This is a genomic window from Microbacterium sp. ABR10, from assembly GCF_057812175.1.
In genome coordinates, this window is sequence record NZ_CM173821.1 from 2,442,588 (window position 1) to 2,499,518 (window position 56,931).

Consider the following 56,931-nt stretch of genomic DNA (forward strand, 5'->3'; position numbering starts at 1 on the left):
TACCGGCCGCGGCGCAGGTCGCCACCGATGCCGTCGAGGAGCTTGACGAGGTCTTCGACGATGATCGCCATGTCGTCGGCGGGCTTGCGGGAGCGCTTGGACAGGCTCACCGGGGCGTCGAGGACGCGCACGGACAGGGCCTGGGGGCCGCGCTTGCCGTCGGCGACGCCGAACTCCAGTCGCGTCCCGGCCTTGGGCCCGGGGGTTCCGGCGGGCAGAGCCGTGGCGTGCAGGAACACGTCCTGGCCGTCATCGGTGCTGATGAAGCCGAAGCCCTTCTCGTCGTCGTAGAACCTGACCTTGCCGGTGGGCATGGACACCTCGCTGAGTGTGTGCGCGATCGCGCGGCGGAACGCAGGACCCGATCGGATCCCGGTCTTCCAGACTACGGCACCGCCGCCAGGCAGTAGGCTGAGGCCGATGAGCACCCGCACCTCCGGCGGCAGCACGCCGGGCGACGACGTTCCCGTTCGCCGCATCGACCGCATCCTGGCGTTCATGTCGCTCGGGTTGCTCGTGCTGGCGCTCGTATGCTTCTTCGCGATCATCATCGGCTCCACCGCCGGCGCCGATCTGGCCTCGGGCGTGTGGCCCGTGGTGAGCCTGCTCGTCCTCGTCACACCCCCCATCGCGTTCGGATGCCTGCTGGCCGTGCTCATCATGAGCTTCGTCCGAAGGGCCCGGGCCAACAAGGCTCGTTGACGTGGCCGAGACCTCCGCTCAACGCGCACTGGCGGTCTCGTTGGGCGCGCGCTCCGACGACGAGCTCGCGCGCCTGTTCGCCGACCGGCACGTCTCGCCGTCGGCGACCTGGCGTGACATGTTCGACGCCGCCGAGGCGCTGCTCGAGCCGGTCTCGGTCGCCCGCGCACTGCCGGCCCTCACCCGTCGGGAGTCCGACGCGCTGTTCGCCGCCCTCGCCGGCACCCCCGCCACCGGCGACGTGCGTGACGATCTGATCTCCCGCGCGCTGGTCGGAGACGACGGCCTCCTCTTCCCGAGCGTGGCCGACGCGGTCCGCGAGGCGCTGCCCGACGGCGTTCCCGCCGCCGCGACACCGTCGCCCACGCCATCCGCGGCCGAGACCGCCGCGGCATCCGAGGCCGCTTTCACGTACGCCGCATCCGTGGCCGACATCCTTCTGCAGACCCTCGAGGCGCCGCTCGGACGCATCGGATCGGGATCCCTCGGGGCGACGGAACGCCGTCGACTCGTCGACGCCGGAGCCGTGTCGACGCCCGCCGACGCCGATCTGCTCGTCGGTCTCGCCGCCGACGTCGGCCTGCTGGGCGCGAATGATCGCGCCTGGCTCGTCTCGTCGGCCGGCCGGGAGTGGCTGCGCCTGCCCACCCTCGAACGCTGGCAGCACACGGCGGTGGCGCTGCGCGACGCCCTTCCCCGCGCCTACCGCTCAGCCGACGGAGGGTGGATCCCCGTCGACGAGTGGGCCGGAGCCACGCCGTTCGACCCCGAGGGCGCGGACCGTGCGGCTCTGTGGGCACGCCGTCTGCGGCGGTGGGGGCTCGTGGATGCCGCGGGGCGCACCGCTCCGTGGGCGGAACCCCTCGCCCGGGGCGGCGACGTCGACACGTCGGCGCTACGCGAACTACTCCCGCCCGAGGTCGATCGTGTGTACCTGCAGAACGACCTGACCGCGATCGCGCCCGGGCCCCTCGCCCCGCACCTCGACGTCCGGTTGCGATCGATGGCCGTGCGCGAGTCGCGGGCGCAGGCCTCGAGCTACCGTTTCAGCGCCGCCTCGATCGGCGCGGCGATCACGGCCGGCGAGACGGCCGACTCCCTCCGCGACTTCCTCAGCGGCATCTCGCTGACCGGACTCCCGCAGCCGCTCGCGTATGTCATCGAGCGCACGTCCGCCGAGCACGGGCGGGTGCGAGTGATGAGCGACCCGGCCACCCGCCTGACGCGCGTCGTGACCGATGACGAGACACTCTTGCGCTCGATGGAGATCGATCAGTCGTTGCGCTCGATCGCGCTGTCGCGCACCGACGACGACGAACTGGTCTCGCACGTGTCGAGCGACGTCGTGTTCTGGGCACTCACCGACGCGCACTACCCCGCCGTCGCCGTCGACTCCCACGGACGACCGCGCGCGCTGGAGCGCGCGAGGCTGGCCCCGGGCTCGCAGCCCGCAGCCGAACCCGCCGACGTCTACACCGACCTGCTGCGGCGCCTGCGCGAGGGCGTGGGCGACTCGGATGCCGCGTGGCTCGAACGCGAGCTCGACCAGGCCGTCCGCGCCCGCGCCGTCATCGACGTGACCGTGCGCCTCCCCGACGGCTCCGCCCGCGTGTTCCGTCTGGAAGCGACGGGGCTGGGCGGCGGACGCCTGCGGGGTCGCGACCGGGGAGCCGACGTCGAGCGCACCGTGCCGCTGTCGCACATCGACGGTGTGACCCCCGTCGGGTGACGCCCCTTCGTCGGCGTGGTCGGCCGTCTGCGCTGCGACCCCGGTAGAATCGAACGCTATGGCTGACGGTCCCCTCATCGTGCAGAGCGACCGCACCGTCCTCCTCGAGGTCGCACACCCTCAGGCGGAGACGGCGCGGCACGAGCTCGCCATCTTCGCCGAGCTCGAGCGCGCACCCGAGCACATTCACACGTACCGCATCACGCGCCTGGGGCTGTGGAACGCCCGCGCGGCAGGTCACGACGCCGACGCGATGCTCGACACCCTCGACCGGTGGTCGCGCTTCCCGGTCCCGGCCTCGGTCAGCACCGACATCCGTGAGACGGTCAATCGTTACGGCCGACTCGTGATCGAGCGCAACGACGACAAAGAACTCGTGCTGCGCTCCACCGATGCCGCGGTCCTCAGCGAGGTGTCCCGCAACAAGCGCATCGCGCCGCTGCTCATCGGCCACCCCACCCCCGACAGTTTCCTCGTCGACGCGTGGGCTCGCGGGCACATCAAGCAGGAACTGCTCAAGATCGGCTGGCCGGCCGAAGACCTCGCCGGCTACACGCCCGGCACGCCGCACCCCATCGATCTCGCCGAAGACGGCTGGAGCCTCCGGCCCTACCAGCGACAGGCGGTGGACTCCTTCTCCGAGGGCGGCTCCGGTGTCGTGGTGCTCCCCTGCGGCGCCGGCAAGACCCTCGTGGGCGCGGGCGCGATGGCCGACACCCGCACCACCACGCTCATCCTCGTCACCAACACCGTGAGTGCGCGGCAGTGGCGCGACGAGCTGCTGCGACGCACCACGCTCACCCCCGAGGAGATCGGCGAGTACTCCGGTCAGGTCAAAGAGATCAAGCCCGTCACCATCGCGACGTACCAGATCCTCACCGCCAAGCGAAAAGGTCAGTACGCCCACCTCGCGCTCCTCGACGCCCTCGACTGGGGCCTGGTGCTCTACGACGAGGTGCACCTGCTGCCCGCCCCCGTCTTCAAGCTCACCGCCGACCTGCAGGCGCGACGCCGTCTGGGACTGACAGCGACGCTGGTTCGGGAAGACGGCCGCGAGGGCGACGTCTTCAGCCTCATCGGGCCGAAGCGCTTCGACGCGCCGTGGAAAGAGATCGAGGCTCAGGGCTTCATCTCTCCGGCCGCCTGCTACGAGGTGCGCATCGACCTCCCCGCCGGTGAACGCCTCGAGTACGCGGCCGCCGCCGACGAGGACCGCTACCGTCTCGCCGCCACCGCGCCCGCGAAGATCGACGTCGCTCGCCGCCTCGTCGAACGGCATCCGGGTGAGCGCGTCCTCGTCATCGGGCAGTACCTCGACCAGATCGACGAGCTCGCCGAAGCGCTCGGCGCCCCCCAGATCACCGGGGCGACGCCGATCTCGGAGCGCGAAGAACTGTTCCAGGGTTTCCGCGACGGCAGCATCCCCCTGTTGGTGGTGTCGAAGGTCGCCAACTTCTCGGTCGACCTGCCGGAGGCCTCGGTCGCCATCCAGGTGTCGGGCTCGTTCGGATCGCGTCAGGAAGAGGCACAACGTCTCGGTCGACTCCTGCGGCCGAAGCAGTCCAACCACACGGCGAGCTTCTACACGCTCATCGCGCGCGACACGGTCGACCAGGACTTCGCCCAGAACCGCCAGCGGTTCCTCGCCGAGCAGGGGTACGCCTACACGATCCTGGATGCCGACGGAATCGACGCCGCGGCGGCCTGATCCATAGCAGGGCGCGCCCATCGGTTCCATATCCAGCGGATTGCTGGGTCGGGTCACGATAATGAGGTCATGACAGCACCTCGCATCCTCGTCGTCGACGACGAACCGAACATCCGCGACCTGCTCATCACGAGCCTGCGCTTCGCCGGGTTCCAGGTGCGAGCCGTCGCGAACGGCGCGCAGACGATCTCGGCCGTGCTCGAGGAGGAACCCGACCTCATCGTGCTCGACGTGATGCTCCCCGATATGAACGGCTTCAGCGTCACCAAGCGTCTTCGCGGCGCGGGTTACACCGCGCCCATCCTGTTCCTGACGGCGAAAGACGAAACCGAAGACAAGATCGAGGGCCTGAACGCCGGAGGCGACGATTACGTCACCAAGCCGTTCAGCCTCGACGAGATCGTCGCCCGCATCCAGGCGATCCTCCGCCGCACCATGCAGGCCGACGAGGAGTCGATCATCCGCACGGGCGAACTCACGATGGATCAGGACACCCACGACGTCAGCGTCGGCGATGTGTCGATCGATCTGAGTCCTACCGAGTTCAAGCTCCTGCGCTACCTCATGCTCAACCCCAACCGCGTGCTGTCGAAGGCGCAGATCCTCGACCACGTCTGGGAGTACGACTTCAACGGCGACGCCGGCATCGTCGAGAGTTACATCTCGTACCTCCGCCGCAAGATCGACCCGCACTCCTCCGAGCCGCTCATCCAGACCAAGCGCGGCTTCGGCTACATGCTGAAGTCGGGCAAGACCGCCTGACGAGAAGGCATCCGCCCTGTCGCATCCTGACGATTCCCTCACGCGCTGGTGGCGCGGCCTGAGCCTTCGCACCAAGGTCACCGGCGTCACGGTCATGCTCCTGGCGATCGGCTTGTTCACGGCGGGCATCGGCACCATGGTGTTCCTGCGGACGACCTTGGTGAACAACCTCGACGAGCAGCTCGCCCAGCAGGCGGCGGGCAACATCGCCGACAGCGTGTTCACCGTGACGCCCGTCGACGGTCAGGTCGTCTTCTCGCAGATCGAGAACGCGCCGCAGATCGGGTCGATGGTCGTCGTCTACGGCCCCGACGGTGAGCGCAAGGCGTTCTACAACGGCACGGCATCGCAAACACTGCCCGAGTTGCCGTCGACGTTCAGCGTCGAGCAGACATACGGGCAACTCGATCGACGCATCGAGCTGCACGACGGCGATTCGGGTCAGCATTTCCTCGCCCGCGTCGGCGTGCTGCCGGTCAACGGGAGTTCTGGCGTCTACACCCAGATGGTGATCCAGCCGCTGGCGCCGACCGATCGCATCGTCGCCGCCTACATCGGCATCTACGCCTTCGTCGCGCTGCTCATCCTCGTCGCGACCGCCCTGCTCACCCGATGGCTGGTCACGCTGGCGTTCAGAAACCTCCGCCAGGTCGAGACGACCGCGATGGACATCGCCGCCGGCGACTTCAGCCAGCGCCTCACCGACATCGTCCCCGACACCGAAGTGGGCCGGCTCAAGACCGCCATCAACGCGATGCTCGCGCGCATCGACGGCGCCCTCGGCCAACGGGACGCCACAGTCCGGCAGATGCGCCGCTTCATCGGTGACGCCAGCCATGAGTTGCGCACGCCTCTGGTGACGATGCGCGGGTACGCGGAGCTCTACCGGATGGGCGCGATCCGCTCGGATGAGGACGTCGCGCAGTCGATGGAACGCATCGAGAAGGAAGCCATCCGCATGGGTGCGCTCGTCGAGGATCTCCTCGCCCTCGCGCGTCTCGACGAGCGACGCGACGTGACCATCACCCCGCTCGACCTGCGCCCGATCGCCCGCGACGCGGCTCTCGATCTGCGGGTCACCTCGCCCCAGCGGGAGGTGACGGTCGACGACACCACCTCACGCGACGAGATCGTGCTGCCCACCATCACCCTCGACCCTCTGCTCGATGCCGGCGGGGATCCCGCGACGGCCGCGAGCCGCCGACGCGCCGCCCCGACCACGTCGGCCATGGCCATCGCGGGTGCGACGCTGTCGCGGTTACGACGCAAGCCCAAGGATGCCGCCGAGTCGCCGTCCACGTCTGCTGACGCCGCCCCGACCGCGGCGCCCACCGCTCCGACCGGAGTAGTACGCACGCCCCCGCGGATCGCGCCGATCGTGCTGGGAGACGAGAACAAGGTGCGCCAGGTCGTGGCCAACCTCCTCGGAAACGCCCGCCGCTTCACCGGCGACAACTCCCCCATCGGCCTTCGCGTGGGCGTCGACGTCGAGAGCGACATGGGGTGGATCGAGATCATCGACCACGGCGAGGGCGTTCCGGAGCAGATCCGCGATCAGATCTTCCAGCGCTTCTGGCGCGCCGACACCTCTCGCACCCGCGAGACGGGCGGGTCGGGCCTCGGCCTGTCGATCGTGGCATCCATCGTCGATCTGCTGCACGGAACGGTCGAGGTGCGCGACACACCGGGAGGCGGTGCGACCTTCCGCGTCTCGCTCCCCCTCGCCGACCGTCGTGACGCCCAGGAGCACGCGCTCATCGAGACGCAGCCCCTCGAGCGTCTCCCTGCGGGCTATCGGCCCGAGCCGACCGCCTGACGACGCAGGACTGCCGCCGCGGGCTATCGGCCCGAGCCGACCGCCTGACGACGCAGGACAGCCGCCCGCGAGTCCTCCCTCGCCCGGTCCCGCCGCGGGCCGACGGGCGCGTGACGGGCGGACGAGCCGAAGACAGCGAAGCGCCGTCAGCCGCGGCGGGGCGTCGAGAGCGGAGGAGATCCGGGCGGCGGAGGATCTTCCGGTGCGGATCCTTCCTCCCGTCCCGGAATCTCCTCCGCTTCCGACTCCGCCGGGTGGGGCGCCTGCGACGCGTCACCCGGCCGAGTGCTGCGTGCCGACCGCGCCGCCGAACACACGAGAGAACGCGCCGCACACGCAGAACGCCCCCTCCCGGAGGAGGGGGCGTTCTGTGAACGTCAGGCGTGGATCAGAAGTCCATGCCGCCCGTCGGGTCGCCAGCCGGAGCGGCGTTCTTCTCGGGCTTGTCGGCGACGACGACCTCGGTGGTGAGGAAGAGGCCGGCGATGGATGCCGCGTTCTGCAGCGCCGAACGCGTCACCTTGGCGGGGTCGATGATGCCCTGTGCGAACAGGTCACCGTACTCGCCGGTCGCGGCGTTGAGGCCGTGGCCCACGGGGAGCTCGGCGACCTTGTTGGCCACGACGCCGGGCTCGAGACCGGCGTTGAGCGCGATCTGCTTGAGCGGGGCCTCGATGGCGACGCGAACGATGTTGGCGCCCGTCGCCTCGTCACCGACGAGGTTGAGGTTGCCGAGAGCGTTCTTGCCGGCCTGGATGAGCGCGACGCCACCACCGGCGACAACACCCTCTTCCACAGCGGCCTTGGCGTTGCGCACGGCGTCTTCGATGCGGTGCTTGCGCTCCTTGAGCTCGACCTCGGTCGCGGCTCCGGCCTTGATGACGGCGACGCCACCGGCGAGCTTCGCGAGGCGCTCCTGGAGCTTCTCACGGTCGTAGTCGCTGTCGGTGTTCTCGATCTCGCGGCGGATCTGGGTCACGCGACCCTCGATCAGCTCCGACTCACCTGCACCCTCGACGATCGTGGTCTCGTCCTTGGTGATGATGACCTTGCGGGCGCGGCCGAGCAGGTCGACGGTCGCGTTCTCGAGCTTGAGGCCCACCTCTTCGGTGATGACCTGGCCGCCGGTGAGGATCGCGATGTCCTGCAGCTGCGCCTTGCGGCGGTCGCCGAAGCCGGGAGCCTTGACGGCGACCGACTTGAAGATGCCGCGGATCTTGTTGAGCACGAGCGTCGCGAGGGCTTCGCCCTCGACGTCTTCGGCGATGATGAGGAGCTCTTTGCCCTCCTGGATCACCTTGTCGACGATGGGCAGAAGGTCCTTGATGTTCGAGATCTTCTGGTTCGCGATCAGGATGTAGGGGTCTTCGAAGACCGCTTCCTGACGCTCGGGGTCGGTGACGAAGTAGGGGTTGATGTACCCCTTGTCGAAACGCATGCCCTCGGTGAGCTCGAGCTCGGTGCCGAAGGTGTTCGACTCCTCGACGGTGACGACGCCTTCCTTGCCGACCTTGTCGATGGCCTCGGCGATGAGCTCGCCGATGGCGGGGTCAGCGGCCGAGATCGACGCGGTCGCAGCGATCTGCTCTTTGGACTCGACCTCTTTGGCGGAGGCGAGCAGCTCGTCGGTGACGGCCTTGACGGCCTTCTCGATGCCCTTCTTGAGCGAGATGGGGTCGGCGCCGGCGGCGACGTTGCGCAGGCCCTCGCGCACGAGCGCCTGGGCGAGAACGGTGGCGGTGGTGGTGCCGTCACCCGCGACGTCGTCGGTCTTCTTGGCGACCTCCTTGACCAGCTCAGCGCCGATCTTCTCGTACGGGTCGTCGAGCTCGATCTCCTTGGCGATCGAGACACCGTCGTTCGTGATCGTGGGGGCGCCCCACTTCTTCTCGAGCACGACGTTGCGACCGCGGGGGCCCAGGGTCACCTTGACGGCGTCGGCCAGCGTGTTGAGGCCGCGCTCGAGGCCGCGCCGTGCCTCTTCGTCGAAAGCGATGATCTTTGCCATAAGTGTGTCGTCCCTCCCGGACGGGTGACTTGCAGAATTGGCACTCGACGAAAGCGAGTGCTAACTCATTCTGGCACTCGACCCTGGGGAGTGCAAGCCACCGAACCCCCGCGAAACGACGAACGCCGCGGCATCCGGAACTCGGATGCCGCGGCGTTCGATTCAGCACTCAGGCCAGGCGCACCGACTCCGCCTGCGGTCCCTTCTGACCACTGCCGACGGTGAACTCGACGGCCTGCCCCTCTTCGAGGACACGGAAGCCCGACATCTCGATGCTCGAGTAGTGGACGAACACGTCCTGCCCGTCAGCGACGGTGATGAAGCCGAAACCCTTCTCGGCGTTGAACCATTTGACAGTGCCCTGCGTCATGCGAATCTCCTGTTGCTGAACGACGAGGTCATCGTAAGCACGGAGGGCGCCTCCGGATCAGGGTTCGGACGCATTGTTGACGCGCGTGCCGTCAAGTTGTTACTCCGCGGAAACACGCGGCAACGCGGGTCAGGATGCGGGCGACTCCGACGCCTGACCAGCGGCGCGATCGAGGCCGATCACGACGATGAGCCGCTTGACCGCGCTCTCGTCGTCGGGGGTGTCGGGGTCGTCGGTCGGCTGCAGGAAATCGCTCTGCGCGACTTCGGCGCCGCCGATCGCCTGGGCCAGACCCTCCGCGGCCGCCTCATCGCTCTCGCGGAGGTAGAAGACGGTCGTCTGGGCGAAGTCGGTGCTGTCGGAGTCACCCGTCTCGACGCCGTCGCCGGGCCACCCGGCCGCGACGATCGTGTCGCGCAACGAACCGGCCAATCCCTCGTCGGCGGTGCCGTTGAGCACGACGACCGCATACGACGGGTCGACCACGGCGGGCGTGGTGGCCTCGGCGGTGGGCACGGGGCTCGCGGCGTCGTCGGGACCGAGCGAGATGCGCCCGGACACGACGAGCGTGGCGAAGATGCCCGCGATGATCAGAACGAGCGTCGCGATGGCCGCCCACAGGAAGACAATCCATCCGCGCAGCCGGGGGTTCTCGGCCCGGTGAGCGCCGATACGGCCGGAGGGATCGGGCAGGTCGTCGAAGCGATCCCGAGGGAAGGTCGATCTGGCCATTGGACGATGCTATCGGTCGGAGCCTGGCCGCTCCCTCAGCGCGACGCCGCCCGACCGAGCCGTGACCGGTGGCGGTCCGCGGCCTCGTCTCGACGGCGTCGAAGGCGGCGCACGAGCATCGGGTCGTGGGCGAGGGCGTCGGGGGTGTCGATCAGGCGGCCGAGCACCTGGTAGTACCGGGCGGGCGTGAGGCCGAACTCGGCGCGGATCGCCTCTTCTTTCGCCCCCGCGTGGCGCCGCCACTCACCCTCGAAGGCGAGGAAGGCGAGTTCGCTGTCCGACAGAGTCACGCCTCCACGCTAACGGCGGACCGCTTCGGATCCGGGATGCCACGCCACCCACGCCCCCAGCGGATCCACCTCCGCGATCGCGTCGCCGTCGAGTGCCAGCGTGAAGCCTCCCCGCAGCGACTCGAAGGGTCGTGTCCAGCCGTCGTGAAGACCCGGCGCGTCGAGGGTGATCCACCGCCCCGCCGCGCGGGCGGCCGCGATCACCGCCGCGCGACGGGCGCGCGGAATGTGCGCGAGGACGCCGGGGGTCGTCACGACCAGGGTGGCGTCGCGCGGCGCGCGGGCGGCGAGGGCCGGGAGCGCGTCGGCTCCGTCGCCGGCCACGAGCAGGGGCGGATCGGCCGCGGCGATGTCGAGTGCGCCGACGATGCGTTCCCGCCGCCCCTCCTCCCCCGGCCACACGAGGTCCGTGAGCCACGCCCGGTCCTCGGCTCGGCGCGCGTCGAGCGGGTTCAGATCGATGCCCGCTCGCCACACCACCTGCGGCATCCGCACCTCCGGCATCCCCTCCAGCACGCTGTCGAGCACGACCGGACTCACCCCGTCGGCAGGGTCCAGAGCGAGGGTGTCCGCACCGCGTCGGTAGCGGTACGAGTAGCGGTCGGGGAAGAGGCAGAGCCCTGCGCTCGCGCCCACCTCGAGCAGCGCGATGGGGCCCTCGATCAGGGACAGCGCCGGCAGCAGAGCGGCGCACCGCAGTGGCTCGTTCGTCTGCACGCTCCGTCGCTCGCACTCGGCGGCGATCTCGTCGGCGTGCGAGACGACCCACGACGCCCAGGCGTCGAGGTCGCCGAACGGGGCGCCGAGCACGCGGAGGACGGCGAAGACGAGCGGAGGCTGACGTCGCGTCTCCGCGATTCGCGCGAGCGCGGTCGCCACCGCGGGATCGTCCACCACCCGGCGCGCCCACGCCTCGTACACGGCGGATCGACCGGGCGCCTCGTCGCGGGCGAAGCGCCCGTACCTCTCCACGACGGCGGTCACGGCATCTTGATCCATCCCGCAGATTATGCCGGGCCGACCTGACCGCTCCCGGGCACGACAGAATGGATGCCGGAGAAGGGAAGTTTCCATGACTTACGCCGTCGACAAGTCCGACGACCAGTGGCGCGAAGAGCTGACGCCCGAGCAGTACGCGGTGCTCCGCCAGGCCGGCACCGAGCGCGCCTGGACGGGTGAGCTGCTCGACGAGAGCCGCGCCGGTTTCTACACCTGCGCCGCATGCGGTGCGGAGCTGTTCCAGAGCGGCACGAAGTTCGACTCGCACTGCGGGTGGCCGAGCTTCTACGAATCGGTCCGCCCCGAGGCCGTCGAACTCATCGACGACAACAGCCACGGTATGCAGCGCACCGAGGTGCGCTGCGCCAACTGCGGCTCGCACCTCGGCCACGTGTTCCCCGACGGCTTCGGCACGCCGACCGGCGACCGCTACTGCATGAACTCGCTCTCGCTGACCTTCACCCCGGAAGACAAGGCGTGAGCGCACTCGAGGCGATGCGCGACCGCCGGTCGTGGTCGAAAGTCACCGACCTCGCCCCCACCGGACCCGAGCTCGAGGCGTTCGTCGCCGCGGCCGGTCGTGTCGCCGACCACAAGACGCTGCGCCCGTGGCGCATCATCGAGATCCGCGGCAGCGACCGCGATGTGCTGGCGCGCGCCCTGAACAAAGCCGACGGCAAGCGCGGGTATTCCTCGAAGCCGCGTCGTGCGCCCCTCATCATCGCTCTGGTGGCCGACGTGTCGTCGAAGAAGATCCCCGCGTGGGAGCAGGAGGCCACGGCATCCGGTGTCGCCCACATGCTCAGCCTCGTGCTCGACGAAGCGGGCTTCGGCGTGTTCTGGCGCACCGACGACAACACCCGCAGCAAAGTGCTCGCGAAGGCGCACGGCCTGAACAAGGGCGAGGTGCTGCTGGGCTGGCTGTACGTCGGGGGCAAGCCGCAGCGCTCGCGCCCGGTGCGCCGCAAGACGGTGGATGCCGCGAAGCACATCTCGCGTATGCCCGGAGGCAAGAAGAGCCGCAAGGTCGACGACGTCTCCCTCTGATCCGTACGAGTCAAGCGACGCCGCCCGGGGCTTGCCTCGGGCGGCGTCGTCGTCCGGATCGGCGGAGCGACCCTCAGCGGCGTCGACGACGCCAGGGCACGGCCGCGACGACGACCCCGGCGATGGCGACCGCCGCCGCGAGCACCGCGACCGCGGGGGACGGCGCCGCCGGAGCGGGCCACGCCGCGTCGAGCAGCACCGAGGTGGTGAGGAGCCCGACGACCGACCCGAGTCCGAGCAGCAGCACGCCCGTGCGACGCACGACCACCGACGACAGGAAGATGTAGATCACGCCCACCGCACCGCCGCTGTACAACCATGGTTCGGTCGGCACGGCGCGGGGTGCGCCGACCACGGCGGTGTGCACGACCGCCGCGACGAGCAGCACCGCGGTGCCGCCGATGAAGTTCACGAGCGTCGCTGTCAGCGGGCTCTCGACCCGCACGCGGAGGCGCCCGTTCGTGCCCTGCTGCCACGATACGGCGGCGCCGGCGACCGCGGGCACGATCAGCATCCACAGGGGCACACCCCCGAGGGCGTCGCCCGACAGGCAGACGACGACACCCGCGATCGCGAGGGCCGCCCCCACGGCGCGGCGCACAGTGACGGGGACGACCCCGGCCGGACCGTAGCCGATCCGATCGAGCACGAGGCCACCGGTGGTCTGACCGGCGACGAAGCCGACCGTGAACAGGGCGACGCCGATCGTGGCGACCGTCAGCCCTTGACTCGCCACGGTGAAGGCGCCGACGAGGCCGCCCAGGAGCATCCACGGGGGAACGGACCGGGTCCGGATGCCGTGGACCAGCCGCCCGAACCCTCGCCGTCCCTCGGGGAGCACTGCCGACAGCACGATGAGGATCAGCAGCCCGGAACTGAACGACACCGCCGCGGCGACGATGCCGTCGCCGAACGCGGCGCCGAGGGTGCCGTTGATGCGCGCCTGCAGGGCGGTGAGGGCACCGATGAGCACCGCTCCCCCGACGGCCACGCCGACCGCACCCCGTTCCGACACCGTGTCCCCCTCGTGCCCGATGTTCGGGCCGTCGTCGATCGTACGACGTGGGCTCGCGCGGCGCGCGCCCGGACGCCGCCGCCGACCGCGTGAGCGTCGTCGGGATCGCGGGCACGTCGCTGCCGACCGGGACCGATTCCATGCGTCAGGCTGTCATCCGTGACACAGCTCAACCCCGGCCCCCACGATGTCTCGCACATCCTCGGCGAACTCAACAGCGTCGGCGCCGACCGCGAGTTCCTCGCCCACGCCGAACTGCACCTCCCGCGCCTGCACGAGCTGTTCGTGCGCCTCTACGGTGAGCGCCCCGACGGCCTCGAGCGCCTGGCATCCGTCGTCGAGCTCGCCCGCCGCTCCTGGACCGAGCGTCCACGCGCGCTGAAGTCCCTCGACCGCGAACGCGACAGCACCCCCGACTGGTTCGAGAGCGAGCGCATGCTCGGGGGCGTCTGCTACGTCGACCGCTATGCGGGCGGACTCAGCGGCATCCGGGATGCCATCCCCTACTTCCGCGAGCTGGGTCTGACCTACCTGCACCTCATGCCGCTGTTCGACAGCCCCGAGGGCAACAGCGACGGTGGCTACGCCGTGTCGAGCTATCGCCGTGTGAATCCGGCACTGGGAACGATGGAGGAGCTCGCGTCCCTCGCCGCCGACCTCCGGCGTGCGGGCATATCGCTCGTGGTCGATTTCATCTTCAACCACACCAGCAACGAGCACGAGTGGGCGAAGAAGGCCGTCGCCGGCGAGCCGGGGTTCGAGGACTTCTACCTCATCTACCCCGACCGCGAGATGCCCGACGCGTTCGAGCGGACGACGCGGGAGATCTTCCCCGACGACCACCCCGGCTCGTTCGTGCAGCTCGACGACGGGCGCTGGGTCTGGGCGACGTTCTACCACTTCCAGTGGGACCTGAACTACGCCAACCCCGCCGTCTTCGAGGCGATGGCCGGCGAGATGCTTTTCCTGGCGAACCAGGGCGTCGAGATCCTGCGGATGGATGCCGTGGCCTTCATCTGGAAGCGACTGGGCACGACCTGCGAGTCGCTGCCCGAGGCGCACCTGCTGCTGCAGGCGTTCAACGCCGTGCTGCGGATGGCAGCGCCGGGGCTGCTGTTCAAGTCGGAGGCCATCGTTCACCCCGACGAAGTCGTCTCGTACGTCTCCCCCGACGAGTGCCAGATCTCGTACAACCCGCTGCAGATGGCCCTCACCTGGGAGGCGCTGGCGACGCGCGACGGTCGCCTGCTGCAGCAGGCGCTCGAGCGCCGTCATGCGCTCCCCGACGGCACGGCCTGGGTCAACTACGTGCGCAGCCACGACGATATCGGGTGGACCTTCGCCGACGAGGATGCCGCCGAGCTCGGCATCGACGGCTACCCGCACCGCCGGTTCCTCAACGACTTCTACGTCGGCAGGTCCGACGGCACCTTCGCCCGCGGGGTGCCGTTCCAGGAGAACCCGCGCACCGGTGACGCGCGGGTCACCGGCACCACGGCATCCCTCGCCGGCATCGAGGCGGGTGACGCCGGCGGTGAGGACCGAGTCGTCCTGGCGCACGCTCTGGCGCTGTCGACCGGCGGGATCCCGCTGCTCTACCTCGGCGACGAGGTCGCCCAGCTCAACGACTACGGCTACGCCGATCGCGCTGCGGAGGCGGGCGACAGCCGGTGGGTGCACCGCCCGTTCCGCCCCGAACAGAACTACGCCGACCGCACGGATGCGGCCACTCCGGCGGGACGCGTCTTCTCCCGATTGTCGCGCCTGCTCGCCGTCCGCCGCGCAACGCCCGAGTTCGCCGGCAACGAGCTGGTCGCCTTCGACGCCCATGTGGGGTCGGTGGTGGCGTTCCTGCGCCCCGGCGACGGCGGGTTCGCGGTGCTGGTCGCCGCAAACGTCGCAGACTCCGCGGTGGAGGTCGACGCGGTGACCCTGTCAGGACTCGCTCCCGAGGCCCTCGACCTCGTCACCAGCGCCCCCGTGTGGCTCGGTGCGGGTGTCACGCTCGGTGCCCACGACGTGCGCTGGCTCCGCGTGCGGACACGCTGACCCGTCGTCCCGGCGCGATCCTGACCGCACGCTGACCCGTCGTCCCGGCGCCATCCTCACCGCGCCGAGGACGACGTCAGAGGCGTTCGGGTGCCGGCAGTCCGTCGGTGGTCGCGATGCGGCGCGCGGCCGCTTCGAGCAGCACCTCGGCCGTCATGTCCTCGATCTCGACGGCGGTTCCGATCCGGGTGTCGTTCATCAGGCCGGCGATCTGGGCCTGGTGGTCGTCGACGTGTTCGTTGCGGCTCGCACGACGCACGACGGCCACGGGGTAGACGCCGGCCTCGAGCAGGCCCAGGATGGTGCCGACGCCGGCGTGGGTGACCACCACGTCCGCCTCGTGGAGGGCGCGGTCGAAGGACGCGGCATCCATGTCCTGCACGACCCGGCCGGGCAGATCGTCACGGGTGGTGTACCCGAGCTGCCAGGTGGTGTCCTCGCCCATGAGACCCGTCGCCAGCAGGGCGTCCACGAGGGTGTCGAATCGGTAGCCCTGGATGGTGCCGAGCGTCACGAAGATCTTCAGCGGTCGTCCCTCGGGGGCGACACGATCCTCGATCGAGAACGTCTCCAACACGCTCGGGTGCAGGCCCCATCGACCGCCGGCCCACGAGCGGTGCTGCGTCCGCATCTCGGCGAGACGGCTGTGGTAGAGCATGCGGCCCGTCAGCGAGGGCCCGAGGACGCGCGAGACGCTCTCGATGTACAGCGCCGGGATGCCGCGTCGACGCGCGACCGGCAACGCGGCCGTGGCGAGTGCGGCCCCGGTGCTGACGGCGGCGTCGAAGTGTTCGACCGCGAGCGCCTTGTCGATCTGCCCCACCGCTTTGAGCGTGCCGCGCCAGTCGCGCGGTTTGATGTAGGGCACGAGAAGGGTGCGCTTGTCGCGCAGGAGCGATCGGGTCTGGGGCGAGTCGAAGCTGACCCACAGCGAGTCGTCCGTCGCCCCGAGCCCGGGTGCCAGGCGCACGAGCTGGGCGATGTGCCCACCGGTCGACGCCGCGAGCAGCATCTTGCGCGGGTTGTCGGGGTTCAGGTCGAGGCGGGCGGACATGTCACGCGCAGCGATCATCGGGCCTCACCCGTTTCAAGACGAACTGCGGAGGCCGCCGTGGTCTGCCGGCGCTCTCTCGTCGCCGCCCTCCCGGACGACGCATTGTCGGACGCACGAGTAAAAATCACTGATCTCCCCCAGATCTTGTGTCGGGACCGATCTCTGTCAGGCCCGACGTCAGAGTGAATTGTACGGTAGGCGCATTACAGGGCCGTGTCCGGCAAAGCAACGGAGCCGACCAGGAATACCATGTGCACCGTCGTCCGAGACGCAGAACGAACGGAACCGCCGGAATTCCGGAGCCCGTCCGCTGCGCCTAGGACCGAATCCGGCCGAGAATGTTGCGGTAGGCGTTCAGGGTCTGGGCGGCGATGACATCCCAATCGAGCGCGCGGAGATCGGCCCGCTCCGGCCTCCCCGACGTCGTGGACCACTCGAGTGCGCTCGCCAGGGCGGCAGGTGTCAGATCGCCGTCGAACAGGCGCACCCAGTCGTCGCCGAGCTGTTCTTGCAGCTCCTGCATCGCCCCCAACTGCGGAACGAGCACAGGGCGGTCCGCCGAGACGGCCAGGATCGCCGAGCCCGAGTTCTGGATCTGCGAGTAGGGAAGGATGACGAGATCCGCCGCGGCGAGGGCTGCGGCGATGTCGTCATCGGGGAGGAACCGCGCATCGATCACGATCCGGTCGTCTCCGCGGGCCGCCTCGCGGATCTCCGCCTCGAGCTCGGGCGGCGAGATCTTCCCGGCGATGAGCAGGGTGGCATCCACCTCGCTCTCTCGGAACACCCGGATCAGGTGAGGGACGTTCTTGTAGCGGCGGATCTGCCCCACGCTGACGACGACCGGACGACGGGGGTCGAGCCCCAACCGCTCGCGCGCCTGTGTGCGGCTGACCCCGAAGTCGTACGAGTCGCGGTAGTGCCCGTGCGGGATGACCTCCGCGGGAACGGCGGCGAGTTCGGGATAGGCGGTCCGGGCGCCGACGACGCCCTGCGCGGTCAACGAGATGATGCCGTCGACGTTCTTCAGCAGCAGCTTGTCGGCCAGAGCACGCAGGCGCGCCGTCGAGCGCTCCTCGTGCGCGGCGACGTTGTGCACCGTCCACACCAGAACGGTCCCCCGGCGCCGCGAGAGCGCGAGGCTGCCGTAGAACAGCGCGAGTCGGCAGACGTGCCGGTACAGCCGGGGTCCTGACAGGAACGACAGATCGGGCCAATGCAGATGGATGACATCGGTGCGCTCGACGAGCAGGCGCCCGTAGTGCAGGTCGCGGACGACCGCGCCTCGCCGCTGCAGTGCGCGCGCGAGGTCGGCGGTGTACGGATTCGCCTTCTCGGTGCGGAAGGCAGGTTCGGCCTGGACGACCAACGGATGCCGCGCCGTCGTCGACGGTTCCCGTCCGAAGAGGGTGCGTTCGGCGGCGGGGAACCCGCGACGCCACGAACGCCGGTGCGCCCACGCCTGCCGGTACGCGTCGCGCGAGCTGCGACGCAGGGCCTCGAGGACCGCACGCAGGGCCACACCCGCCTGGAGCAGCAGCACAGCGAGCAGCGCGACGGGAGCGGACCAGACCGTCGTGAAATAGGTGACCTTGCCGGCGAGGACCATCGCCAGCCGGCGCCCGCTCGAGCTGCTCGACCCGCCGACGTCGTGACGGATGACGGCCTCGGGCACGATGATCGGACGGAAGCCGCGGCGCCACGCCCGCGTCGAGAACTCCGCGTCCTCGCCGTACAGGAAGAAGCGTTCGTCCATGCCGCCGATGCGGTGCCACACGTCACGACGCGTCATCAGGAGGCAGCCCGTGACGATCGGGACCTCGCGGACCGTGTCGCGCTTCCAGCGGCCCAGGGACTCGGGGTCGAAGAGGGTGGACTTCTTGGCGACGGCGGAGGCCCCCGTGGCGTAGCAGAGCAGCGACCACAGGCTCGGCGCGCCCCAGCACGACGACGGGTCCAGCGCGCCGGTCTCGTCGACCGTGCGACCACCGTAGATCCCGTGTTCGGGGTGGGCTTCGGCGAAGCTGACCAGCGCTTCCAGCGAACCGGGGAAAGCGGACGCGTCGGGGTTGAACAGCATGACGTAGTCGGCCGTCGACGCCTCCACGCCCCGATTGACCGCGCGCGCAAAGCCGAGGTTCTCGCCCGCGTCGATCAGGGTCACGGCGGGATGCGCGGCGCGGATCGCATCGAGGGAGCCGTCGGTCGATCCGTTGTCGATCAGGACGATCCCGAGCCAGTCGAGGTCGAGATCGACCAGGGACTCGATGGCTTCGAGAGTGCGATCGCGGGTGTTGTAGTTGACGATGATCGCGTCGACGGTGGGCGCGCTCACGCGGTGACCCGGTCGGGCGTCGACGCGGGCTCGGCGTCTCGCCGGTAGGCGATGACCTTGGCCGGTACGCCGCCGGCGATCGCGTTCTCGGGGACGTCCTTCGTGACGACGGCTCCGGCGGCGATGACAGCGCCGTCTCCGATGGTGACGCCGGCGAGGACGACGACGTCGGCCCCGAGCCAGGTTCCGGCCCCGATGACGATGTCATCCTCCTGCTTGGGCTGGTCCATGGGAGGGACACCTTTTGCGATGCCGTAGTTCGATGCCGTCAGCGTCACGCGGGGAGCGAGAAGCGCCCTCTCGCCGAATGTGATGCGGCCGGTCGAATTGCCCGCCCAGATGGTGGAGTACTCCCCGATCCGCGTGCCGGAGCCGATGGTGATGCGCTCGGCGTTTCGGAAGGAGACGTTGGGCGCGAAGGTCACGTCCGTGCCGCGTGTGAGTTTGCGCACCTGCGAGACGTGGGAGTACCCGTAGAAATGCAGCACGCGCAACCCGTGCAGGTACACCCGAGGGTCGAGCAGTGAGGCGACTGCCACGAGCGTTTTGCGGATCTTGTTCATTCGTCCACCCCTTCGAGCATCGAGCGGATACGACCGGCGATGCCGGCGGTGTCCAACTCCGCGCGGGTCGTCACGGTCAAGGTGATCTTCTCGCCGTAGACCGCGGCGAACACGGCGAGTTCGTCCCGACGGTCCGACGCCGGCAGCACGATGAAGCGCTCCACGACATCGCCGGAGAAGAATCTCGGCTCGCGTGACCACGGCACCAGCGTCACGTATCCGATCGAGCGACCGCGCGGCGGCTCCTCGACGGCCAGACCGCGAGCGAACGCCGCGACCTGGGAACGCACCGACGCGACGACCTCGGGCAGGCCCGACGCAGGGGTCCCGTGCGCGCGGAGCATCTCCACGTGGTTGCGGATGGCGCGCTCGCCCTTCTTGCGGCGCGACACCGGCACCATCACGTCGATACCGTCACGGTCGTCGTCGACCGCGCACATGGCGGCAGCGACGATCAGGTCGTTCAACGAGCCGCGCAGCTTGGCCGCCCGGCGCGTGGTCGCCGAGGCGTCGACCTCGAAGGAGGTGTCGGTGAACGGCGGGATGAAGCTCGCACGCAGATTCCGGCGGGTCGCGTAGACCTCCTTGAGCGGGCGGATGTTGCGCCCGACCACGCGTTTCGCCCTCTTCACGACGGGCTTGCGCCAGTACTCTCGCCACGCGGCGGACACGTTCGGCTGCAGTCGCCACCAGTTGCGGGCCGCGTACAGCGGCACGAGCGCGCGCGATGCGGGCGGCCGAGCCGTGCGCGGCATGGGCGTCTCCTCGGAGACCTCGGACGCCTCGGTGAGCTCGGTGAGACGTTCCATCGCCCACTTGGCATCCCCGTTGGCGTGGTGCATGCGGGCACCGAAGGCGACCTGACCGGTGGTCAGCTGCGTGAAGGTGAAGTCCCAGAGCGGGCGATCACGCGGGAGCAGGCCACGGTCCCCCTCGATGAACCACCGCAGGCGCTCGGTCCCGAGATCGTGGGTCCCCTCGGGGAAGTGCACGTGGTCCCGCAGGGTGAAGTCCTCTGCCGGAACCCACGCGGGCGCCGTCACCCCCAGCGGGGAGTCGATGACACGCAGCCGGAACTCCGGAACCCGTCGCACGAGGCGATCGACCCCGGCCAGGATCTTCACCTGGTCCAGCGAGCCGTCGTCCAGATGCAGATTCCGACCGCTGAGAACGAGGATGCATCCGGTGTGCATCGTCTCGTACTGGATGTTCGTCGCGAGGTGCGTCTCGTCGAGGATGCGGAGCAGTTCGACCGACACACCGGGCGCGGCCGAGGCGTCTCCGGCCGGCGCCGGCGAGACGCTCGCCGAGGAGGGGACGGAGGCGAACCGCTCGCCGATCACCGGCGAGCTCCACGCCTGGCGGGCTCCGGTGACGATGCCGTCGAACATGGCGTGTTCATGGGCGGCCGGCTTCTCGCGGACGAAGGCCCGCACGATGCGCACCACCGATCGCCCCATCAGACGCCACGCGAGCCGGGTGCCGAGCACCGGGTCGATGTGGATCCACTTCGCGATCATCGCTCCCAGCCCCAGGCCGTAGCCGCGGTGGAGGTTGACGTAGTCCTGGCCCTCACGGGTGTTGTTGTGCCAGACGATGCAGGTGGCGTCGTGCACGATGGTGGACCCGGCACGCACAATGCGGACGAAGATGTCGAGGTCCTCGGCACCGGCCCAGGGCTTACCGGCGCCCAGGGCGTCGTCGAAGCCGCCCATGCGCAGGAGCATCTCGCGTCGGAACGCCATGACGGCGCCGTGGCCGGCATCCAGTCCCTGAACGGGCGTGCGGTACAGGCGCTGCCTGCGGTAGGGGGCCTTGGCGGCGGACTCGGATCGGTGCAGCATGCGGCCCGTGACCGCCCCGACCGTCGGGTCCTCGAAATGCGGGAGGACGACGTCGATCCACCCCTCCTCGGGCAGGCAGTCGTCATCGGTGAAGATGACGAACGGACGCGCCGAGGCGTGGATGCCGGCGTTGCGCGCGACCGACAGTCCGGCGCCGGCGAGCACGTAGACGACGCCGGCCTCCTCGGCGATCTGCCGTGTCTCGTCCGTGTCGGAGGCACTGTCGACGACGACGACCTCGGTCTCGGGTGGAGTGTTCTTGCGGATGGCCTCCAGCGCCTCGCGAAGATATCCGGGGCGGTTGCGGGTGCAGACGATGACCGAGATGTCAGACGGCGTGAGCATGCGCACCTCCCGCCGTGGCGCGGTCGCGCGCGGCGTCGTAGCAGCGGACGAGGGTGTGGGCTGCGGCATCCCAGGTGAGCTCCGGGCCGTGTGCGATCGCGGCGGCACTCATCCGCGCCAGCTCCGTACGGTCGTTCGAGAGCAGGTCGAGGTGCGAGACGAGCGCGTCCACGTCGCGGGGCTCGTGGAACAGCCCCTGCACGCCGTCCTCCATGAGCGCACCGGATGCGGTCGAGACGAGGGGAACGCACCCCATCGCCTGCGCCTCGTACGTCACGAGCGCCGACCCTTCCTCGATGGTGGGGAGAAGAAGGACATCGGATGCCGCCAAGGCCGCCTCCACCTGGTGGGTGAAGCCGACGACCCGCACGCTCGGGTGGGCCAATCGGTCCGCGAGGAGTGCCTCGTACGCCGGGAGCAGGCGCCCGACGACCGTGAGGGTCCCCTCCTTGCTCGCTTCCGACCTCAGCCACGCGTCGAGGGCGTAGTGGAGTCCCTTCCGGGGCTCGCCGAGTCCGACGTAGACGGCGCGAAGAGGCGCCGGCGCCGCGGTGCGGGCCCGCGCCACCCGCGTCCCGGGGCGGAAACCGTACTGATGACGGAGGATGCGGTCGTCGGCGAAACCGGCGTCACGGAACGTCTGCGCGACGAAATCCGACGGCGCAAGAATGGCGGTCGCCTGCGACCAGTCCGCGCGCTCCATGTCGAGGCGACGGTCGTTCGCCGTGTGCGCGGTGTCGACTTCGCCCTGCAGGCCCAGTCTCGCGACCTCCTCGGCGACCACCCGCCACGCGAACTCCGTGTGGGTGTTCGGCGCCTCGCGCACGACGGCGGTCCCGCGCTCGCGCGCCGTCGCCGCGGTGCGCCCGGGGCCCGTGGGCCACAGGTGAACGATGTCGTATCCCCCACGCGCCGCGAATCGCGCCGCTCGGGCGTCGTGCCACGCGAAGGCACGGTCGCGCCCGATCGCCCGATGCGGGACCCTCTTGCCTCGGACAGCGAGCGTCTGCGTCACACGCACGTTCGCCGGCACCGGCCGCGCGATGCTCGCCGCGACGACGTGGACGTCGTGACCGAGCCGGGCGAGTCCGTCGACCTGGTTCCACGCCGTCCAGCCGATACCTGGCGCCCCGAGTGCATGAGGAAACGAAAAAAGCACCCGCATAGACATTGCCCCCGTTTCGAGCAGACATCGAATGCAAACATCGATACCCGCCGGTCTCCTACTGTGGACACGGGGCGGCGGCATTGCAAGTTGAGTACTCGATGTACACCCGAACGACGCGACGTTGTAACACGTACGAATCGCTAATACCAGAGGTTGCCCGCATACTGTCAAAGTGAGGTCGGCCGGTTCACCGGTTACGGGGTGTCTCCGGAGATCCTCTCATTCGCCATAGGTGGCTCAAGTTACATCGTCGCCCGGGGGGGCGACTGGAGGGGAAACAATGGAAATTCCGACGTATTTGCGCGTCCTGTGGAGGAGCAAGTGGCTCCTCGTGGTGGGCGCCGTGGTCGCGGCCGTGGCTGCGTTCTTCGCCGGCTTCACCATCACGAACGGCCAGGTCGAGCCGCGCGCCGAGCAGTCGTACCGCGCCGGCACGACCCTGCTGCTGAACGGCCCCGACCAGCCGCTCTACCAGGCGGTCATCCCCGGCCAGGAGCTGCAGGAGGGCCAGACCCAGCCGCAGACGGTCGACCTGACCTCGCGCGCCATCCTGTACGCGTACCTGATCAGCGGTCAGGACATGCGCGCCACGGTGGAGTCGCAGATCGGAACCTTCGCCGAAGAGGAGACGCTCACCGCTCTCCGTCGCACCACGCAGCCCGCCGGTGACGAGTCCTTCGCCGGCCGCTACGTGCTGCCCATCCTCGAGGTCGTCGGCACGGCCTCCACGCCCGAGCGGGCTGAACAGATCTCCCGCACGGCTGCCCAGACCTTCGAGGCGCAGGTCGTGGCAGACCAGACCGCCGCGGAAATCCCCGAGGGCAACCGCGTCCTGATCACAACCATCGACCAGAAGCCCGGCGCGGCCCTCGAGGGCTCCAACCCGGCGATCCCCGTCGTGGTCACCTTCCTCGGCGTCTTCCTGCTCTTCGTGGCGGCGGCGTACATCATCGCCGGCTCCAAGGCCTCCCGCGAGCGCAAGCGTGCCGCGAAGGCTGCTCGCGAGGACGACGACGCCCCCTCATCGGCCAAGCTCGATGACGACGCCGACTTCTCCATCGACGACCTCCTGCCGGGCCAGAGCTCCGAGTCCGAGGCGGAGGCCGTCCGCTCGCGAGCGCGCAGCCGGTCCTCCCGCGTCGAGTCCGCGACTCTTCGCAGCGACCTCTGAACCCCGAGGCCCCTCCCGTGTCACTGCACACATCGCAGACGCGGGGGCCGCACGATGCTGCCCCCGCGTCGCCTCCTTCCTCACCGGCTCCGGTGACGGAGGACGAGGTGACCCTGCCCGTGGGCAGGGCGATCCTGGCCGTGGTGATCCTCGTCGCCGTGGCCGCCGTATCCGTCATCTTCCTGCCCCCGGTCGCGGCCGGCGGCGCGATGATCGTCGTCGCCCTGGCGGTCCTGGCACGGAGGATCCTCACCTCGTGGGTCGGTTGGCTCGGCATCCTCGTCGCCGTGGTGATGTTCATCCCCATCCGGCGCTACGCGTTGCCCATCCCCCTGCCCTTCCAGCTCGAGGCCTACCGCCTCGTGCTGTTCGTGATGTTCGCGGGCATGGTCGCGGCCCTTCTGCTGGACCGCAACCGCAAATGGAAGCCAGTCGCTTTCGGCTGGCCGATCGGGATCTTCTTCGTCTCGCTGTTCGTCTCCATCCCGCCGAACGGCACGCGGCTCGTCGAGGAGGGCCTCGCCACGAGCGCGGTGGGTACCCTCGTCAACTGGGTCGTGCTGCTGTCGGTCTTCTACATCGTCCGGCAGATCATCGACACAGAGACCATCGCGATGGGCCTCATGACCGCGCTCGTGTGGTGCGGGACGGTCGTGTCGGTGTTCGCGGTGTTCGAACGCGTGACGCGTATCAACGTCTTCCACCGGCTCGAGACCTTCCTGCCGCTGAACCTGATCTCCGCCGACGGCGAATCGTTCCGCGCCGGTGGTTACCGCTCGTTCGGCTCGTCGCAGCACCCGATCGCCCTGTCCGTGATGTTCTGCATCCTGATCCCCCTGGCGATCTACCTCGCGCGCTACGGCCGGTGGCCCAAGAACGAGTGGACGCGCCGGCTGGTCTACTCCCTCGTCACACTCGTCCTGCTGATGGGCGTGCTGGTCGCGGTCTCGCGCACCGCGGTCATCGTGCTGGGCGTCATGTTCCTGCTCACCCTGCTTCTGCGGCCGTGGCTGGGTATCACCCTGGTGGCAATCGGTGTGCCGCTGCTTGCCGTCGGCATGGCAGCCCTCCCGAAGGTCGTCGGCACGCTGGTGCTGTCCTTCCTCGACATCGACGCACTCATCGCCTCGCAGCAGACGTCGCCGGGTTTCCGCGGTGCCGGTCGATTGGCCGACCTCGGGCCGTCTCTGATCGAGGCGTCGCAGTCTCCGTTCTTCGGAACCGGCTTGGGAAGCCGCATCGTCGTGGGTGACGAGCAGAACGCCTACATCCTCGACAACCAGGTGCTCGGTTCGCTGCTCGAGGTCGGAGCCGTCGGCGTGCTCGGTCTGGCCGTGTTCATCCTCGTTCCGATCCTGATGATGGGCGCCTGGGCGTTCACCACGGCGCGGGACGAACCGCGCTACGCGATGCTGGCGTTCGCGCTGTTCCTGAGCGGAGCGGGCTACGCCGCCGCGCTGTTCTTCTACGACGCGTTCGGCTTCATGCAGACCTTCTTCGTGTACTCCATGTTGCTCGCGGTCGCCGGGTGGCTGCTCACCTCGAGCCCGCCCGCCCTGAAGGCGCGTGCGGCCGGCGAGGGGATGTTCGTCCGGTGGCCCCGTGCAACAACGGTGTCATCCGGGGTCGCCCTATGACCCCTCGGATGTCGATCGTCATCCCCGCCCACGACGAGGGCCCCCTGGTGCGCCGAAGCCTGGAGCAGATGCTCCGGGGTGCGGCGCCCGGGGAGTTCGACGTCGTCGTGGTGGCCAACGGATGCTCGGACGACACCGCGGAACAGGCGCGCGCCGTACCCGGCGTCACCGTCCACGAAATCACCGAGGGCTCGAAGATCGCGGCGTTGAACGCCGGCGACGCGCTCGCGCAGGTGCTCCCCCGCGCCTACATCGACGCCGACGTCGGGCTGTCGGTGTCGGCTCTGCGGGCGATGGCAGACGAGCTCACCGGCACGCCGGCGCCACTCGCGGTGGCCCCCCGCCTCATCGTCGACACGTCGCGGTCGAGCCTGCCCGTGCGGTGCCACTCGCGCGTCTGGGCGGCGTCGGCCTATCGATCCCGCGGTCACGTCGGCTCCGGGGTCTACGCGGTGAACGCCGCGGGCCGCGAGCGCTGGGAGACTTTCCCCGACGTCATCGCCGACGACAGGTTCGTGCAGCTGCGCTTCGCACCCGACGAGCGCACGACCCTCGCCGACGAGACCTTCACGGTCCACGCTCCGAAGAACATGCGCGCGCTCGTGCGCCGCGGGGTCCGCATCGAGCTGGGCAACCGACAGCTGCCGAACGGCGGCGTCGAGCGTGACCGCGGCGGGCTCCTCGGGCGCGTGGCCCGCTCCCCCCGCATCTGGCTCTCCTTCCCCTTCTACGTGTGGGGATATGCGATGCCCAAGCTCATCGCCCGTCGCCGATCGGCAGGTCCCATCGCGTGGGACCGCGACACATCCCTCAGAGAGGCATCACGCCGATGACAAGCGACCTCAAACACAAAGCGTCCCGCGGCGCCGCGGTCACCGCGGGCGGCCTATGGATCAAGACGGCGCTGCAGCTCATCTCCACGATGCTGCTCGCACGCCTCCTCGACCAGTCGGACTTCGGTCTCGTCGCGATGATCATGGCCATCGTCGGTGTGGCGGACCTCGTGCGCGACTTCGGCATGACCGGAGCCATCCTGCAGGCCAAGAAGCTCACCGAGGATCAGTGGCGCTCGCTGCTGTGGTTCTCGGCGATGCTGGGCACGGTGCTCATGATCGGCATCGCCGCCTGCGCTCCGCTCATCGCCCTGCTGTACGGCGAGCCCCGCCTGACGATCCTGACCCTCGCCATCGCACCGACGCTCCTGATCAACGGCCTCTGCATGCCTTTGCAGGCCTCGGTGCAACGCGACCTGCGTTTCGGGACCCTCGCTCTCATCGACATCGTCGCGATGGCGGTCGGCGTCGCGCTGTCCGTCGTGGCCGCCCTGGTGGGCTTCGGCGTGTGGTCGCTGGTCGTCTTCGCCGGGGCGGGACAGGTGTACCGCCTGATCGCCCTGTGGATGGCCGCCAAGCCGCGCTGGGGTCGCCCCCGTGTCGGTCGTGACATCCGCCCGCTGCTCTCGACGGGCGGAAGCCTCTTCGGTGTGCAGCTGCTCAACTACGCCTCCCGCAACCTCGACAACGTGGTGATCGGTCAGCAGCTCGGCGCCGCGGCGCTGGGCCAATACTCCCGCGCGTACGCGCTCTTCCTGCTTCCGCAGCAGCAGTTGACGGCTCCCCTGGGCCGGGTCGCCCTGCCCATCCTGAGCCGCCTGCAGGATGACGGCGAGCGCTACCGGCGCTACATCAGCAACGCCATGGTGGTCATCGGCTATCTCGCCCTCCCGGTGTACGCGATCGCCGCGGCCGTCGCGCATCCGCTGATCCTTCTGCTGCTCGGTCCCGGATGGGACACGGCGGCGGACGCCTTCGCGCTCCTCGCCCTGGCGGGCGTCGCCCAGGCGGTCGGCAACGTCAACGGGTGGATCTACATCACCCTCGGACGCGCGCACCGCCAGCTGGTCTACTACCTGATCACGCGCCCGATCGTGATCGCCGCCTTCTTCGTCGGCGTGGCGTGGAACGGCGTGAACGGCCTGGCCCTGCTGTACGGCCTGGTGACCCTCGCGCTCCTCGTCCCGGGATTCCTCGTGGCGACGCAGGGCACGTTCCTGCGCAGCGGTCGCGACATCGCCCTCCCCCTCATCCGCCCCACGATCGCGGCCGCCCTCGCTTTCGGGGCGTCCTGGGGAACCGCGCAGCTGCTCGTCGACTGGCTCGCGATCCTCCAGGTCATCGGCGGAGGTCTCGCGGGCCTGATCGTCCTCGGCATCCTGTATGTCGTCCCCGGTTACCGCCGCGACTACCGGATGATGCTCGACTTCGTGAAGCAGGCGCGAAAGCCCGCTCCGCGCAAGCCCGCAGTCGACCAGCCCACCAGCGCCGCGGCATCGGATGCCGACGCGGTCTCGCAGCCCACCGCTGCCGAGATCGACCTCGAGGCGACGCCCGTCGATGCCCCGGCCACCGTGCTCGGCGCCGACGAGCCGTCGGCCGGCGAGCTCGAATCCGAGATCGAGCAGGAACGCGCTCGACGGAAGGACAGCCGACGATGAAGACCAAGATCTCCGCGGTCGCACTCGGACTCGCCCTCGTCGCCGTCCTGGCGGGGTGCACGCCGCCCGAGGCCGCGCCCTCGACCCCGACGGAGACCCCCGACGCCCAGATGCGTGCCGTTTCGTCGATCGCCGTCGTCGGCGACTCGATGTCGGTCGGGATGGCCGCCTGCGGCTCACGCGATGAGTGCCCTGAAGCCTCGTGGGCACTCGGTACGGATCCCGCCGTGTCGTCCATCCGCGAACGCCTCGGCGGCGACTCGATCACTCCCCTCTTGCTGGCTCGCCCGGGCGCGGCCGTCGCCGACCGGATCACGGCCGTCGAGAAGGCCCAGGGCAAATCGGCAGATCTCGTCCTCGTCGCCGTCGGCACGAACAACGTGTGCACGAGCAGTATGGACAAGATCACGCCCGTCGACGAGTTCGGGACGACGTACCGCGAGTTACTCGCGACCATCCGCGCCGGCGTACCGGACGCCCCCATCGTGGCCCTGTCGCTCCCCGACATCAGCCAGCTGTGGGAAGCGGGTCGGAACGACCCGAAGATCGTCGGCCTGTGGAACCAGAGCCCGTCCTGCCGCACCCTGCTCGGTGATGCCGACTCGGATGCCGCGGCGGACGAGGACCGTCGCGCCTCGGTCATGCAGACGCTCGCCGGCTACAACGCCTCGATCATCGACGCGTGCGCGGCCGTGACCGAGTGCACGACCGACGACGGAGCCGTCAACCAGATCACGTTCTCGTTGGACGACATCTCGTCGGCCGACCATTTCCACCCCTCGGCCTCCGGCCAGGCGAAGGTGGCGGCCGCGGCGTGGCCCGCCGTGCAGAGGGCCCTCGGCGGCTGATCGTCCGCTCGCCCCTCCGTCGCGTCCCGACCGGCTGACCGGTTCGGACGCGACGGAGGGTGTCAGACGTTCGCCGGTGCCGACGCGCGGTGGCGGGCAGACGACCGCAGAACGAGGTCCAGCACCGCACGGTGCCGCGAGGTCCACCCGTTGTCCTCGATGAACGCCGCGCGCTGCGCGTCGGTGAGGGGCCCGCGCTCGAGCGCGTCGTCGATCTGGGGGGCCATCTCGGCCGTGCTGGCGGAGAAGGTCACCCGTTCGTGGATCCCCCGTACCGGCGGGAGGTCGATGGAGACCACCGGAAGACCCGCAGCAAGGTATTCGTACACCTTGAGCGGGCTCATGGCCTCAGTGAGCGCCGTGCGCCGGTGCGACAGCAGCGACACGTCGCAGTTGCGCAGTGCCGCCACGAGCTCCGACCGACCGACCCCAGCGTGCTGATGGACGTTCGGGATCTCGCGCAGGGCGCGAGTGTAGCCGGGCTCGGGGGTGGGCCCCAGCAGCACGATGTGGAGGTCGGGTCGCAGAACCGCCAGGTGCGCGATCCCCTCGACGTCGAGTCGACTGTCGATCGTGCCGACATAGATCGCACGCGGACCGGGGATGGCGGCCAGCCAGTCCGGCGCCGCGGGGCGGGGGCCCATCCACTCGCCAGGGTCGACACCGTTCGGAACGACGACAGCCGGTCCACGCGGGTCGATCCGATCGATGATCTGCTGCGATACCGCGGCGACACCCACCTCGCTCTCGCTGATCTGGCGGTAGGCCGCGGCATACGCCGGCCAGTAGGCCTGACGTGCCTCCGAGCTCAGCCAGTCGTCACGCCCGAAGTACGTGACCGTGTCGGCCCACCCGAACGGACAGAATGCCGCCACGAGCGGGTTCGTCGTCACGATCGCGGTGCGGCTCATGCCGGCCCGGGCGGCCGCGGTACGCAACTGCTCGTCGTACGAGCGGTAGGTGCGCACGATCGCGGGCACGCTGACCGGGTCGCGACGAGCGAGACGGGTCGGGGTGATGAGCCGCCGGTCCGCGCGGGCGGGGAAGGACTCGGCCGGCCGGATCCCCCGGGCCGCCACGCTGGCGAGCGAGCGGAACGGGTTGGCGACGAGGAGGTTGCCCACCTCGTCCGACGACATGAGGGTCTGAAGGATGCGGTCCGGCGGACGCATCATCCCGCGAGCCGCCGCATCGGCGTAGGTCTCGTAGGAGAATGTGAAGACGACGTCGCGTTTCACGAGACGATCTCCCGGAGCACGCGGGCCGGAGCGCCCACGGCGACGCAGCGGGGCGGGAGGTCGGAGGTCACGACGGCGTTCGCCCCCACGACCGTGCCGGCCCCGATGGTGACGCCGGGCATGACCACGACGTTCTGACCGAGCCAGGCACCGCGACCGATCCGGACGGGAGCCACGCGTGACAGCGGCTGGTCGCGGATGGGGATGTCGGGATCGTCGAACCCGTGCGTGTGATCGGAGATGTAGACGCCGCGGGCCAGAGCAACGGCATCCTCGACGATCACCTCTTCGACGGCGGTGATCGAGGTCTGATTCATCCGCACGCGGTCACCGATGTGGATGACGGGACCGGCGGCGTCGAGCCGCGGCACCATGAACCACGACGACGGCCCGATGAGCACGTCGCGGCCGACCACGACCTTCTGGGGGTTGCCGGCGCGGAACGGCAGCATGATTCGCGATCCGCTCCCGAACTCGGCGAATCCGGTTGCCGCGATCTTGGTGTACGCCGCATCCCGCGCGCGGGTGGCGTACTCCATCAGCGTCATCGGGTTGATGGCCCGCCCCCTCATGACAGGCCCTCGACGTTGCGCCGCGCGAGGTCCGTGACGGTCTCGCGCGCGCCGAGGATCCGCGAACGTAGCTCGGCTCGCTGCTCCACGGCGGTCGACACCGCGGCGAAGAGATCGGCGTCGAACGACGACCCCGGAGCGACGCACAGCTCCGGCGCTCCGAACAGGTCCATCAGTCCCTCGACCTTCCCCTGCGTCGCGACCGTCACCGGCGGCGTCCCGGCCATCAACGACATCACCGCGAGGTGCATGCGCCCGGTGACCGTCACCGAGGCACGCGCGGCGAGGCCGCGGATCTCGGCCGGGGCGAGCAGGCGCGGAACGAGGTGCACGTCGGCGTCGCCTCCGGCGGCGTCCACGAGCGCCTGGCACAGCGGCAGATCGTCGGCGCCGTGACGCGACACGTGCGGGACGACGAGGACCACGAAGCCCGCGGCGCGCAGGGTCTTCACGACCCGCACGTAGGCGGGCAGTCTGTCGCCGACCAGCCCCGACGCGTTCACGAGCGCGAGTTCGCGGTCGCCGAGCTCGGGCAGCAGACGCGGCACGATCGTGTCGTCCCGCGATGTCGCGGCGAAGACGATGTCGGCACTGTCTCGCACCGAGAGACCGTCTGCCCGTGCCCGTGCGGCGGAGCGCGGATCGCGCAGGTACAGGCGCACCCCCGCATCGCCGGCGCGGCGCAGGGCCGCTACGGATCGCTCGTGAGGAGCCGCGTTCCAGCTGAAGCCCACGATGCGGGTGGGCCACCCGAGACGGGCGAGCCGTTCGGCGAGTCCCGCGCGGTTCACGGATGCACGCAGGACGTACGCGCCGTCCATGATGTCGGCACCGATGACGGAGAACGACCGTGCAGAGCGGAGCTCGCGGGCCAGGGCGCGCACGTCGCGCGCATGGCCGACCGCGGAGCCGTAGACGAGAGCGGGAAGAGGGACGACGCGCATCCGCTCGCGCAGAGCGGCCGGCACGTCGAAGTCCTGCACGGATCGCGTCAGGACGACCACCGGTCCGTCGACGGACTCGACGAAGGCCTCTACGAGAGCTTGATCGCCGATGTTGCCGCGACCCGGAGGTGCCAGCAGGACATGGTTTCGGGCCCCCTTCTGCGGTCGAGCGTGGAGGAGGATGCGATCCACGAGGCGGATCAGCCCCTCGGACTGCAGCGGTTTCGCGAGGCGACGGAGCGCGCTCACGGAGCACTCTTCTCGAAGACGTCGGCGGGCTTCCGGCGAGTCGACGGAATGATCACAGTTTCCAAATGGCCCTCAGGTATTCATCGGTAGGTGTAGGTGTGCGCTGTTCGAGCCACGCGGAATCTACGGTTGAAAGGGTCGGATCACTCGTCCATCTCCCGGAATTGGAGTAGGTCGTCGTGGCCGGCGTGAAGGAATTCTCAACGGATGCCCAGACGCCTGGGACGCTTCCGATCATAATCGAATCGCGTGCAGCCAAAACGCCGTTGGTGCCCGACCCGTTCGCTGCCTGGGGCGCACCCGTGGTCGACGTGTAGGCGCCCGTGGGGAGCGGATAACGCTGGAGCATGCGGCTTCCGGCGACAACCAGGCAATGCTCGAAGCGGACGCCGCTCGCGAGCTCGGTGGGGATGAATGCCGCATTCGTGGAGGCGAAGATGACGGTGTCCTTCATGACGACGTCGCGGAGCGCGTGCGTACCTGACAACTGGTAGGTGTCGAGGTGCGCCGACGAGCCCGAGGGCTTGTACATCGACGCGATGTAACAGCCGGTGATCGACAGATCGGTCACGGTGCTGCCCGCCGTCCGCGTCGCCCACGCGTCGGATTCGGTGAGCTGCGACTCAGGGGTCACGCACTCGACGAACTCCACTCCGGACACGGCCCCCGTCTCATTGCTCGAGATGTTGAACGCCCGCCCTTTCGACCACGCCCATGCGAAGTCGGAGACGCCGGTGAGCACCAGCGAACCGGGGAAGGTCCAGAACCCGACGAAGCTCACGCCCTTGACCCGATCGAGCCGGATCGACGCGTCGAAGCTCACGCTGGCGGAACCGTCTCGCGGCATGATCAGGATGCGACGGCCTCGGCCGGTCTGTCCGATGTTCTGCAGGACGGGCTTCGACGACGAACCAGCGCCGTTGCCGGCCAGGCGGCCGGGGCGCACGAGGATGCGCACATTGCCGTTCGGTGCGACCGTGCGCAGCGACGCGATGGCATTCGCGATGGCCGTCCAATTGCAGTCGCATTCGACGGTCTTTTCGAAAGCGTCGGTGGGGCGGGGAGTTCGAGACGGCCAGTGCGAGCCATCAGGTCCGAATCTGGTCGACATGACGGTGGCGGCGGAGGCGACCTGCGGGAGGAGCAGGGCGGAGGCGGCGACCAGGGGCGCCGCAGCGAGGAATCCTACGAAAGAGCGGCGCGTGACAGAATTCATGGCGCAAATATATGAGCAACATGAATAGACGGAAGCTTCTTGCGGGAATCGACCGCTGAACTTAATGTCTTCTTCGCATTACGACCGGTCGGCGCCTCTGGACGCGGTGACACGCGGCGCTAGCGCAGCTGCCAGATCTCCCGCAGCCGGTCGTCCGTCGGCATCGGTGCCCGCTCGTCCAACCAGTCGGCGTCGATGTCGGCCAGCGAGGGATCCGACTCGAACGCACCGCCCGTGGCGGCGGGCGGATCCGCTGCCGAGATAGTGGAGTTCTCGACATTCGCGAACGTCCCCCTCACGCGGCCGATGAAGATGGAGTCCTTCGCACTCATCTCGTCGATCGACTTGGCCGCGTTCACCACCGACGGCGGCCCAGAGGTGAAGGCGTTCGCGCCGTCGGGCAGCGGATAGCGCTCGAGCATGCGGTCGCCTCCCACGAGAAGGCTCCGATCGAAGACGATGTCGCGGGCCTCCGCCGCCGGGATGAACCCGGCGTTGGTGGAGGAGAAGAGCACGGTCCCCTCGAGCAGCAGACCCTCCTTGTCGGCGTTACCCGATAGCTGAAGAGTGTCGCAGTGCGAGGACGAGCCGTCCTCCTTATAGGTCGGGGCGATGTAGCAGCCCCGCACGGAGATGTCGCGGAAGGGGTTCGACCCTGTCCGGAACGCCCAGGTGTCGGCGTCACCCGAGACCGCGTCCGGGGTGACGCACTCCACGAACTCCGTGTTCTCGGTGGGGCCGCTGTCGCCCGACGTGATGTTGAATGCCTGCCCCTTCGACCAGGCCCAGGCCACGTCGCGTGTCGAGGTGAGCACGAGGCTCTTGGGGAACGTCGAGAACCCGGCGAAGGCCACGCCCACGACGGCGTCCAGCCGCAGAGACCCGTCGATCGTCACCGATTCCGTCCCATCGCGCGGGATCACGAGGACTCGGGACGCGCGCCCCTCGCGCCCGACGTCTGCCAGCACGGGTTCGGACGTGGATCCCGCTCCGTTGCCGGGCAGGACGCCCGGTCGCACCAGCACCCGCGCCGAGCCGTCCGGCGCTGCGACGTCGACTGCGGTGATCGCGGCGGCGATGGCTTCCCACGTGCAGTCGCACTCGATGCTCGCGTCGAACGCGTCGTAGGCGCGCGGCGTCCGAGTCGGCCACGTGTGTCCGGTGGGACCGAAGACGTCACCCGCGGGCGGGATCTCCGGAGCGGTGGATGCCGCTGCCGGGGTGACGACGCCGAGACCCTCGCCCGAGGAGTCCGGCGCGGACGGCGACGTGGTCGGCGTCACGGGTTCCCTCTCAGGGGCGCACGCGGCGACGACGGCCACCGGCGCCAGAAGAAGGAGGGACATCGCGGTCCGTCGAGAAAAATCAGTCATTCTTCATTCCGAACACTCCGTAACGGTCCCCACCAACGTCCGACCCACCCTACGCACACGGAAGGTCGGCGACGTTACGGGGGGACGATCTCTCCGCGTCTTCGGGGTGAGTCCACGGGTGAGGAGGATCAGCTCCACAGATCCATTGCCAGATCTCGCTGTCGTGTCCTGCTGCCGTGCCCTGCCTAGGGCGCGTCGAGCTGACGGTTTCCCGGGAGCGACCGACGTCTACCCGCCCATCGTCGAGCGAAGACGAAGCCGACGGCGCCCGAGGGGCCGTGCCCGCTCGCCCGAAGAACGGAGACAGCGAGGGGACGACGTGCCGGCTACAGGACTTGAACCTGCAACCCCCGTATTACAAGTACGGTGCGCTACCAATTGCGCCAAGCCGGCGTGAGACGCCGCGGGCGTCTCGGAGGACGAGTCTAGGCGGTGGGCCGTATCACTCGTTGTGCTTGCCGCTGCGGCGGTCCCAGTCGAGGGACTTGAACTGCAGGAACGAACAGAGGTTGCCGGCGATGACGAGCTCGGCCGCGAGGCTGGCCATCTCGTGAGGCGTGAGCGTCAGGTCGTCGGGGCGGGCGCTGAGCGTCGCTTCCCACAGTGGCTCGTCGAAGCCTTGCGGCTGCATGTAGATCGACGCATTCGCATTCGACAGACTCACGACGACGAGACCCGTGTCCTGGCCGTCCGCGTCCTCTTGGTCGACGACTTTGATCTTTCCCGCGACGAGGTGCCCCTGATCACGGAACTCCTGCACCCAGATCTTCAGCTGATCACGGGACCGCCGCGGCGGGGAGTCCTCGATCTCATCGTTCATGACAACAGAATCGCACACCGCCGCCTCCACCGAGAGATCAGTTCAGCCCGCGGGCGTGGTCGACGGCGCCGGGGTGGCGGTGGAGTAGTACGCGTTGCTGTCGACGGTCAGCACGAACTGCGCGAACTCCTTCGCGTCATCCATATTGCCGACGTACGGCGTGCCGTTCACCAGCACGGTGGCGGTGGAGGTGAGTGCCTGTCCGTCCGTGCCGGGCAATCCCTTGATCGCGCGATCAGTGGCGGCCTTGGCCCAGGCGGTGTACGTCTCGTCCTCGATGCACGACCGCACGGTCGCGACGTCGCTCACGCCCGCGCCCTGAGCCATGTCCGCCAGCTGCTGGTCGCTGTACCCGTCGGTGTCGACGGCGGGCTGGGTGGTGAGCAGTTCGTGGTTGAAGGCGAAGAAGCGGTCCGACGCGTGGGTCGCCACGCACGCGGCGGCTCCGGCGGCGCGCAGGCTGTACTTCGTGCCGTTCGACTTCGAGGTGAGCATCGCCACCGGGTAGTAGGTGAGGGTGGCGGCGTCGTCGCCCACCCACTTCGACAACTGCGTCGCGTTGGCGGACTGGAACTCCCGCGCCTCCGTGGAGAGGTAGTCGACGTAGACGCGGATGTCGACGGGCGCGGCCGTCGATGTCGGCTCGGGAGTGGGCTCCGCGGTCGGGGCGGCCTCGGCCGCCATGGTCGCGGCCGTGCCGTCGACGGTCTGGTCGGCGAGCGGGTTCGCCACCTGTGGTGCGCTGGTGACGAGGAATCCGTCGTCGCTGGCGGCATCCGGAAGCGCCTGCGAGCGGTCTTCGCGCGAGTTCAGCGCGGCCGAGACGCCCACGGCGCCGATGCCGATCACCGCGACGGCGCCGACGGCGATGGCGGAGCGCCGCGCGATGCGCCAGCGCGTCTGCTTCGCCTTGACCTGCTGCGCCTTCTCGCGCACCGCCTCGCGACGGTCGCGTTCGGCGGGCGCATTCGCTGAGGGGTCGTGGGACATGAAACCTTCCGGACGCGGGTGATCGCCGCATGAAACGAGGGGGTTCGCACGGGTGGGCGAACGAGCACCGATGGTAGCCACGCTGGCTGAGAAATGACCAGACACGTGCCATACTGACCCTGCGTGCACTGTCGCCCGCACGGGGTCGCCCCCGCTCATTCCATTCACTACGGATCGTCCGGCACGTACCTGCCGGTGAAGGAGAAGAAGAAATGGCGTCCGTCACCTTTGACAACGCAACCCGTCTGTACCCCGGCGGAACCCGCGCCGCCGTCGACAAGCTGAGCCTCGACGTCGCAGACGGCGAGTTCCTCGTCCTCGTCGGCCCCTCCGGCTGCGGTAAGTCCACGTCGCTGCGCATGCTCGCCGGCCTCGAAGAGGTCAACTCCGGCCGCATCCTGATCGGTGACCGCGACGTCACCGACGTGCCCCCGAAAGACCGCGACATCGCGATGGTCTTCCAGAACTACGCGCTGTACCCGCACATGACCGTCGCCGAGAACATGGGCTTCGCGCTCAAGATCGCCGGCATCGGCAAAGAAGACCGCGCCGCCCGCGTGCTCGAGGCCGCCAAGCTCCTCGACCTCGAGCAGTACCTCACGCGCAAGCCGAAGGCCCTCTCGGGTGGTCAGCGTCAGCGCGTCGCGATGGGCCGCGCGATCGTCCGCCAGCCCCAGGTGTTCCTCATGGACGAGCCGCTGTCGAACCTCGACGCGAAGCTCCGTGTGCAGACGCGTACCCAGATCGCGTCGCTGCAGCGTCGCCTGGGCGTCACCACGGTCTACGTCACGCACGACCAGACCGAGGCCCTCACCATGGGAGACCGCATCGCCGTCCTCAAGGACGGCCTCCTTCAGCAGGTCGGCACCCCGCGCGACCTGTACGAGACCCCGAAGAACGTCTTCGTCGCCGGCTTCATCGGCTCGCCCGCGATGAACCTCTTCACGGCCGACCTGGCCGAGGGCGGCGTCCGCTTCGGCGACATGGTCGTCGCTGTCGAGGCCGACACGATCGGCAAGGCGCACGGCTCCGAGGTCACCATCGGTGTCCGTCCCGAAGACATCCAGGTCGCCCCGGCCGACGGCCGTGGCCTCAAGGTCGTCGTCGACCTCGTCGAAGAGCTCGGCGCCGACGGCTACCTCTACGGTCACACCGAGATCAACGGCAAGCGCACCGACCTGGTCGCACGCGTCGACGGTCGTCGTCACCCCAACGCGGGCGAGACGGTCGTGCTGGCTCCGGTCCCCGGACACATCCACGTGTTCGACCTCGAGTCCGGCGACCGCCTGACCGACCGGGCCATCGCTTCGGCCTGACCCACGCACCGACGCGGCGCGTCCCCGGTCCCGATTCGTTCGGGCGGGGGCGCGCCGCACTGTTTCCCGGAGGTTCCCGTGTCCGAATCCCTCAGCATCACGGCCAGCGCCGTCGATCCGGGGCTCCTGCAGCTGCCGTGGTCGACCGGACTCGGCGAGTGGCCGAGCAGCCACATCGTGGCGCTTCCGAAGGGCATCTCGCGTCACCTCGTGCGCTTCGCCACCCTCTCCGGCCGCGTCGTCGCCATCAAGGAGACGACCGAGGAGATGGCGCGGCGCGAGTACGACATGCTCGGCAACCTCGACCGCCTCGCGGCCCCCTGCGTCGACCGGATCGCCGTGATCGCCGGGCGCACCGATGCGTCGGGCCGTCCGCTGCCCGCGGCCCTCGTCACCGCGCATCTGCGGTTCTCGCTCCCCTACCGCGCGCTGTTCACACAGGTGCTGCGACCCCACACCGCCACACGCCTCGTCGACGCCCTCGCCGTGCTGCTCGTGCGTCTGCACAACGTGGGGTTCTACTGGGGTGACGTGTCGCTGTCGAACACCCTGTTCCGCCGCGACGCGGGTGAGTTCGCCGCCTACCTCGTCGACGCCGAGACCGGTGAACTGCACGGCAATCGCCTGACCCCCGGCCAGCGCGCCCACGACCTGGACATCGCGCGCACCAACATCGCCGGCGAGATCATGGACCTCGAGGCGGGCGGAAGACTCGAGGGCGGAGTGGACGCCATCGCCATCGCCGACGGGCTGGTGTCGTCGTACCACTCGCTGTGGGGTGCGCTCACCGACAAGGAGTCCTTCGCGGTCGATGAGTCCTGGCGCCTCACCGAGCGCGTGCACCGGCTCAACGCCCTCGGCTTCGACATCGGCGAGATGTCGATCCGCACGGCGAGCGACGGCACGCAGGTGTCGATTCAGCCGAAGGTCGTGGACGCCGGGCACCACCAGCGCCGCCTGCTGCGCCTCACGGGGCTGGACGTCGAAGAGAACCAGGCCCGCCGCCTGCTCAACGACCTCGACGAGTTCCGCGCACGCGTCTCGCGCCTCGGCGCCGATGAGGAGATGGTCGCGCACGAGTGGCTCACCCGCGTGTTCGAGCCCATCGTGATGGCCATCCCGTGGGACCTGCGGGCCAAGCTCGAGCCGGCGGAGGTGTTCCATCAGGTGCTCGAGCACAGGTGGTACATGTCACAGGCGCGAGGTCGCTCGGTTCCGCTGGCCGAGGTCGTGAGTTCCTACATCGACGACGTGCTGCGCCATCGCCGCGACGAGGCGACCGTGATGGGTCCGCCGACCGACACCATGTCGCTCCCCACCGTGTCCGACGCCGACGCCCCCGCCACGGGTGAGGTGCCGACGACCGACACCGACCTCGTCGACTGGCGCGACCTGGTCTGACCGACGGAGGCCGTGGCATCCGGAGTCGATCCGGGATGCCACGGCCTCTGTCGTACGCGGGGTCAGTACCCGACGGTGAACCGCTCGCGGGTGTGCTTCGGTTCTTCGATCTCGTCGAGGACGGCGACGGCGAAATCGGCGCCGCCGATGAAGGAGTCGCCGTTGTCGTCGACGACGAGTACATCGCCGCCGTCGCGATAGGACCCCGTGCGCTCCCCCGGCGCCCACGCGCCGAAGCCGCCGGCCGGGTGCACGTAGAACCAGTCGCGGCCGGTGTCATCGGCCTGGAGGTCTTCGAGGATGCCGATGGCCTCGCGGGCCTCGGGCTTGTACTCCTCGGCGAAGCCGTCGGTGTCGATCAGACGCGGTCCTCCCTCGGAGGCGAGCGAACCGCCCGCCCCACCGACGACGCCCAGACGTACGTCATCGGGCAGCGCGGTGACGAGCTCGGTGATGGCGGGGCGCAGCTTGCCCTCCATGTCGCCGCGCGGGGCGACGGCCGAGACCACGACGTCGACGCCCTCGAGCTGGGCGACGAGACCCGGCACGTCGAGGACGGTGCCCTCGATGTACGTGGCTCCCTCGATGCGCTCGGCGGGGACGGAGCGGGCGATCGACACGACCGTGTGGCCGCGACGGACGGCCTCGGTCACGATGTGGCTACCGGCGTAGCCGGTGCCTCCGATGACGGCGATGCGGGGCATGGCGTTCCTTTCGTCGGTCGTGCGGGGAGCAGACCTCGTCGTCGTCCAGCGTGCCGCGTTCAGCACGGCTCGGCAACGCGACGCCGGAGGTTCTCCCCGCTTTCAGAGCAGGGTCGGGCGCGTCACCCGGCGGCGCGCAGCGTCGACACCTGGTAGAGGGCGACGGATGCCGCGATGCCGGCGTTGAGCGACTCGGTGGCGGCCGTGATGGGGATCGACACGACCTGGTCGCACGTCTCGGTGACGAGGCGCGACAGGCCCTTGCCCTCGGAACCGACGACGATCAGGACCGGACGGTCGGCGAGCTCGAGCGAGGGCAGCGATACGTCGCCGTCGCCATCGAGGCCCAGGACGAAAACGCCCTGCTTCTTGAACTCCTTCAGCGTCGCCGTGAGGTTGGCCGCCAGCGCCACGGGGATGCGGGCGGCAGCTCCCGCGCTGGTCTTCCAGGCGGCGGAGTTGACGCTCGCCGAGCGACGCTGCGGAATGATGAGCCCCTGACCGCCGAAGGCGCCCGTGGAGCGGATGATCGCGCCGAGGTTGCGCGGGTCGGTCACGCCGTCGAGCGCCACCAGCAGCGGCACCTCGCCGCGGTCGATGATCTGCTCGAGAAGGTCTTGCGGGTGCGCGTAGGAGTACGGCGGAACCTTCAGCGCGACGCCCTGGTGCACGCCGTCGAACCCGGCCATGCGGTCGAGCTCGGGACGGGTGACCTCGAGCACCGGGATGCCGCGGTTCGTCGCCATCGACAGCATCTCTTTGACGCGGTCGTCCATCTCGACGCGCTGGGCGATGTACATCGCCGTGGCGGGGATCTTCGCGCGCAGCGCCTCGAGCACCGAGTTGCGGCCGGTGACCGTCTCGGTGTCGTCGGCCGCCTTGGGGCTCTTGCGGTTGGGGTTGCCGACCGCGCGCACGCCGGGCCGACCCTTGCCGCCGGCGGCGGCGTAGCGCTCCTCGGCAGCCTTGCGCTTGCCGGCGGGGTGCCAGGCACGGTCTTCGGCCTTGGGGGTGGGACCCCGACCCTCGAGCGCCTTGCGGACGTGCCCGCCGGTGCCCTTCAGGGGGCCTTTCTTCTTGCCGGGGTTGCGTGCTCCGGGGCGTCCAGGCTTAGGCATCGATACTCCAATGTGTTCCGGCCGGAGTGTCCTCCAGCGTGATTCCGGCGGCGGCGACGGCATCGCGGATGCGATCGGCGGCCGCCCAGTCCTTCTCCGCGCGAGCGCGGGTGCGCTGCGCGATCATCTCCTGCAGGAGGGCGTCGAGGGTCGCGTCGGACGACGCGCTCGCGACCGTGGGCTCGGAGGCGTCCAGTCCCAGGATGCCGAGCATCGCGCCGACCGAGCGATGAGCGGCGATCGCGGCGTCGGTGTCTCCCGCGTCGATGGCGACGTTTCCCGCACGCACCGTGTCGTGCAGTGCTGCCAGAGCCTGGGGGACCCCGAGGTCGTCGTCCAGGGCTGAGGCGAATGCGGCGGGGACGTCGCCCGGCACGAGCACGAGCGGATCCGCGCCGGAGGACCGCAGCACGCGCTGACGAAAGGTCGCGATCCGCTCGAGCGCGCTGGCCGCCTCGGCGAACCCGCGGTCGGACACGTCGAGGCTGGAGCGGTAGTGCGCGGCGGCGAGGGCGTAGCGCACGACCACCGGGTCGTGTTCCGCGAGCACATCGGCGGCGAGGGTGAAATTGCCGAGCGACTTCGACATCTTCTGCCCGTCGACGGTGACGAGGCCGTTGTGCACCCAATAGCGGGCGAAGGCGTCACCCGCGGCGGTCGACTGCGCCATCTCGTTCTCGTGGTGCGGGAAGCGCAGGTCGAGCCCGCCGCCGTGGATGTCGAACTCCGTGCCGAGGTAGCGACGCGACATCGCCGAGCATTCGATGTGCCAGCCGGGACGACCGTCTCCCCAGGGCGAGGCCCAGGTGGCCGATGCGGGCTCCCCGGGCTTGCTGCCCTTCCACAGGGCGAAGTCGCGCGGGTCGCGCTTGCCGCGCGGGTCTGCGTCGGCCGCGGTCTCCATGGCATCCAGGCTCTGACGGGTGAGCTCGCCGTAGGCGGGCCACGAGCGCACGTCGAAGTAGACGTCTCCGGCGGCGGAGTAGGCGTGGCCGCGCTCGATGAGCTCGGCGATGAGCTCCTGCATCTGGGTGACCGACGCGGTGGCGCGCGGTTCGTACGTGGGGGGCAGGATGCCGATGGCGGCATAGGCCCGGGAGAATTCGAGCTCCATGCGGTACGCGAGCGCCCACCAGGGCTCGGCGTCGGTGGCGTTCGCGAGCACCTTGTCGTCGATGTCGGTGACGTTGCGCACGAAGGTGACGCGCCCGAAGCGGTGGGTGAGCCACCGGCGCAGCAGGTCGAAGGCGAGAGCTGCGCGCACGTGGCCGATGTGGGGCCCGGACTGCACGGTCGGGCCGCAGACGTAGACGGTGACGTTCGAGGGGTCGAGAGGGACGAAGTCGCGCAGGTCCTGCGCCCTCGAGTCGTACAGCCGAACAGTCACCGCACAAGCCTACCGGCCACTCCGTGCGCGACACCTGGGGGAAACACGCAGCGGCTACGGTGCGGGTATGCCCCTGCTCATCCGCCCCGACGACCTCACCGGCGCCGAGACCCGCGCCCTGGTCGCCGCCCACCTGGCGGGGATGCTCGAGAACACCCCGACCGAGAGCATGCACGCCCTCGACGCCGACCGTCTGAGCGCCGACGGCGTCACGGTCTGGTCGGCGTGGGTCGACGACGAGCTGGCCGGGATCGGCGCGTGCAAGGATCTCGGCCATGACCGAGCCGAACTGAAGTCGATGCGTGTCGTCGAGCGCTTCCTCGGTCAGGGGATCGGCCGGGCCATGCTGCGGCACATCATGGAGGATGCCGCGGAGCGTGGCATCCGGAGCCTGTGGCTCGAGACCGGCAGCACCGACGATTTCGCGGCCGCGCGGGGACTCTATGCGAGCGAGGGATTCCGCGAGTGCGAGGCGTTCGCGCCCTACGAGCCGGACCCGCTGTCGACGTTCATGACCCGCGAACTCTAGAGCGGCACGACCAGGGCCGTGGCGAAGGCCGCGACCCCCTCGGTGCGTCCGGTGAAGCCGAGTCCGTCGGTGGTCGTCGCGCTGACCGACACCGCCGCTCCCCCCAGTGCCGACGACAGCACTCGCTCGGCCTCGACACGACGCGCCGCGAAGCGGGGGCGGTTGGCCTGCACCTGCACCGAGACGTTTCCGACCCGCATCCCCGCCGCGCTCAGCAGCTCGACCGTGTGCGCGAGGAACGCCTCGGCGTGGGCACCGGCGAACTCGGGACGATCGGTGCCGAAGTGCGTGCCGATGTCGCCCAGTCCCGCCGCCGCCAGGAGGGCGTCGACGATGGCGTGCGCCACCGCATCGCCGTCGGAGTGCCCCGACAGGGCCTGCTCCCCCGGCCATTCGAGGCCCGCAAGCCACAGCGTCCCCTCGCCGCCGAAACCATGCACGTCGGTGCCGATGCCCACCCGCGGCACCGGGACCGACGGGGAGGGGACGGATGCCAGGGGGGCGGCGGCGAGCAGGGCACGTGCGCGCTCGAGGTCGGGGGTGGTGGTGATCTTGAAGGCCACCGCGTCGCCGTCGACGACGACGACGTCGTGCCCGGCCGCGGCCACCAGGGCCGCGTCGTCGGTGTGGTCCGCCTCGACCGCGTTCAGAGCCGCACGCAGGACCGATACGCGGAAGGCCTGCGGGGTCTGCGCGGCCACCAACTCGCTACGGTCGACGGCGGCCACCACACGGCCGTTCGCGTCGACCCGTTTGATCGTGTCGACGACCGGCACGGCGGGGATGACCGCGACGGCACCCGCCGCGATGCGCGCGATCACGCGCTCGAACACCGAGGCCGGGGTGAGGGCCCGGGCCGCGTCGTGGATGAGCACCGTGTCGACGTCGTCGCGCAGGATGGCGAGCCCGGCCGCGACGGACTGCTGACGGGTGGTCCCGCCCGAGACGATATCCACCGCGCGGGGATCGCCGTCGGCGGCGTCGCGCGCGACGTCGAGAGCGGCCGCCTCATGGCCCGCAGGAACGACGATCACCACCTGCGCCGGTCGCGCCAGGAAGACGACGCGGAGAGCATGGTGGAGGATCGATCGATCGTCGACGGCCACGAACGCCTTCGGTGCTCCGCCGCGAAGACGGGTACCGGAGCCGGCGGCCACGACGACGACCGCGAAACGCGGGTCCGGGGCGTGAGTCACCCGTTCACGCTAGCGCGACGACACCCGGAGGAATCGCACACCGAGCGGCGTCAGGACGCGAGGACCTCGTCGAGGACGACGCCCGCGCGGTCTTCGTCGGTCTTCTCGGCCAGCGCGAGCTCGGAGACGAGGATCTGACGCGCCTTGGCCAGCATGCGCTTCTCTCCAGCGGAGAGGCCACGATCCTGATCGCGGCGCCATAGGTCGCGGACGACCTCGCTCACCTTGATCACATCGCCCGAGGCGAGCTTCTCGAGGTTCGCCTTGTAGCGGCGCGACCAGTTGGTCGGCTCCTCGGTGAACGGTGCGCGCAGCACCTCGAAGACGCGGTCGAGACCCTCTTTGCCGATGACGTCACGAACGCCGACCAGGTCGACGTTGTCAGCGGGAACCTCGATGACGAGGTCTCCTTGCGTGACGTTGAGCTTCAGATACTTCTTCGTCTCGCCCTTGATGACGCGTTCTTTGACCTCGATGATCGTGGCCGCACCATGGTGCGGATAAACGACGGTCTCGCCAACCTCAAAAAGCATGGAGTTATGTCCTTTCGGCAACATCCAGGATACCACAGGCCCGCATGCGCTATTGTTCCGCCCACCCTGCGCCCCTCCCCCTCGCGCGCGGGCCCCGCATGCCCTCACGGGTGCGGGACGGCGCGGGGAGCCCACCGCGCGAGGCGGACGCGCGCCAGGGACCCCGTAGGATGAGGGGGATGCCGTCTGTCGATCTTGGAGGATCCGTGAAAACGCGCCTGATCGCGTCCGTCGCCCTGGGTGCCGCTGTTCTGCTGGGCACGACGGGGTGCAACCTCATCGCTCCGCAGGCGACCACCATCGACTACTCGGCTTCGGACGGCGTGAACGTCCCCGCCGACGCCGGCCCGCTGTCCGTGCGCAACGCCCTGATCGTCGCCAACGACGACGGCACGACCGGCAACCTCGTCGCCGCGATCGTCAACGACACCACCGACCAGCTGGTGCTGCGCATCGAGGTCGGCGAGGGCTCCTCCGCCGTCCGCGCCGCCGTGAACGTGCCGGCCGGCCGCACGCTCAGCCTCGGCGACCTGACGGACGACGTCGAGCCGTTGCGTCTCGACGACATCGACGCCGTCCCCGGCTCCACCGTTCCGGTCTACTTCCAGTCCGGAGACGGCCAGGGATCGCTCATGCAGGTGCCTGTGCTCGACGGCGCCCTCGAGTACCTCGCGCCCCTCGCCCCGACGCCCGAGGCGACCGTGACGATCGCGCCGATCCCCACGAACACGGCGACGCCGACGCCGACCGCGACACCGACACCCTCTACCTGAGGCCGACCGCGACACCGACACCCTCTACCTGAGGACGACGCCCCTCTCCTTTCGACGACGAAGGCGCCGACGCATCGCGTCGGCGCCTTCGTCGTTCTCTCGCTCACGCCTCGAAGCGATACCCCAGGCCGCGGACGGTGACCAGCATGCTGGGCTCGCTCGGGTTCTGCTCGATGCGCGAACGGATCCGCTTGATGTGCACGTCGAGCGTCTTGGTGTCGCCGAAGTAATCGGTCCCCCACACACGGTCGATGAGCTGACCGCGCGTCAGGACCCGTCCCGCGTTGCGCATCAGCACCTCGAGCAGCTCGAACTCCTTCAGCGGCATGTTGATCTCGCCGCCGTCGACCGCGACGGTGTGGCGGTCGATGTCGAGCACCACGCGCCCGCCCGCCAGGACGCGATCGTCGAGGTCGGCGTCGTCGGGTGTGCGTCGTCGGAGTACCGCGCGCATGCGCGCCAACAGCTCCCTCGTCGAATACGGCTTGGTGACGTAGTCGTCGGCGCCGAGTTCGAGCCCCACGACGATGTCGACCTCGGAGTCCTTGGCCGTCAGCATGATGATGGGCACCTGCGACGTCAGCCTCAGCTGCCGACAGACCTCGGTGCCCGGCATCCCGGGGAGCATGAGATCCAGCAGCAGAATGTCGGCACCGCGCTCGCGGAAAGCGGCCAGCGCGAGGGCGCCGTCTTCCGCGATCTCGACCTCGTAGCCTTCACGGCGCAGCAGGTAGGCCAGCGGGTCGGCGAGATCGGGCTCGTCCTCGACGATCAGAACGCGAGTCATACGGTTTCCTCTTTCACGGGAGCGGAAGCCGCGGCAGACGCCTTACGGCCCTTGCGACGCTGCTTCGGACGGACGATGTCGAGATCCGGGGTCTCCGACAGCGGGAGGCGGATGGTGAAGGTCGAGCCGCGGTCGGGCCGCGACCACAGCCGCACCTCGCCGCCGTGGCGCTGAACGGCGTGCTTGACGATCGAGAGACCGAGCCCGGTGCCGCCCGTGCGGCGCGAGCGCGCCTGGTCGGCGCGGTAGAACCGCTCGAACACCCGGTGCTGGTCGCTCTCCGGAATGCCGATGCCGCGGTCGGTGACGGCGATCTCGACGACGTCGACGTCGAGCTTGATGCCGACTCCGACTTTCGAACCCTGCGGCGAATAGGCGATGGCGTTGGCGATGAGGTTGCCCACGGCCTCCGTGAGGATCTGGGGCTCGCCGCGCACCCACAGACCCTTCGTGCCGCCGCGCACGACGACCACCTGCGCCGAGTCGGCCTGCACCGTGTGCGACTCGACGGCGGCGGTGACGACCTCATCGATCGACACATCGCGCACATCGCGCAACTCTTCGGACGCCTGCAGACGCGACAGGCTCAGGATGCGATTGACCAGGGCGCTCAGCCGCGCCACCTCGGCCTGCATGCGCGCGGCGAAGTGGCGCACCTGGTCGGGGTCGTCGGCCGCCGACTCGATGGCCTCGGCGAGCAGGCTGACGGCGCCGACCGGCGTTTTAAGTTCGTGAGAGGTGTTGGCCACGAAATCGCGCCGCATCTCCTCCACCCGCTCGCGCTCGGTGATGTCGCGCAGCACGACGAGGGTGAGCCGGTTCGAGATCGGCGTCGCCCGCACGGCGACGAGCCGGGCCTCCGCGGGGGCGGCGCCGCGTCGCAGGCGCAGGTTCTCGGCGACGGAGGCGCCTGTGTCGCGGGCGACCCGTGCCACCCGCTTCAGCTCGTCGCTGGCGACGACCTCCCCCGTGTGAACGCCGAACACCTCAGCGGCGGGCGAGAGCGCCAGGACGGTCGACGACGTGTCGCACACGAACGCAGGGTCGTCCATCGCCTCGAGCATGGCGTCCACGCCCTCCGGCACCTCGACGGAGGTCTGGGCCAGAGAACGATCGCGGGCCCGCAGAGCTGCGACGACCAGGCCGACCACCGCGGCTCCGATCAACAGACCTGCGAAGAGCGAGAGCAGCGCGAGCTGCGGTTGTTGCATGCCCCCAGCGTAAACGTGACGATGCGGCTTCACCCGCCGTTCACCCCCGCGCGCACTCACGCGGACGCTACTATTCACTGTCACAGCACCACTCGTTAACCTTCGCTGGACAGAATCCCGGAGGGTTGCGGGACACCTATGTGCCGTGCCGCCGACGAGGAAGGTACCCGCCATGCGCGAAGTATTCCACCAGTCCCTCGAGGACGTTCAGAACCGCCTGGTCGAGATCGCCGACCTCGTGACCATCGCGATCGACCGCGCCACGCGCGCGTTCGGCACGAGTGACGTCGCCCTCGCCGAAGAAGTCATCGAAGCCGACGCGATCATCGACGAGAAGGCCGTCGCGCTCGACGAGCTGGCCATCGAGATCCTGGCCCGCCAGCAGCCGGTCGCCCGCGACCTGCGCATCGTCGTCACCGCCCTGCGCGTGAGCGCGTCGCTCGAGCGCATGGGCGACATGGCCGAGCACATCGCCCAGCTCGCCCGCTCGCGCTTCCCGGAGCGCGCGATCCCCAAGGGTCTCAAGTCGACGTTCACCCGCATGGGCGAGCTCGACGTCGAGGTCGCGCGCAAGCTCGCCGAGCTGTTGCGCACGCAGGATCTGCGCGTCGCCGAGGCCATTCGCGACGCCGACGACGACATCGACGAACTGCACCTGAGCGTCTTCGAGAAGGTGCTCGGCGACTCGTGGAAGGGCGAGGCGACCGCGACGGTCGATGCGACCCTGGCGAGCCGCTATCACGAGCGTTTCGCCGATCACGCGGTGTCGGTCGCCAAGAAGGTCACCTACCTGGCGACCGGGGACTGGGCCGGTGCCGACGAAGACATCTCCTACGAACCCAGCCCGGCCATCTGAGCACGAACGGAAAGGGGGTGGATGCCGATCGGCATCCACCCCCTTCGTCGTGCGGTGTCAGTGCTTGTTGCCCTGCGCGGCCACGGCCGCGGCGCCGGCCGCGGCGGCCTCGGGGTCGAGGTACTCGCCCGGTCCGACCGGCGTGAGGTCGTCGTTCAGACGGTAGACGAGCGGGATGCCCGTAGGGATGTTCAACTCGGCGATATCGGCGTCGCTGATGCCCTCGAGGTGCTTCACGAGACCGCGCAGCGAGTTGCCGTGCGCGGTGACGAGCACCGTCTTGCCGGCCTTCAGATCGGGCACGATGTCGCTGTGCCAGTAGGGCAGCATGCGGTCGATGACGATCTTCAGTGACTCGGTGTCGGGCACCTCGCCGTCGATGCCGTCGTAGCGGGGGTCGCCGACCTGGCTGTACTGGTCGTCGGCAGGCAGGGCCGGCGGCGGCACGTCGAACGAGCGGCGCCACAGCATGAACTGGTCGTTCCCGAACTCTTCGAGGGTCTGCGCCTTGTCCTTGCCCTGCAGAGCGCCGTAGTGACGCTCGTTGAGGCGCCACGAGCGCTTGACGGGGATCCAGAGACGGTCGGCCGCATCGAGGGCGATGTTCGCCGTCTGGATGGCACGGCTGAGCACGGAGGTGTGCAGCACATCGGGCAGCACGCCCGACTCGGCGAGCAGTTCACCGCCGCGCTTCGCCTCGGCCTTGCCCTGGTCGGTGAGTCGCACGTCGACCCAGCCGGTGAACTGGTTGGTCTTGTTCCACTCGCTCTGCCCGTGGCGGAGGAGGATCAGCGTGTGAGGCATGACTCCATGCTATCGACGCGCGGGCGTCGACCAGGAGCTGCGGCTGGCATCATGTCGGACGTGACCTCCTCCCCCGTCGGCCGTCCCACCCGCGGCACGACCGGGGTCAACCGCCTGCGCCGGGTCGACCGCTGGATCGCCCGGCATCCGGCGTTGCGCCGAAGTGACGACCCGCTCGTGGTCGATCTCGGGTTCGGGGCGAGCGCGGTCACGCCCCTCGAGTTGCACGCCCGCCTGATCCGCGAGCGACCGGATGCCACGGTGCTGGGGCTCGAGATCGACGCCGACCGCGTGGCACGCGCACGGGAACAGGCCGCGGGGGTCGCCGGGGTCACCTTCGCCCGCGGAGGGTTCGAGGTGCCCACCGCCCCGGGCCGACGCCCGGCGATCATCCGCGCGATGAACGTCCTGCGTCAGTACGACGAGGCCGACGTCGTCGGCGCGTGGGCGCGCATGTGCGCGCGCCTCCAACCGGGCGGCATCCTGGTCGAGGGAACGTGCGACGAGATCGGCCGGGTCGTCACGTGGGCCGAGGTCGGGGCCGACGCGGTACCCCGGAGTTTGACGGTCTCGCTCAGGCTCGCCGAGCTCGACACCCCCGCCATCGCGGCCGAGCGCCTGCCCAAAGCCCTGATCCATCGCAACGTCGAGGGCGAACGGGTGCACGCGTTCATGGCATCCCTCGACCGGGAATGGACGCGCGCGGCGGCGGTCGCGCCATTCGGCGCCGTGCATCGCTGGCGCACCGCGATGAAGGGGATGCAGGATGCCGGCTGGCCGCTCGTGCGTCGCGAGCGCTGGCGGCTGGGAGAGGTCGGCGTCGCCTGGGAGGCCGTTGCGCCGCGGTGATCGGGGCGACCAGGGCGCAGATACCTCGATACGGGAAGAATCGATCCGGGGCGCCGTCTCAGATGCGCGGGAGCAGCGCCCGCGCCTCGGCGGACGGCATTCCGGCCGCGGTCAGCAGATCGACGGCCAGCGGTCGCATCGCGGCGACGAGGTTGAGTTCGCCCACTCCGCCGTCGGGCAGCAGCGCCGCCGGATCGAGGCGACGAATGACGGCGACCACCGCCGAGCGCGCTGCCGGTTCGAGCGAGATGTCGTCGAGGCTGTCGCGCACCAGCGACGCGCCCCGGGCGAGCTCGGCCAGCAGGTCGGCCGGTATCGGTCGCGTCTCACCGTCCGCGCACAGGTAGGCAGCGCGCCGGGCCACGACCCGCAGGTTGCGCGTGGCCAGGTCCAGCGACTGCCTCACCCGCTCATGGCGCTGCAGCTCCGTGCGCTGGCGTCGGAGGAACGGCGAGATACGCGCGACCTCGCGTCCCGACTCCAGCGACCCGCTCCACGCGTCGACGTAGGTCTGCAGCGACCGGGCACGCTCGAGGCCCCGCTCGGCCCGGACGCGATCGCCCCGGCGCAGCGCCCGCACGATGGTCGCCATCGCGATCTCGAGCGCGTCGAACAGCTCGTCGGCGTCGCGCAGTTCGGTGCGCCTCAGCGTCCGCGGGATCAGCGCCGTGACGATGAGCGCCGCGACCCCGCCGATCGCGCCGTCGGCGAGACGCAGGAAGGGCGCTCCCGTGACGACGACCAGGGCGATCAACGACTGCACCACGGCCGCCAGGGCGAAACCCGGTTGAGGTGAGAGGAAGCGGGCGATCAATAGCGTCGTCGTCATCGCCACGGCGATCTGCCACCAGCCGCTGCCCGCGGTCACCAGCACGATCTCGGCGATGAGGATGCCCACCAGCATGCCCATGACGGTTTCCGCGACGCGCCACGGACGCGCGTCTCGCACGAGACCGAGACTCGACACCGTCACGGTCGCCGCCAGGAGCGGGACCGGATGCCCGAGCACGAAGTGGGCGAACGCGTACGCCGCAGTCGCTGCGACGACGATCTGCGAGATCGCGGGAAGCGACTCGCGCACCCGCGCGACGCGCCGCCGGAGCGTGGAGCGCAGGCGCGAGCGGGGTACGACGACCCCGACGGTCGTCGAGGGGTCGTCGGCGATCATTCCGCCGCGCGGCGGCGTCCGAGGCGGGGCATCCGCGGAATGGACGCGGTGGCCCCCGCGTCGGCGGGTACGACCGTCTCGGCCGCGGCGGCGAGCGGACCGTCGGCGGTATCGACGACGAGTGGCACTCCCTCGGGTGCGGTGCGCTTGACGAGAGCGAGGGCAATCGGCCCCTCCTCGTGGTGCACGGCGACCGACGTGATGGCGCCGATCACGGTGTCACCTGCGCGCACGGCGTCGCCACGGGCGGGGAGGACATTGTCGCTTCCGTCGAGCTGCAGGGCCACGACGCGACGAGGCGGGTGTCCGAGGTTGTGGACTTTGGCCACCGTCTCCTGGCCGCGGTAGCAGCCCTTCGACAGGTGCACCGCCGTGCGCAGCCAGTCCATCTCGTGCGGCAGCAGGCGTTCGTCGGCGTCGACACCGACGCGCGGACGCCAGGCGGCGACACGCAGCGCCTCGACGGCGTCGAGACCCGCGAAGGCGATCTCGCCGCGGACGGCGCCGTCGAGCACGCGACCGAACTCCTCGGCGTCCACGATCGCCTCGGCCCAGTCGCGCTCGGCACCGGGGTGCGGTTCGACGCGGGCGTAGGCCCAACCGCCGGGTGAGACCGCGGGCCAGGGATCGACCCAGACGGGGGCCACCGTGCGCAGGGCCTCGAGGGCCGCGCGGGTGCCGCCCACGACGACGAGGTCGTCGGAGCGGTCCTGCACCTCGACCCGCAGACGGAAGCGCATGCGGGTGAGCCAGGTCGCGAGGGCTTCGGCGTCGGACGCGTCGACGAGCAGCCATGTCGTCTCGCCGTCGTCGACCACCGCGGCCGCATGCTCCACCCGCCCCTGGGGGTCAAGGATCAGCAGCTCGGTGGACACCCCGGGCGCCAGATGCGTCAGAGCCTGCGACGACAGCGAGTCGAGCCAGCTGCGGCGGTCTTCGCCACCGACGGAGATCACGCGCCGGTCACCGAGGGGCGCGAGCGCCGATCCGGACGACAGCCGTCGCTGTTCGGCCACGGGCGAACCGACGTGACGCAGCCCGCGGTCGTCGATCACGGCGCCGGGGACGTCGGTGAGGGAGACCACGATCAGTCCGCCCGCGCGAGACGCGCCGAGGCGTGCGAACCGAGTTCGCGGCCCAGGGCGGCGATGTCCCACGCCCACAGCAGGTGGTTGTCGACCAGTCCGTACAGTCGCGTCGCGGCGACATAGGGCTTCGCTCCGGCGGTGCGAACCACGGCATCCGTCGCCAGATCGATGCGGGGACCCTTGACCTGACCGACGTAGAGCTCCAGGATGCCGTCGGCGTGCGCCAGGCTCACTTCGATGTCGAAGCCGCCGTCGGCGTTGCGCAGAGCCTCGACGTCGTCGGCCGTGCGGATGACGGGCACGGCCGTCGCGGGAAGGAGCCCGGGACCGGCATCGGCATCGCCGACGGGTCGCGCCAGACGCCAGTAACCGACCTCGGACACGAGGGGACGCCGCTCTTCGCCGTCGAGCAGCCAGGCGTCGGCGGAGTAGTTGAGGAAGGCTCCCCCGTCGTGACTGAAGCTCACGCGGTGCGCGAATTCACCGGAGAAGGCACGGCCGTCCGCCTCGTAGTCGATGACTCCGGTGCCTTCCCAGACGCCGACGAGCCACGACAGGGGAACGAGGTCAGCCGGAAGATCGGTCGGGATCTCGATCACGGCGCTCAGCGCTGGCCGCGATAGAGGTTCCAGATGACCGTTCCGGACACGAAGGCGATCGCCAGCGAGGCGAGGCCCAGAAGTCCCACGAAGAACAGTTCGAGCGCGAGGAGGTCCATGCCTCAACTCTAGCCCGAGACCAGGGATGCCAGACCGAAACCGATCGTGATCACCCCGAGCACGACGAGCGCACCCAGCGAGCTCAGCGCCATCCGCTGGATGAACGCCTGCGACCGGCCGTACCAGAGCTGCACGGCGAACGAGACGATCACGCACCCGCCGAGGGCGACCGCGATCCACTGCGCACGCCACTGCTCGGGGGCGAAGATCCCGATGAGGACGCCGGCGATCGCCGCCAGCACCCATACCGCCACGACACCGGCGTAGGTGCGGCGCGGGGCAAGGTCGGGAGTCGACATGACCCCATCATCACTCAGGACCCCCGTCGCGCGCACGCGCAGCGCCGGTGATGAGGCCGCGGCCTCGTCGCCCTAAGATGATCGGGTGCGCGACACGCCGCACGGGAGGTCCTCTTGGCACAGCTTCTGGTACTCAGCTCCGCCCCGGGCGGCGGCGCTGCCCTGCCCGCGCTCGAATTGCTGAGCCACCGCGTGCGGCAGATCCCGGCCGAGGCAGCGCAGCTGGTGAACGCCCCCAGCGCCGACGTCATCTTCGTCGACGCCCGCTTCGACCTCGTCGGCGCCAAGTCGCTGTGCAAGATCATGTCGACCACCGGCATCGAGGCTCCACTGGTGCTCATCATCACCGAGGGAGGCCTCACCGCGGTCTCCACCGACTGGGGCATCGACGACGTCGTGCTCGTCGGGGCGGGTCCCGCCGAGATCGACGCCCGCATCCGACTGGCCATGGGTCGCCAGACGGCCGATCAGGTGTCGACGCGCATTCAGACCTCGGGCATCACCATCGACGAGTCGTCGTACTCGGCGAAGGTGCACGGCAAACCCCTCGACCTCACCTACAAGGAGTTCCAACTCCTGCACTTCTTCGCCACGCACCCCTCTCGGGTCTTCACACGCGAACAGCTGCTGAGCGAGGTGTGGGGGTACGACTACTTCGGCGGCACCCGCACGGTCGACGTGCACGTGCGGCGCCTGCGCGCCAAGCTCGGTGACCTCGAGCAGCTCATCGGCACCGTGCGCAACGTCGGCTACCGCTTCAACGTGTACGAGGACGACGCCCCCGTCGCGGCATCCGCCCCCGTCTGACCCGACGCGAACCGCCCGTTCACTCCCGTGTCACCGACCACTGCAATGATGTGGGGATGATGGAACACGACGTGCTGGATACGGGGCTCGGCGACGCCGACGACGACGACTTCGATGAGGCCGTCGAGGCCGAGGACGACCAGTTGCCCGATCACCGGTACCTCGACCGCGAGGTGAGCTGGTTGGCGTTCAACCAGCGCGTCCTCGAGCTGGCCGAAGACCCGGCCGTCCCCGTGCTGGAGCGGGCGAACTTCCTCGCCATCTTCGCCAGCAACCTCGACGAATTCTTCATGGTGCGCGTCGCAGGGCTGAAGCGCCGCATCGTCACGGGACTCGCCGTACCCACGAACGTGGGCCGAGCACCACTCGACGTGCTCGCCGACATCTCGGCCGAGGCGCACCGCCTGCAGGAGCGCCACGCGGCCGCCTGGACCGAGAAGGTCCGCCCCGCGCTGGCCGAGGCCGGCATCAAGGTCGTGTCGTGGGACTCCCTCGACGAGGACACCGCGGCTCGATTGACCGAGTATTTCCAGCGCAACGTCTTCCCGGTGCTCATGCCGCTCGCCGTCGACCCGGCGCACCCGTTCCCCTACATCTCCGGGCTCTCGCTCAACCTCGCCATCCGCATCCGCAACGCCCGCACCGGTCGTCAGGAGTTCGCGCGCCTGAAGGTGCCGCCCATGCTTCCGCGCTTCGTCGAGGTGCCGGGAGACGGCCCGGGCGTGCGCTACCTCCCGCTCGAGGAGCTCATCTCCAACCACCTGGGAGACCTCTTCCCCGGCATGGAGGTTCTCGACCACCACGCGTTCCGCCTCACCCGCAACGAAGACATGACGATCGAGGAGGACGAGACCGAGAACCTCATCCAGGCCCTCGAAGCCGAGCTCCTGCGCCGCCGTTTCGGCCCGCCGATCCGCCTCGAGATCACCGAGGACATGGATGACGTCACCCGATCGCTGCTGCTGAGCGAGCTCGACATCACCGAGCAGGAGGTCTACCGGCTTCCCGGCGCCCTCGACCTGCGCGGGCTGTTCGATCTCTCGCGCATCGACCGCCCCGACCTGCGATACCCGCCTCACGTACCCAAGACCGCTCTGGCGTTCCAGCCGCCGGAGCAGAACGGCCGCGCCGACCTCTTCCGTGCGATCCGCAAGAGCGACGTGCTCGTGCACCACCCGTACGAGTCGTTCGCGACGAGCGTGCAGGCCTTCCTCGAGCAGGCCGCCCGCGACCCGCACGTGCTCGCCATCAAGCAGACCCTCTATCGCACCTCGGGCGACAGCCCCATCGTGCAGGCCCTCATCGACGCTGCCGAGGCGGGCAAGCAGGTGCTGGCGCTCGTAGAGGTCAAAGCGCGCTTCGACGAGGCGAACAACATCGTCTGGGCCCGCAAGCTCGAGAAGGCCGGCGTCCACGTCGTCTACGGCCTCGTGGGCCTCAAGACGCACTGCAAGCTCGCCCTCGTCATCCGTGAAGAAGAGGGGCGACTGCGCCACTACAGCCACGTCGGCACCGGCAACTACAACCCCAAGACGAGCCGCATCTATGAAGACTTCGGCCTCTTCACCGTCGACGATCAGGTGGGTCGCGACCTGACCCGCCTGTTCAACGAGCTCAGCGGCTACGCGATCGAGAAGAAATTCAAGCGCCTGCTCGTCGCACCCCTGCACCTGCGCAAGGGCCTGCTGCGACACATCGACAAGGAGCGCCGCAACGCGCTGGAGGGCAAGCCGTCCGGCGTGCGCATCAAGGTGAACTCGATGGTCGACGAGGAGATCATCGACGCGCTGTACCGCGCCAGCCAGGCGGGGGTCCCCGTCGAGGTGTGGGTGCGCGGCATCTGCTCGATCAGGCCGGGAGTCCCGGGCATGAGCGAGAACATCATCGTGCGCTCCATCCTCGGCCGCTACCTTGAGCACTCGCGTATCTTCTCGTTCGCGAACGATGGCGATCCGCAGATCTTCATCGGCAGCGCCGACATGATGCACCGAAACCTCGACCGCCGCGTCGAGGCGCTCGTGCGCGTCGTCGACGAGAACCAGTTGCGCGAGCTCACCTCGTTGTTCGACCTCGCGATGGACGACGGGACGAGCTCGTGGCACCTCGGGCCGGAGGGCGAGTGGACGCGTCACAGCGTCGCCGCCGACGGCACGGCCCTCATCGACCTGCAGGAGCACACGATGTCGCGCGTCCAGCGCAAGCGCCGCGCCCGGACGGCCCGATGACGGAGACCGCCGTCTATGCCGCCGGCGGCGTCGTGTGGCGCCGGGTCGAGGGCAAACTCCGCATCCTGCTCATCCACCGCACCAAGTACCGCGACCTCACCCTGCCCAAGGGAAAGGTCGACCCCGGCGAGACGCTCGCCGAGACGGCGGTCCGCGAGATCCGCGAAGAGACCGGCATCCGTGTCGCACTCGGGGTCCCCGTGGGCGTCTCGCGGTATCGGATGCCGAACTCGCGCACGAAAATCGTGCACTACTGGGCGGCCGAGGCCACCGATGCGGCCGTGCGGACGTCGTCGTTCGTCCCCAACAAGGAGGTCGCGGCGATCGAGTGGGTGAGCATGAAGAAGGCGCGTAAGCACCTCAGCTACCCCGTCGACATCGAGATCCTCGACGAGTTCGCCCGCATCGTCGACGAGCAGGCCCTCCCCACGTTCCCGGTCGTGGTGCTGCGCCACGGCAAGGCGCGCTCGCGCGACGAGTGGGACGGTGATGACGCGGACCGCCCGCTCAACGCGCGCGGCCGTAAGCAGGCCGAGGCCATCGTCGGACCGCTGTTGGCCTTCGGGGTGCGTCGGGTGGTGTCGAGCCCTGCTGAGCGCTGCGTGCGCACCGCCACCCCGATCGCGCAGGCGATCGGTCAGCGGGTGCAGCTGTGCGCCGACATCAGTCAGGATGCGTGGGAGCAGGGCCGGGCCGACGCCCGAGCCGTCATCGGGCAGCGGGTGCGCGCGCGCAAACCCGTGGTCCTGACCAGCCACGGGCCCGTCCTGCCCGCCCTTCTGCACGAACTCGCCCTCGCGACCGGCACGATGGGCGGCTCCTATCTCGGCAGCGCGTCCGCCCTCGAGCCGGGCGCGTTCTCGGTCGCCCACGTGCCGGTGGAGCACCCGGGCGCGGGCATCGTGGCGATCGAGACACACGAACCGCGGGCGTGACCCTCCCGCCGGGCATCCGCATCGCGTGGCGGGCGGTTCTCCCGGGGTCGTCGCGGAGGGACACGTCGCGGGCGCTCCTCGCGGAGTTCCTCCCGGGCGCGAGGTTCGTCTCGCGATGCCCGCGGTGCGGTGGGGACC

Annotated in this window: 53 protein-coding genes and 1 tRNA gene (1 of these 54 cut by a window edge); 22 read left to right on the top strand and 32 right to left on the bottom strand. The window is 69.6% G+C overall.

The genetic code is table 11. From position 1 onward, the window contains the following. Positions 1-314, bottom strand: partial view of a cold-shock protein gene (locus tag ACXKZF_RS11315; protein WP_055957202.1) — the 5' portion only. It extends 70 nt beyond the left edge of the window; 314 of the gene's 384 nt are visible here — the first part of the coding sequence; its start codon is at positions 312-314; its stop codon lies beyond the left edge, outside the window. 106 nt (positions 315-420) lie between these two features. Between ACXKZF_RS11315 and ACXKZF_RS11320 the strand changes: the two genes are divergently transcribed. From ACXKZF_RS11320 to ACXKZF_RS11340, 5 genes are all read left to right on the top strand, one after another. Then, entirely contained in the window at positions 421-702 is a 282-nt protein-coding gene (locus ACXKZF_RS11320) for a hypothetical protein (protein ID WP_055956660.1), read from the top strand. Position 703: 1 nt separating this feature from the next. Next, positions 704-2,431 carry a helicase-associated domain-containing protein gene (locus tag ACXKZF_RS11325; RefSeq protein WP_243222490.1) on the top strand — a complete coding sequence of 576 codons (1,728 nt, stop codon included), beginning with the start codon at positions 704-706 and terminating at the stop codon, positions 2,429-2,431. A 58-nt stretch (positions 2,432-2,489) separates the two neighbouring features. Continuing rightward, positions 2,490-4,139, top strand: a complete 1,650-nt coding sequence (locus tag ACXKZF_RS11330; RefSeq protein WP_055956654.1) for a DNA repair helicase XPB — start codon at positions 2,490-2,492, stop codon at positions 4,137-4,139. 69 nt (positions 4,140-4,208) lie between these two features. Continuing rightward, complete coding sequence (locus ACXKZF_RS11335; protein WP_055956651.1) at positions 4,209-4,901, top strand: response regulator transcription factor; 693 nt, start codon at positions 4,209-4,211, stop codon at positions 4,899-4,901. Between the two features lie 94 nt (positions 4,902-4,995). Further along, on the top strand, positions 4,996-6,717 hold the full coding sequence (locus ACXKZF_RS11340) for a sensor histidine kinase (RefSeq protein WP_488984260.1): 1,722 nt from the start codon (positions 4,996-4,998) through the stop codon (positions 6,715-6,717). Positions 6,718-7,105: 388 nt separating this feature from the next. Here ACXKZF_RS11340 and groL read toward each other — a convergent pair whose 3' ends face one another. The 5 genes from groL to ACXKZF_RS11365 form a co-directional block, all read right to left on the bottom strand. After that, positions 7,106-8,725: a chaperonin GroEL gene (groL, locus tag ACXKZF_RS11345; protein WP_488984261.1), complete on the bottom strand. Its 1,620-nt coding sequence runs from the start codon at positions 8,723-8,725 to the stop codon at positions 7,106-7,108. Positions 8,726-8,894: 169 nt separating this feature from the next. Next, positions 8,895-9,095: a cold-shock protein gene (locus ACXKZF_RS11350; RefSeq protein ID WP_055956643.1), complete on the bottom strand. Its 201-nt coding sequence runs from the start codon at positions 9,093-9,095 to the stop codon at positions 8,895-8,897. Positions 9,096-9,224: 129 nt separating this feature from the next. Next, a complete protein-coding gene (locus tag ACXKZF_RS11355) occupies positions 9,225-9,827 on the bottom strand; it encodes a LytR C-terminal domain-containing protein (RefSeq protein ID WP_488984262.1) in 603 nt (200 codons plus the stop codon). Between the two features lie 35 nt (positions 9,828-9,862). After that, positions 9,863-10,117, bottom strand: a complete 255-nt coding sequence (locus ACXKZF_RS11360) for a DUF3263 domain-containing protein (protein ID WP_055956638.1) — start codon at positions 10,115-10,117, stop codon at positions 9,863-9,865. Between the two features lie 9 nt (positions 10,118-10,126). Next, a complete protein-coding gene (locus ACXKZF_RS11365) occupies positions 10,127-11,116 on the bottom strand; it encodes a DUF2332 family protein (RefSeq protein WP_488984263.1) in 990 nt (329 codons plus the stop codon). 73 nt (positions 11,117-11,189) lie between these two features. On the opposite strand from ACXKZF_RS11365, the gene msrB reads away from it, so the two are divergent. Both msrB and ACXKZF_RS11375 read left to right on the top strand, forming a co-directional pair. Then, a complete protein-coding gene (gene msrB, locus ACXKZF_RS11370) occupies positions 11,190-11,597 on the top strand; it encodes a peptide-methionine (R)-S-oxide reductase MsrB (RefSeq protein ID WP_055956632.1) in 408 nt (135 codons plus the stop codon). A gap of 14 nt (positions 11,598-11,611) precedes the next feature. Beyond that, complete coding sequence (locus ACXKZF_RS11375) at positions 11,612-12,163, top strand: nitroreductase family protein (RefSeq protein WP_055957199.1); 552 nt, start codon at positions 11,612-11,614, stop codon at positions 12,161-12,163. Between the two features lie 73 nt (positions 12,164-12,236). Here ACXKZF_RS11375 and ACXKZF_RS11380 read toward each other — a convergent pair whose 3' ends face one another. Continuing rightward, complete coding sequence (locus tag ACXKZF_RS11380; RefSeq protein WP_488984264.1) at positions 12,237-13,178, bottom strand: DMT family transporter; 942 nt, start codon at positions 13,176-13,178, stop codon at positions 12,237-12,239. 198 nt (positions 13,179-13,376) lie between these two features. Here ACXKZF_RS11380 and ACXKZF_RS11385 point away from each other — a divergent pair, with 198 nt between their 5' ends. After that, positions 13,377-15,227 carry an alpha-amylase family protein gene (locus tag ACXKZF_RS11385; protein WP_488986000.1) on the top strand — a complete coding sequence of 617 codons (1,851 nt, stop codon included), beginning with the start codon at positions 13,377-13,379 and terminating at the stop codon, positions 15,225-15,227. Positions 15,228-15,303: 76 nt separating this feature from the next. Here the strand turns inward: ACXKZF_RS11385 and ACXKZF_RS11390 are convergent, their stop codons facing one another. The 5 genes from ACXKZF_RS11390 to ACXKZF_RS11410 all read right to left on the bottom strand — a co-directional run bounded on the left by ACXKZF_RS11390 (position 15,304) and on the right by ACXKZF_RS11410 (position 22,527). After that, positions 15,304-16,281, bottom strand: coding sequence for a glycosyltransferase (locus tag ACXKZF_RS11390; protein WP_488984265.1), 978 nt, complete (start codon positions 16,279-16,281; stop codon positions 15,304-15,306). A gap of 316 nt (positions 16,282-16,597) precedes the next feature. Then, entirely contained in the window at positions 16,598-18,616 is a 2,019-nt protein-coding gene (locus ACXKZF_RS11395) for a glycosyltransferase (protein ID WP_488984266.1), read from the bottom strand. Next, positions 18,613-19,179, bottom strand: coding sequence for an acyltransferase (locus ACXKZF_RS11400; RefSeq protein WP_314451900.1), 567 nt, complete (start codon positions 19,177-19,179; stop codon positions 18,613-18,615). Before ACXKZF_RS11400 ends, ACXKZF_RS11395 begins: the two co-directional genes overlap by 4 nt. Beyond that, positions 19,176-21,368, bottom strand: a complete 2,193-nt coding sequence (locus ACXKZF_RS11405) for a glycosyltransferase (RefSeq protein WP_488984267.1) — start codon at positions 21,366-21,368, stop codon at positions 19,176-19,178. Before ACXKZF_RS11405 ends, ACXKZF_RS11400 begins: the two co-directional genes overlap by 4 nt. Then, complete coding sequence (locus tag ACXKZF_RS11410; protein WP_488984268.1) at positions 21,352-22,527, bottom strand: glycosyltransferase family 4 protein; 1,176 nt, start codon at positions 22,525-22,527, stop codon at positions 21,352-21,354. The genes ACXKZF_RS11405 and ACXKZF_RS11410 overlap by 17 nt, the downstream gene beginning before the upstream one ends. A 289-nt stretch (positions 22,528-22,816) precedes the next feature. Between ACXKZF_RS11410 and ACXKZF_RS11415 the strand changes: the two genes are divergently transcribed. From ACXKZF_RS11415 to ACXKZF_RS11435, 5 genes are all read left to right on the top strand, one after another. Beyond that, positions 22,817-23,707 (top strand): hypothetical protein, encoded by an 891-nt coding sequence (locus ACXKZF_RS11415; protein ID WP_488984269.1) that lies wholly within the window; start codon positions 22,817-22,819, stop codon positions 23,705-23,707. 107 nt (positions 23,708-23,814) lie between these two features. Further along, complete coding sequence (locus ACXKZF_RS11420; protein WP_488984270.1) at positions 23,815-25,344, top strand: hypothetical protein; 1,530 nt, start codon at positions 23,815-23,817, stop codon at positions 25,342-25,344. Positions 25,345-25,352: 8 nt separating this feature from the next. Next, positions 25,353-26,177, top strand: a complete 825-nt coding sequence (locus ACXKZF_RS11425) for a glycosyltransferase family 2 protein (RefSeq protein WP_488984271.1) — start codon at positions 25,353-25,355, stop codon at positions 26,175-26,177. Further along, positions 26,174-27,838 carry a lipopolysaccharide biosynthesis protein gene (locus tag ACXKZF_RS11430; RefSeq protein WP_488984272.1) on the top strand — a complete coding sequence of 555 codons (1,665 nt, stop codon included), beginning with the start codon at positions 26,174-26,176 and terminating at the stop codon, positions 27,836-27,838. Before ACXKZF_RS11425 ends, ACXKZF_RS11430 begins: the two co-directional genes overlap by 4 nt. Continuing rightward, a complete protein-coding gene (locus tag ACXKZF_RS11435) occupies positions 27,835-28,686 on the top strand; it encodes an SGNH/GDSL hydrolase family protein (protein ID WP_488984273.1) in 852 nt (283 codons plus the stop codon). Before ACXKZF_RS11430 ends, ACXKZF_RS11435 begins: the two co-directional genes overlap by 4 nt. Positions 28,687-28,748: 62 nt before the next feature. Here ACXKZF_RS11435 and ACXKZF_RS11440 read toward each other — a convergent pair whose 3' ends face one another. From ACXKZF_RS11440 to ACXKZF_RS11475, 8 genes are all read right to left on the bottom strand, one after another. Then, the gene (locus ACXKZF_RS11440; RefSeq protein WP_488984274.1) at positions 28,749-29,924 is read right to left on the bottom strand and encodes a glycosyltransferase family protein; all 1,176 of its coding nucleotides are present in this window, start codon (positions 29,922-29,924) and stop codon (positions 28,749-28,751) included. After that, the gene (locus ACXKZF_RS11445; protein WP_314451915.1) at positions 29,921-30,496 is read right to left on the bottom strand and encodes an acyltransferase; all 576 of its coding nucleotides are present in this window, start codon (positions 30,494-30,496) and stop codon (positions 29,921-29,923) included. Before ACXKZF_RS11445 ends, ACXKZF_RS11440 begins: the two co-directional genes overlap by 4 nt. After that, positions 30,493-31,689 carry a polysaccharide pyruvyl transferase family protein gene (locus ACXKZF_RS11450; protein WP_488984275.1) on the bottom strand — a complete coding sequence of 399 codons (1,197 nt, stop codon included), beginning with the start codon at positions 31,687-31,689 and terminating at the stop codon, positions 30,493-30,495. Before ACXKZF_RS11450 ends, ACXKZF_RS11445 begins: the two co-directional genes overlap by 4 nt. 52 nt (positions 31,690-31,741) lie before the next feature. Further along, the gene (locus ACXKZF_RS11455; protein WP_488984276.1) at positions 31,742-32,905 is read right to left on the bottom strand and encodes a twin-arginine translocation signal domain-containing protein; all 1,164 of its coding nucleotides are present in this window, start codon (positions 32,903-32,905) and stop codon (positions 31,742-31,744) included. Between the two features lie 119 nt (positions 32,906-33,024). Beyond that, positions 33,025-34,251, bottom strand: a complete 1,227-nt coding sequence (locus tag ACXKZF_RS11460; protein WP_488984277.1) for a hypothetical protein — start codon at positions 34,249-34,251, stop codon at positions 33,025-33,027. Positions 34,252-34,598: 347 nt separating this feature from the next. After that, positions 34,599-34,671, bottom strand: a tRNA-Thr gene (locus ACXKZF_RS11465). A 49-nt stretch (positions 34,672-34,720) separates the two neighbouring features. Beyond that, a complete protein-coding gene (locus tag ACXKZF_RS11470; RefSeq protein WP_488984278.1) occupies positions 34,721-35,098 on the bottom strand; it encodes a hypothetical protein in 378 nt (125 codons plus the stop codon). Positions 35,099-35,140: 42 nt separating this feature from the next. Next, positions 35,141-36,088 carry a DsbA family protein gene (locus tag ACXKZF_RS11475; RefSeq protein WP_488984279.1) on the bottom strand — a complete coding sequence of 316 codons (948 nt, stop codon included), beginning with the start codon at positions 36,086-36,088 and terminating at the stop codon, positions 35,141-35,143. A gap of 212 nt (positions 36,089-36,300) precedes the next feature. Here ACXKZF_RS11475 and ACXKZF_RS11480 point away from each other — a divergent pair, with 212 nt between their 5' ends. After that, the gene (locus tag ACXKZF_RS11480; protein WP_055956575.1) at positions 36,301-37,404 is read left to right on the top strand and encodes an ABC transporter ATP-binding protein; all 1,104 of its coding nucleotides are present in this window, start codon (positions 36,301-36,303) and stop codon (positions 37,402-37,404) included. A gap of 78 nt (positions 37,405-37,482) precedes the next feature. Continuing rightward, a complete protein-coding gene (locus ACXKZF_RS11485) occupies positions 37,483-38,805 on the top strand; it encodes a DUF4032 domain-containing protein (protein WP_055956573.1) in 1,323 nt (440 codons plus the stop codon). A gap of 62 nt (positions 38,806-38,867) precedes the next feature. Here ACXKZF_RS11485 and ACXKZF_RS11490 read toward each other — a convergent pair whose 3' ends face one another. The 3 genes from ACXKZF_RS11490 to cysS form a co-directional block, all read right to left on the bottom strand. After that, entirely contained in the window at positions 38,868-39,509 is a 642-nt protein-coding gene (locus tag ACXKZF_RS11490) for an NAD(P)-dependent oxidoreductase (protein WP_488984280.1), read from the bottom strand. A 122-nt stretch (positions 39,510-39,631) separates the two neighbouring features. Continuing rightward, positions 39,632-40,627 (bottom strand): 23S rRNA (guanosine(2251)-2'-O)-methyltransferase RlmB, encoded by a 996-nt coding sequence (rlmB, locus tag ACXKZF_RS11495; protein ID WP_055956568.1) that lies wholly within the window; start codon positions 40,625-40,627, stop codon positions 39,632-39,634. Next, on the bottom strand, positions 40,620-42,014 hold the full coding sequence (cysS, locus tag ACXKZF_RS11500) for a cysteine--tRNA ligase (RefSeq protein ID WP_488984281.1): 1,395 nt from the start codon (positions 42,012-42,014) through the stop codon (positions 40,620-40,622). Before cysS ends, rlmB begins: the two co-directional genes overlap by 8 nt. Positions 42,015-42,081: 67 nt before the next feature. Here cysS and ACXKZF_RS11505 point away from each other — a divergent pair, with 67 nt between their 5' ends. Beyond that, a complete protein-coding gene (locus ACXKZF_RS11505) occupies positions 42,082-42,543 on the top strand; it encodes a GNAT family N-acetyltransferase (RefSeq protein WP_243222514.1) in 462 nt (153 codons plus the stop codon). Here ACXKZF_RS11505 and ispD read toward each other — a convergent pair. Both ispD and ACXKZF_RS11515 read right to left on the bottom strand, forming a co-directional pair. Further along, positions 42,540-43,739 carry a 2-C-methyl-D-erythritol 4-phosphate cytidylyltransferase gene (gene ispD / locus ACXKZF_RS11510; protein WP_243222515.1) on the bottom strand — a complete coding sequence of 400 codons (1,200 nt, stop codon included), beginning with the start codon at positions 43,737-43,739 and terminating at the stop codon, positions 42,540-42,542. The two genes, ACXKZF_RS11505 and ispD, sit on opposite strands and share 4 nt — an antisense overlap. Positions 43,740-43,789: 50 nt before the next feature. After that, complete coding sequence (locus ACXKZF_RS11515; protein WP_055956557.1) at positions 43,790-44,272, bottom strand: CarD family transcriptional regulator; 483 nt, start codon at positions 44,270-44,272, stop codon at positions 43,790-43,792. Positions 44,273-44,478: 206 nt separating this feature from the next. Between ACXKZF_RS11515 and ACXKZF_RS11520 the strand changes: the two genes are divergently transcribed. Next, positions 44,479-45,045 (top strand): hypothetical protein, encoded by a 567-nt coding sequence (locus tag ACXKZF_RS11520; RefSeq protein ID WP_055956553.1) that lies wholly within the window; start codon positions 44,479-44,481, stop codon positions 45,043-45,045. Between the two features lie 103 nt (positions 45,046-45,148). Here ACXKZF_RS11520 and ACXKZF_RS11525 read toward each other — a convergent pair whose 3' ends face one another. After that, positions 45,149-45,832 carry a response regulator transcription factor gene (locus tag ACXKZF_RS11525; RefSeq protein WP_243222517.1) on the bottom strand — a complete coding sequence of 228 codons (684 nt, stop codon included), beginning with the start codon at positions 45,830-45,832 and terminating at the stop codon, positions 45,149-45,151. Further along, positions 45,829-47,043: a sensor histidine kinase gene (locus ACXKZF_RS11530; protein ID WP_055956548.1), complete on the bottom strand. Its 1,215-nt coding sequence runs from the start codon at positions 47,041-47,043 to the stop codon at positions 45,829-45,831. Before ACXKZF_RS11530 ends, ACXKZF_RS11525 begins: the two co-directional genes overlap by 4 nt. Before the next feature lie 172 nt (positions 47,044-47,215). Here ACXKZF_RS11530 and phoU point away from each other — a divergent pair, with 172 nt between their 5' ends. Beyond that, a complete protein-coding gene (gene phoU / locus ACXKZF_RS11535) occupies positions 47,216-47,899 on the top strand; it encodes a phosphate signaling complex protein PhoU (protein WP_055956545.1) in 684 nt (227 codons plus the stop codon). Between the two features lie 57 nt (positions 47,900-47,956). Here phoU and ACXKZF_RS11540 read toward each other — a convergent pair whose 3' ends face one another. Continuing rightward, positions 47,957-48,703: a phosphoglyceromutase gene (locus ACXKZF_RS11540; RefSeq protein ID WP_243222519.1), complete on the bottom strand. Its 747-nt coding sequence runs from the start codon at positions 48,701-48,703 to the stop codon at positions 47,957-47,959. 51 nt (positions 48,704-48,754) lie between these two features. Between ACXKZF_RS11540 and ACXKZF_RS11545 the strand changes: the two genes are divergently transcribed. Continuing rightward, entirely contained in the window at positions 48,755-49,552 is a 798-nt protein-coding gene (locus ACXKZF_RS11545; protein WP_488984282.1) for a class I SAM-dependent methyltransferase, read from the top strand. 58 nt (positions 49,553-49,610) lie between these two features. Here ACXKZF_RS11545 and ACXKZF_RS11550 read toward each other — a convergent pair whose 3' ends face one another. The 4 genes from ACXKZF_RS11550 to ACXKZF_RS11565 form a co-directional block, all read right to left on the bottom strand. After that, positions 49,611-50,720, bottom strand: coding sequence for an FUSC family protein (locus ACXKZF_RS11550; protein WP_162240814.1), 1,110 nt, complete (start codon positions 50,718-50,720; stop codon positions 49,611-49,613). After that, entirely contained in the window at positions 50,717-51,805 is a 1,089-nt protein-coding gene (gene ygfZ / locus ACXKZF_RS11555; protein WP_488984283.1) for a CAF17-like 4Fe-4S cluster assembly/insertion protein YgfZ, read from the bottom strand. The genes ACXKZF_RS11550 and ygfZ overlap by 4 nt, the downstream gene beginning before the upstream one ends. 2 nt (positions 51,806-51,807) lie before the next feature. Continuing rightward, complete coding sequence (locus ACXKZF_RS11560; RefSeq protein ID WP_488984284.1) at positions 51,808-52,407, bottom strand: heme-binding beta-barrel domain-containing protein; 600 nt, start codon at positions 52,405-52,407, stop codon at positions 51,808-51,810. Between the two features lie 128 nt (positions 52,408-52,535). After that, entirely contained in the window at positions 52,536-52,826 is a 291-nt protein-coding gene (locus ACXKZF_RS11565; protein WP_055956532.1) for a hypothetical protein, read from the bottom strand. Between the two features lie 114 nt (positions 52,827-52,940). On the opposite strand from ACXKZF_RS11565, the gene ACXKZF_RS11570 reads away from it, so the two are divergent. Genes ACXKZF_RS11570 through ACXKZF_RS11580 form a run of 3 tightly spaced genes read left to right on the top strand, consistent with a single transcriptional unit; the run spans position 52,941 to position 56,793 of the window. After that, on the top strand, positions 52,941-53,633 hold the full coding sequence (locus ACXKZF_RS11570; RefSeq protein ID WP_055956528.1) for a response regulator transcription factor: 693 nt from the start codon (positions 52,941-52,943) through the stop codon (positions 53,631-53,633). A gap of 56 nt (positions 53,634-53,689) precedes the next feature. Next, a complete protein-coding gene (locus tag ACXKZF_RS11575; RefSeq protein ID WP_488984285.1) occupies positions 53,690-55,858 on the top strand; it encodes an RNA degradosome polyphosphate kinase in 2,169 nt (722 codons plus the stop codon). Further along, the gene (locus ACXKZF_RS11580; protein ID WP_055956522.1) at positions 55,855-56,793 is read left to right on the top strand and encodes an NUDIX hydrolase; all 939 of its coding nucleotides are present in this window, start codon (positions 55,855-55,857) and stop codon (positions 56,791-56,793) included. Before ACXKZF_RS11575 ends, ACXKZF_RS11580 begins: the two co-directional genes overlap by 4 nt. The last annotated feature ends 138 nt before the right edge of the window (positions 56,794-56,931 follow it).

Excerpts from the sequence above, each read along its gene's own strand:
- ACXKZF_RS11470 (WP_488984278.1), bottom strand. The coding sequence starts at position 35,098 with ATGAACGATGAGATCGAGGACTCCCCGCCGCGGCGGTCCCGTGATCAG.
- ACXKZF_RS11355 (WP_488984262.1), bottom strand. The coding sequence starts at position 9,827 with ATGGCCAGATCGACCTTCCCTCGGGATCGCTTCGACGACCTGCCCGAT.
- ACXKZF_RS11515 (WP_055956557.1), bottom strand. The coding sequence starts at position 44,272 with ATGCTTTTTGAGGTTGGCGAGACCGTCGTTTATCCGCACCATGGTGCG.
- phoU (WP_055956545.1), top strand. The coding sequence starts at position 47,216 with ATGCGCGAAGTATTCCACCAGTCCCTCGAGGACGTTCAGAACCGCCTG.
- ACXKZF_RS11490 (WP_488984280.1), bottom strand. The coding sequence starts at position 39,509 with ATGCCCCGCATCGCCGTCATCGGAGGCACCGGCTACGCCGGTAGCCAC.
- ACXKZF_RS11340 (WP_488984260.1), top strand. The coding sequence starts at position 4,996 with ATGCTCCTGGCGATCGGCTTGTTCACGGCGGGCATCGGCACCATGGTG.
- ACXKZF_RS11545 (WP_488984282.1), top strand. The coding sequence starts at position 48,755 with ATGTCGGACGTGACCTCCTCCCCCGTCGGCCGTCCCACCCGCGGCACG.
- groL (WP_488984261.1), bottom strand. The coding sequence starts at position 8,725 with ATGGCAAAGATCATCGCTTTCGACGAAGAGGCACGGCGCGGCCTCGAG.
- ACXKZF_RS11320 (WP_055956660.1), top strand. The coding sequence starts at position 421 with ATGAGCACCCGCACCTCCGGCGGCAGCACGCCGGGCGACGACGTTCCC.
- ACXKZF_RS11400 (WP_314451900.1), bottom strand. The coding sequence starts at position 19,179 with ATGAACAAGATCCGCAAAACGCTCGTGGCAGTCGCCTCACTGCTCGAC.
- ACXKZF_RS11405 (WP_488984267.1), bottom strand. The coding sequence starts at position 21,368 with ATGCTCACGCCGTCTGACATCTCGGTCATCGTCTGCACCCGCAACCGC.
- ACXKZF_RS11580 (WP_055956522.1), top strand. The coding sequence starts at position 55,855 with ATGACGGAGACCGCCGTCTATGCCGCCGGCGGCGTCGTGTGGCGCCGG.
- ACXKZF_RS11430 (WP_488984272.1), top strand. The coding sequence starts at position 26,174 with ATGACAAGCGACCTCAAACACAAAGCGTCCCGCGGCGCCGCGGTCACC.
- ACXKZF_RS11365 (WP_488984263.1), bottom strand. The coding sequence starts at position 11,116 with ATGGATCAAGATGCCGTGACCGCCGTCGTGGAGAGGTACGGGCGCTTC.
- ACXKZF_RS11455 (WP_488984276.1), bottom strand. The coding sequence starts at position 32,905 with ATGAATTCTGTCACGCGCCGCTCTTTCGTAGGATTCCTCGCTGCGGCG.
- ACXKZF_RS11525 (WP_243222517.1), bottom strand. The coding sequence starts at position 45,832 with ATGACTCGCGTTCTGATCGTCGAGGACGAGCCCGATCTCGCCGACCCG.
- msrB (WP_055956632.1), top strand. The coding sequence starts at position 11,190 with ATGACTTACGCCGTCGACAAGTCCGACGACCAGTGGCGCGAAGAGCTG.
- ACXKZF_RS11475 (WP_488984279.1), bottom strand. The coding sequence starts at position 36,088 with ATGTCCCACGACCCCTCAGCGAATGCGCCCGCCGAACGCGACCGTCGC.
- ACXKZF_RS11460 (WP_488984277.1), bottom strand. The coding sequence starts at position 34,251 with ATGTCCCTCCTTCTTCTGGCGCCGGTGGCCGTCGTCGCCGCGTGCGCC.
- ACXKZF_RS11550 (WP_162240814.1), bottom strand. The coding sequence starts at position 50,720 with ATGATCGCCGACGACCCCTCGACGACCGTCGGGGTCGTCGTACCCCGC.
- ACXKZF_RS11375 (WP_055957199.1), top strand. The coding sequence starts at position 11,612 with ATGCGCGACCGCCGGTCGTGGTCGAAAGTCACCGACCTCGCCCCCACC.
- ACXKZF_RS11390 (WP_488984265.1), bottom strand. The coding sequence starts at position 16,281 with ATGTCCGCCCGCCTCGACCTGAACCCCGACAACCCGCGCAAGATGCTG.
- ACXKZF_RS11335 (WP_055956651.1), top strand. The coding sequence starts at position 4,209 with ATGACAGCACCTCGCATCCTCGTCGTCGACGACGAACCGAACATCCGC.
- ACXKZF_RS11480 (WP_055956575.1), top strand. The coding sequence starts at position 36,301 with ATGGCGTCCGTCACCTTTGACAACGCAACCCGTCTGTACCCCGGCGGA.
- ACXKZF_RS11540 (WP_243222519.1), bottom strand. The coding sequence starts at position 48,703 with ATGCCTCACACGCTGATCCTCCTCCGCCACGGGCAGAGCGAGTGGAAC.
- ACXKZF_RS11425 (WP_488984271.1), top strand. The coding sequence starts at position 25,353 with ATGTCGATCGTCATCCCCGCCCACGACGAGGGCCCCCTGGTGCGCCGA.
- ACXKZF_RS11350 (WP_055956643.1), bottom strand. The coding sequence starts at position 9,095 with ATGACGCAGGGCACTGTCAAATGGTTCAACGCCGAGAAGGGTTTCGGC.
- ACXKZF_RS11575 (WP_488984285.1), top strand. The coding sequence starts at position 53,690 with ATGATGGAACACGACGTGCTGGATACGGGGCTCGGCGACGCCGACGAC.
- ACXKZF_RS11565 (WP_055956532.1), bottom strand. The coding sequence starts at position 52,826 with ATGTCGACTCCCGACCTTGCCCCGCGCCGCACCTACGCCGGTGTCGTG.
- ACXKZF_RS11445 (WP_314451915.1), bottom strand. The coding sequence starts at position 30,496 with ATGAGGGGGCGGGCCATCAACCCGATGACGCTGATGGAGTACGCCACC.
- ACXKZF_RS11435 (WP_488984273.1), top strand. The coding sequence starts at position 27,835 with ATGAAGACCAAGATCTCCGCGGTCGCACTCGGACTCGCCCTCGTCGCC.
- ACXKZF_RS11530 (WP_055956548.1), bottom strand. The coding sequence starts at position 47,043 with ATGCAACAACCGCAGCTCGCGCTGCTCTCGCTCTTCGCAGGTCTGTTG.
- ACXKZF_RS11415 (WP_488984269.1), top strand. The coding sequence starts at position 22,817 with ATGGAAATTCCGACGTATTTGCGCGTCCTGTGGAGGAGCAAGTGGCTC.
- rlmB (WP_055956568.1), bottom strand. The coding sequence starts at position 40,627 with ATGCCTAAGCCTGGACGCCCCGGAGCACGCAACCCCGGCAAGAAGAAA.
- ACXKZF_RS11505 (WP_243222514.1), top strand. The coding sequence starts at position 42,082 with ATGCCCCTGCTCATCCGCCCCGACGACCTCACCGGCGCCGAGACCCGC.
- ACXKZF_RS11330 (WP_055956654.1), top strand. The coding sequence starts at position 2,490 with ATGGCTGACGGTCCCCTCATCGTGCAGAGCGACCGCACCGTCCTCCTC.